The sequence below is a fragment of the Aquimarina sp. AU58 genome, from assembly GCF_900312745.1.
GTDB lineage: Bacteria > Bacteroidota > Bacteroidia > Flavobacteriales > Flavobacteriaceae > Aquimarina > Aquimarina spinulae.
Genome location: NZ_OMPD01000009.1, coordinates 692,058 through 749,728 on the forward strand (window position 1 = coordinate 692,058; position 57,671 = coordinate 749,728).

Annotated in this window: 56 protein-coding genes (1 of these 56 only partly in view); 12 read left to right on the plus strand and 44 right to left on the minus strand. The window is 32.6% G+C overall.

What is annotated here, in order from left to right; genetic code table 11:
• Positions 1-12 precede the first annotated feature (12 nt).
• The 30 genes from DK441_RS09580 to DK441_RS09730 all read right to left on the minus strand — a co-directional run bounded on the left by DK441_RS09580 (position 13) and on the right by DK441_RS09730 (position 29,135).
• Positions 13-1,659 carry a serine hydrolase gene (locus DK441_RS09580; RefSeq protein WP_109098515.1) on the minus strand — a complete coding sequence of 549 codons (1,647 nt, stop codon included), beginning with the start codon at positions 1,657-1,659 and terminating at the stop codon, positions 13-15.
• A gap of 76 nt (positions 1,660-1,735) precedes the next feature.
• Entirely contained in the window at positions 1,736-2,539 is an 804-nt protein-coding gene (locus DK441_RS09585; RefSeq protein WP_108807354.1) for an AraC family transcriptional regulator, read from the minus strand.
• Between the two features lie 185 nt (positions 2,540-2,724).
• The gene (locus DK441_RS09590; protein WP_109098516.1) at positions 2,725-3,141 is read right to left on the minus strand and encodes a hypothetical protein; all 417 of its coding nucleotides are present in this window, start codon (positions 3,139-3,141) and stop codon (positions 2,725-2,727) included.
• A 72-nt stretch (positions 3,142-3,213) separates the two neighbouring features.
• Complete coding sequence (locus DK441_RS09595; RefSeq protein ID WP_109098517.1) at positions 3,214-3,723, minus strand: hypothetical protein; 510 nt, start codon at positions 3,721-3,723, stop codon at positions 3,214-3,216.
• 47 nt (positions 3,724-3,770) lie between these two features.
• Positions 3,771-4,334: a nucleoside monophosphate kinase gene (locus DK441_RS09600; protein WP_109098518.1), complete on the minus strand. Its 564-nt coding sequence runs from the start codon at positions 4,332-4,334 to the stop codon at positions 3,771-3,773.
• A 41-nt stretch (positions 4,335-4,375) separates the two neighbouring features.
• Positions 4,376-5,329 (minus strand): ankyrin repeat domain-containing protein, encoded by a 954-nt coding sequence (locus tag DK441_RS09605; RefSeq protein WP_109098519.1) that lies wholly within the window; start codon positions 5,327-5,329, stop codon positions 4,376-4,378.
• A gap of 196 nt (positions 5,330-5,525) precedes the next feature.
• Positions 5,526-6,314, minus strand: coding sequence for a hypothetical protein (locus tag DK441_RS09610; RefSeq protein WP_160112023.1), 789 nt, complete (start codon positions 6,312-6,314; stop codon positions 5,526-5,528).
• A 42-nt stretch (positions 6,315-6,356) separates the two neighbouring features.
• Positions 6,357-6,785 carry a hypothetical protein gene (locus DK441_RS09615; protein ID WP_160112024.1) on the minus strand — a complete coding sequence of 143 codons (429 nt, stop codon included), beginning with the start codon at positions 6,783-6,785 and terminating at the stop codon, positions 6,357-6,359.
• 185 nt (positions 6,786-6,970) lie between these two features.
• Positions 6,971-7,612, minus strand: a complete 642-nt coding sequence (locus tag DK441_RS09620; RefSeq protein WP_109098522.1) for a hypothetical protein — start codon at positions 7,610-7,612, stop codon at positions 6,971-6,973.
• A 172-nt stretch (positions 7,613-7,784) separates the two neighbouring features.
• Entirely contained in the window at positions 7,785-8,345 is a 561-nt protein-coding gene (locus DK441_RS09625; RefSeq protein ID WP_160112025.1) for a hypothetical protein, read from the minus strand.
• Between the two features lie 385 nt (positions 8,346-8,730).
• Complete coding sequence (locus DK441_RS09630; protein WP_109098524.1) at positions 8,731-9,210, minus strand: hypothetical protein; 480 nt, start codon at positions 9,208-9,210, stop codon at positions 8,731-8,733.
• A 114-nt stretch (positions 9,211-9,324) separates the two neighbouring features.
• Complete coding sequence (locus DK441_RS09635) at positions 9,325-9,846, minus strand: hypothetical protein (RefSeq protein WP_109098525.1); 522 nt, start codon at positions 9,844-9,846, stop codon at positions 9,325-9,327.
• Positions 9,836-10,246, minus strand: a complete 411-nt coding sequence (locus tag DK441_RS09640) for a hypothetical protein (RefSeq protein ID WP_025668096.1) — start codon at positions 10,244-10,246, stop codon at positions 9,836-9,838. The genes DK441_RS09635 and DK441_RS09640 overlap by 11 nt, the downstream gene beginning before the upstream one ends.
• 255 nt (positions 10,247-10,501) lie before the next feature.
• Positions 10,502-11,320, minus strand: a complete 819-nt coding sequence (locus DK441_RS09645; protein WP_109098526.1) for a hypothetical protein — start codon at positions 11,318-11,320, stop codon at positions 10,502-10,504.
• Between the two features lie 230 nt (positions 11,321-11,550).
• Complete coding sequence (locus DK441_RS09650; protein ID WP_160112027.1) at positions 11,551-12,249, minus strand: VOC family protein; 699 nt, start codon at positions 12,247-12,249, stop codon at positions 11,551-11,553.
• A gap of 242 nt (positions 12,250-12,491) precedes the next feature.
• Positions 12,492-13,322: a hypothetical protein gene (locus DK441_RS09655; RefSeq protein WP_109098528.1), complete on the minus strand. Its 831-nt coding sequence runs from the start codon at positions 13,320-13,322 to the stop codon at positions 12,492-12,494.
• A gap of 86 nt (positions 13,323-13,408) precedes the next feature.
• Complete coding sequence (locus DK441_RS09660) at positions 13,409-14,044, minus strand: hypothetical protein (protein WP_109098529.1); 636 nt, start codon at positions 14,042-14,044, stop codon at positions 13,409-13,411.
• 249 nt (positions 14,045-14,293) lie between these two features.
• Positions 14,294-15,553 (minus strand): hypothetical protein, encoded by a 1,260-nt coding sequence (locus DK441_RS09665; protein WP_109098530.1) that lies wholly within the window; start codon positions 15,551-15,553, stop codon positions 14,294-14,296.
• A 363-nt stretch (positions 15,554-15,916) separates the two neighbouring features.
• On the minus strand, positions 15,917-16,222 hold the full coding sequence (locus DK441_RS09670; protein ID WP_109098531.1) for a hypothetical protein: 306 nt from the start codon (positions 16,220-16,222) through the stop codon (positions 15,917-15,919).
• 240 nt (positions 16,223-16,462) lie between these two features.
• On the minus strand, positions 16,463-18,307 hold the full coding sequence (locus DK441_RS09680; RefSeq protein ID WP_109098532.1) for a hypothetical protein: 1,845 nt from the start codon (positions 18,305-18,307) through the stop codon (positions 16,463-16,465).
• A gap of 243 nt (positions 18,308-18,550) precedes the next feature.
• A complete protein-coding gene (locus DK441_RS09685) occupies positions 18,551-19,198 on the minus strand; it encodes an HNH endonuclease (protein WP_109098533.1) in 648 nt (215 codons plus the stop codon).
• Entirely contained in the window at positions 19,195-20,445 is a 1,251-nt protein-coding gene (locus DK441_RS09690; RefSeq protein ID WP_109098534.1) for an AAA family ATPase, read from the minus strand. The genes DK441_RS09685 and DK441_RS09690 overlap by 4 nt, the downstream gene beginning before the upstream one ends.
• A 75-nt stretch (positions 20,446-20,520) precedes the next feature.
• Complete coding sequence (locus tag DK441_RS09695) at positions 20,521-21,705, minus strand: hypothetical protein (RefSeq protein ID WP_109098535.1); 1,185 nt, start codon at positions 21,703-21,705, stop codon at positions 20,521-20,523.
• A 290-nt stretch (positions 21,706-21,995) separates the two neighbouring features.
• On the minus strand, positions 21,996-22,859 hold the full coding sequence (locus DK441_RS09700) for a hypothetical protein (protein ID WP_109098536.1): 864 nt from the start codon (positions 22,857-22,859) through the stop codon (positions 21,996-21,998).
• Between the two features lies 1 nt (position 22,860).
• The gene (locus DK441_RS09705; RefSeq protein ID WP_109098537.1) at positions 22,861-23,511 is read right to left on the minus strand and encodes a gamma-glutamylcyclotransferase family protein; all 651 of its coding nucleotides are present in this window, start codon (positions 23,509-23,511) and stop codon (positions 22,861-22,863) included.
• A gap of 369 nt (positions 23,512-23,880) precedes the next feature.
• The gene (locus tag DK441_RS09710; RefSeq protein WP_139062627.1) at positions 23,881-24,183 is read right to left on the minus strand and encodes a hypothetical protein; all 303 of its coding nucleotides are present in this window, start codon (positions 24,181-24,183) and stop codon (positions 23,881-23,883) included.
• 135 nt (positions 24,184-24,318) lie between these two features.
• Positions 24,319-24,891 (minus strand): hypothetical protein, encoded by a 573-nt coding sequence (locus tag DK441_RS09715; protein ID WP_160112028.1) that lies wholly within the window; start codon positions 24,889-24,891, stop codon positions 24,319-24,321.
• Positions 24,892-25,291: 400 nt separating this feature from the next.
• Positions 25,292-26,746 (minus strand): S41 family peptidase, encoded by a 1,455-nt coding sequence (locus tag DK441_RS09720; RefSeq protein WP_109098540.1) that lies wholly within the window; start codon positions 26,744-26,746, stop codon positions 25,292-25,294.
• 64 nt (positions 26,747-26,810) lie between these two features.
• Positions 26,811-27,572, minus strand: coding sequence for an AraC family transcriptional regulator (locus DK441_RS09725; RefSeq protein ID WP_109098541.1), 762 nt, complete (start codon positions 27,570-27,572; stop codon positions 26,811-26,813).
• A gap of 78 nt (positions 27,573-27,650) precedes the next feature.
• Entirely contained in the window at positions 27,651-29,135 is a 1,485-nt protein-coding gene (locus DK441_RS09730; RefSeq protein ID WP_109098542.1) for a hypothetical protein, read from the minus strand.
• Positions 29,136-29,302: 167 nt separating this feature from the next.
• Between DK441_RS09730 and yiaA the strand changes: the two genes are divergently transcribed.
• The 5 genes from yiaA to DK441_RS09755 all read left to right on the plus strand — a co-directional run bounded on the left by yiaA (position 29,303) and on the right by DK441_RS09755 (position 33,573).
• A complete protein-coding gene (gene yiaA, locus DK441_RS09735) occupies positions 29,303-29,779 on the plus strand; it encodes an inner membrane protein YiaA (protein WP_034242593.1) in 477 nt (158 codons plus the stop codon).
• 328 nt (positions 29,780-30,107) lie between these two features.
• Entirely contained in the window at positions 30,108-30,464 is a 357-nt protein-coding gene (locus DK441_RS09740; RefSeq protein WP_109098543.1) for a hypothetical protein, read from the plus strand.
• Positions 30,465-30,595: 131 nt separating this feature from the next.
• Positions 30,596-31,876, plus strand: a complete 1,281-nt coding sequence (locus DK441_RS09745; protein WP_109098544.1) for a DUF2157 domain-containing protein — start codon at positions 30,596-30,598, stop codon at positions 31,874-31,876.
• 489 nt (positions 31,877-32,365) lie between these two features.
• Positions 32,366-32,911, plus strand: coding sequence for a GDYXXLXY domain-containing protein (locus DK441_RS09750; protein WP_109098545.1), 546 nt, complete (start codon positions 32,366-32,368; stop codon positions 32,909-32,911).
• A gap of 317 nt (positions 32,912-33,228) precedes the next feature.
• Positions 33,229-33,573, plus strand: a complete 345-nt coding sequence (locus DK441_RS09755) for a DUF6515 family protein (RefSeq protein WP_109098546.1) — start codon at positions 33,229-33,231, stop codon at positions 33,571-33,573.
• An 85-nt stretch (positions 33,574-33,658) separates the two neighbouring features.
• Here DK441_RS09755 and DK441_RS09760 read toward each other — a convergent pair whose 3' ends face one another.
• From DK441_RS09760 to DK441_RS09805, 11 genes are all read right to left on the minus strand, one after another.
• Entirely contained in the window at positions 33,659-34,273 is a 615-nt protein-coding gene (locus DK441_RS09760) for an SPOR domain-containing protein (protein ID WP_074410348.1), read from the minus strand.
• Positions 34,274-34,771: 498 nt separating this feature from the next.
• Positions 34,772-34,909 carry a hypothetical protein gene (locus DK441_RS26515; RefSeq protein WP_160112029.1) on the minus strand — a complete coding sequence of 46 codons (138 nt, stop codon included), beginning with the start codon at positions 34,907-34,909 and terminating at the stop codon, positions 34,772-34,774.
• A gap of 470 nt (positions 34,910-35,379) precedes the next feature.
• Positions 35,380-36,981, minus strand: coding sequence for a hypothetical protein (locus DK441_RS09765; protein ID WP_109098547.1), 1,602 nt, complete (start codon positions 36,979-36,981; stop codon positions 35,380-35,382).
• 88 nt (positions 36,982-37,069) lie between these two features.
• Positions 37,070-38,761: a lysine--tRNA ligase gene (gene lysS, locus DK441_RS09770; protein ID WP_109098548.1), complete on the minus strand. Its 1,692-nt coding sequence runs from the start codon at positions 38,759-38,761 to the stop codon at positions 37,070-37,072.
• A gap of 159 nt (positions 38,762-38,920) precedes the next feature.
• Positions 38,921-39,583, minus strand: coding sequence for a suppressor of fused domain protein (locus DK441_RS09775; RefSeq protein WP_109098549.1), 663 nt, complete (start codon positions 39,581-39,583; stop codon positions 38,921-38,923).
• Positions 39,584-39,609: 26 nt separating this feature from the next.
• Positions 39,610-40,125: a hypothetical protein gene (locus tag DK441_RS09780; protein WP_109098550.1), complete on the minus strand. Its 516-nt coding sequence runs from the start codon at positions 40,123-40,125 to the stop codon at positions 39,610-39,612.
• A gap of 45 nt (positions 40,126-40,170) precedes the next feature.
• Positions 40,171-40,572, minus strand: coding sequence for an SRPBCC domain-containing protein (locus DK441_RS09785; RefSeq protein WP_109098551.1), 402 nt, complete (start codon positions 40,570-40,572; stop codon positions 40,171-40,173).
• Positions 40,573-40,875: 303 nt separating this feature from the next.
• Positions 40,876-41,646 (minus strand): hypothetical protein, encoded by a 771-nt coding sequence (locus DK441_RS09790; protein WP_109098552.1) that lies wholly within the window; start codon positions 41,644-41,646, stop codon positions 40,876-40,878.
• A 307-nt stretch (positions 41,647-41,953) separates the two neighbouring features.
• Positions 41,954-42,853 carry a thioredoxin domain-containing protein gene (locus tag DK441_RS09795; RefSeq protein ID WP_235015746.1) on the minus strand — a complete coding sequence of 300 codons (900 nt, stop codon included), beginning with the start codon at positions 42,851-42,853 and terminating at the stop codon, positions 41,954-41,956.
• A 250-nt stretch (positions 42,854-43,103) separates the two neighbouring features.
• A complete protein-coding gene (locus DK441_RS09800) occupies positions 43,104-43,583 on the minus strand; it encodes a DUF1573 domain-containing protein (RefSeq protein WP_109098553.1) in 480 nt (159 codons plus the stop codon).
• Between the two features lie 103 nt (positions 43,584-43,686).
• Positions 43,687-44,742, minus strand: coding sequence for a LuxR C-terminal-related transcriptional regulator (locus DK441_RS09805; protein ID WP_109098554.1), 1,056 nt, complete (start codon positions 44,740-44,742; stop codon positions 43,687-43,689).
• A gap of 160 nt (positions 44,743-44,902) precedes the next feature.
• Here DK441_RS09805 and DK441_RS09810 point away from each other — a divergent pair, with 160 nt between their 5' ends.
• The 6 genes from DK441_RS09810 (at position 44,903) to DK441_RS09835 (ending at position 49,900) form a co-directional block, all read left to right on the plus strand.
• Positions 44,903-45,058 (plus strand): YqaE/Pmp3 family membrane protein, encoded by a 156-nt coding sequence (locus tag DK441_RS09810; protein WP_074410361.1) that lies wholly within the window; start codon positions 44,903-44,905, stop codon positions 45,056-45,058.
• A 135-nt stretch (positions 45,059-45,193) separates the two neighbouring features.
• A complete protein-coding gene (locus DK441_RS09815) occupies positions 45,194-46,759 on the plus strand; it encodes a S41 family peptidase (protein ID WP_109098555.1) in 1,566 nt (521 codons plus the stop codon).
• Between the two features lie 15 nt (positions 46,760-46,774).
• Positions 46,775-47,365 (plus strand): hypothetical protein, encoded by a 591-nt coding sequence (locus tag DK441_RS09820; RefSeq protein ID WP_109098556.1) that lies wholly within the window; start codon positions 46,775-46,777, stop codon positions 47,363-47,365.
• 199 nt (positions 47,366-47,564) lie between these two features.
• The gene (locus DK441_RS09825; protein ID WP_160112030.1) at positions 47,565-48,329 is read left to right on the plus strand and encodes a hypothetical protein; all 765 of its coding nucleotides are present in this window, start codon (positions 47,565-47,567) and stop codon (positions 48,327-48,329) included.
• A 44-nt stretch (positions 48,330-48,373) separates the two neighbouring features.
• Positions 48,374-49,090: a lipoyl(octanoyl) transferase LipB gene (gene lipB / locus DK441_RS09830; RefSeq protein WP_109098558.1), complete on the plus strand. Its 717-nt coding sequence runs from the start codon at positions 48,374-48,376 to the stop codon at positions 49,088-49,090.
• A 261-nt stretch (positions 49,091-49,351) separates the two neighbouring features.
• A complete protein-coding gene (locus DK441_RS09835) occupies positions 49,352-49,900 on the plus strand; it encodes a hypothetical protein (RefSeq protein WP_109098559.1) in 549 nt (182 codons plus the stop codon).
• Positions 49,901-49,975: 75 nt separating this feature from the next.
• Here the strand turns inward: DK441_RS09835 and DK441_RS09840 are convergent, their stop codons facing one another.
• From DK441_RS09840 to DK441_RS09850, 3 genes are all read right to left on the minus strand, one after another.
• Complete coding sequence (locus DK441_RS09840) at positions 49,976-53,632, minus strand: reprolysin-like metallopeptidase (protein ID WP_109098560.1); 3,657 nt, start codon at positions 53,630-53,632, stop codon at positions 49,976-49,978.
• A 283-nt stretch (positions 53,633-53,915) separates the two neighbouring features.
• Complete coding sequence (locus tag DK441_RS09845; RefSeq protein ID WP_109098561.1) at positions 53,916-56,384, minus strand: hypothetical protein; 2,469 nt, start codon at positions 56,382-56,384, stop codon at positions 53,916-53,918.
• Positions 56,385-56,572: 188 nt separating this feature from the next.
• Complete coding sequence (locus DK441_RS09850) at positions 56,573-57,175, minus strand: ribonuclease HII (RefSeq protein WP_109098562.1); 603 nt, start codon at positions 57,173-57,175, stop codon at positions 56,573-56,575.
• A gap of 134 nt (positions 57,176-57,309) precedes the next feature.
• Here DK441_RS09850 and DK441_RS09855 point away from each other — a divergent pair, with 134 nt between their 5' ends.
• Positions 57,310-57,671: the 5' portion of a putative porin gene (locus DK441_RS09855; RefSeq protein ID WP_109098563.1), read on the plus strand. Its footprint extends 1,621 nt past the window's final position; the window shows 362 of its 1,983 coding nt (coding positions 1-362); it begins with the start codon at positions 57,310-57,312; the stop codon falls past the right edge of the window.

Here is a 57,671-nt window from a genome sequence, read left to right on the forward strand (position 1 = left end):
TGTGCTGGTTTTTTAATTCAACAGCACAGGAAGAATATACTCTTCAAATATTTCCCGTGATTGGTTACCTTTCCTATTCCTATAATTTCCTGCTGTTATTACAACTACCGATTCTAGCGCAGGAACTATAAAAATAAATTGCCCCCCGGCACCTCGTGCTTCAATAGATGTAATTGCTTCTTCATTGATGATATAGGTATCATGCCACCATAGATAACCATATTCATTTTTATCTCTTCTATCCTGCAATCTTGTATGTTTCTTGAAAGACTCTCTTATCCAATTTTCTGAAATAATTCGTTTGCTATTCCATACACCTTCATTTAGATAAAGTTGCCCAAACTTAAGCATATCCCTTGGGGTTAAATGAAACCCACCTCCAAAATAAGGTATGGCTTTTGTATCGTCGGTATTCAATATGTAATTTGTAATTCCCAGAGGTGAGAAAAGCTTATCAGCCATATAAAATTCTAAGGGTACATCTAATCGATTACTTAAATAAACGCCAAGTAAAAATGGGTTTGCAGACCCATAATCGGCATAAGTTCCAGGATCTTTTACCATAGGTGCTTCAAGTACCGTTTTTAACCAATTATTTGATTCTTGGTAGTACTCTTCATATGCTTTGTTATTTACATCTAATCCAGAACTCATCGTCAATAAGTCTTTGATGGTTATTTTAGATTTTAGGGCATCTTTTGTATACTGATATTCTTGAGGGATAAAATCATATAGTTTTTTGTCGACATTCTCTATAATTTTATCATCAATGGCTATACCGATGATGGCAGATGAGATACTCTTTGAGGCAGAACGCATACCGTGCGGAATATTAACATTGAAACCTGCAAAATATTTTTCATAAGTGATTTTACCATTTTTTGCAATGAGTACTCCCTCTATTCCGACTAGACTATCATTACGAATATCTTCTTCCATTTTTTGTAGTACTAATCCATTTTTTGATAACTCCCAGCCGTCGTTTATTTGAGAATTCTTATCTATTGAAGCAGTCTTTTTATACTTTGTGATTTTTTTAAATGATGTTTTTGTAATAAAATTCCCTTCTAGACTAATATTTAATACAACTTCAGAGGGTTTTAATAACCCTTCAAATTCAAGGCCTGTATTAGAATCTGTAAATGAAATAGAATTATTCTTTTTCTTAAAATTATTGCACCAGAGATTTCCAAGAATTGGGTAAGCTCGATATTCATCATCAGATCCACCACCTTCTTTTATCGTTAAACGCAAAGATTGAGGCTGTAGATAATGAATTACCGATAGATTCCACTTCCCTTCAAAATGATCTCCTCTTTTATAGAGCTTAGCAGGGTACAAATACCGCTTTGATTTCATAAAACCGTTTATTTCTGATTGCCCGTCATTAACTATTCCACTAAAAATAAGGTTATCACCTAATGCAAGATTGATTCTATTATCAAATTTGAATTTTTTCGTTATAATTTCTTTGTTATTTGAAAGTGTAAAAACGGCATCTTCTTCACTCAGTTTTTTAACGATTATGTCTAGGTTAAGGGCGTCTTTGTTCGTTGTTTTTCCTTCCCATTCTCCTATAAAATCTACTATATTTTGTTGAGCACAGCTTGTAAAAAATGAGAAACATAACAAGAGTGATAACGCTAAATTTTTAAACATAATTTAAGTTTTAATTGGGTTCAAAAGTAGCGTATTGATATTTACAAAAATTGTATCAGATTAACATTGCTATTTTTTATGTAATTCTTTTTCGGTAGAAACTGGGATTCATATTAAAATGGGATTTAAAGACACGGTTAAAATGGCTTTGATCAGAAAAACCTGTTTGATATGCAATTTTAGTCAACGAGTTACTTGGGTCGAGCAGTAGAGGTATAGCTTTTTTTAATTTATGTTGCCTTACATACTCTCCAAGACTTGTAGAGAGATATTTTGGTGCTGCCCTTGAGATATGAACGGGATGTACTCCTAGTTGATCCGAAAGGTATTGTAAGCTAAGGTTTGAATTATCGAAATGAAGTAATTCTTTTAGATCATTTATCCAGTTTGGGATATTTTTGAGATTGGTTTCTATTAATCCACTTAATGCTTCACAAATTTGTAATAATAGAACCTCTACAGAAACCTCGCTGTATTGATCAGAGTTTATAAATTCATAATATAATTTTGCAAAAAGAAAATGTACTTGTGGGTTTTGAATTAATAGACTCCCTTCAAGTAAATCCAAATCTATCCCATTAGTATCCAACCATTTTTTTTGAAATTCTAAATGAAAACCATTAGCATTTTTAGAATGTTTAGAGCCATAATGAACTTCTTGCCAATTATTAAACATTAAGCTTCCTGATGGGCACAAGGTCTTCACGTTCTTATTACAATCCATCATATCACCATTTAGAATATACCAGAAATATGGGTTTTCGTGGTAGTGCCAGTCTGTTCTGTCTTTTTTATAATCGTATTGTGATAGCAGAATCCCACCAAATGATTTTTCAGAATCCTTTATTCCATAATATTTTCCCTTAGTTAATATCTTCATTCTAAGTCGGGCTTGTACATTACGTTTATTATTTATGTCGTAACAGAGTAAAGTTACAAAACCATCGACAAATCTGTGTTTTTATATAATATAACACTCACATTTATTATTTTATGTAGGCGATGAGTATTGTATTACACGGATTTAAGGTGCAAATCAGCGCTTTCGGTTTTTTGGGTTTGTTGTTAGTAATGTGAATAGAGGATTGATAAGCGATCCCAATCCAAATTGGCAATTGCATTGAGATTTTCTTCACTAATAGGTAAAGCATAATTATTCTGAAACCAAACAATTACTAGTGTTGAACTATTTTCTAGATCATTAATTTCTTCATATCTAAACCAACCAATACATACAACTTTGGGTAATTCTTGATGTCTTTCTCCTTTTTTATTGATCCATTCTGATTTGATTTCTTGCTTAGGTTCTATAACATGAACGGGTATTTTTTTCCACCTTTTTCTCAAATCTGTTTTTATCCTTTCTATTTCTCGGTCATTATAACTTTGAGTAGGAACACCTTCTATTAACCTATCATAAGTCTCCCATTGCGTTAATCGGAAAAGTCCAGCCTTTCTATTATTTGAGATTTTGAATTTCATAGAGTGTATTGCACGGATTGCAAATGTGCGTTGTCTGGTAATTAATTTTATATGGTATTGTGAAACGTATTTTTATAAATTCTGTTTTAATTTTTTAAAGCAAAAGTCAGACTCGAATATCTTACATATTGATTTAATCAGTTTCTTCGCTTGTGTTTTGTTATTTATCGGAATATAAACTTTATTAGCACTATTCCAGTTATGAGTGAAATTCAGTTCAACAATCAGATTTGCTTTATTCCACTCAAATTTGTCAGGCGAATTTATACTTTCATATTTGTTATTTTCCATATTCAAATACAACTTATCCAACAGCTTTCTTGAAGTCAAAATTTCAATAATTTTCGAGCTCTTTATTGAATCCGTTTTTATATCTCCACACTGTTCCATTGTCAAATCTTCAACTTCCCATTCCTTTGTATAGATTCCTATTGAAAAATCATTATTTGGGATTATCAAATTTGCACATAAAACCTTAGAAGATTTCTTGATGTCAGAAAGAGTTTTTTCATACGTAATTTGATTTTGTGAAAACGAAAACGTAAAGATGAAAAGGAGTAATATATTAATCGTAAACTTCATTCTCAAATGTTTACTAATAAGGGTATATGTACGATTGTTATATCGTATTATAAACTTGCTTTTATTCGTTCGGTTATTTCGTTAATTGATCCAAGTCCGTCAAAAGTTTTGACCTCGAGTTTTGATTTCATATATTCAATAGCTGATCGTGTTGAATCTTCAAAAACCTCTATTCGTTTTATATGAATTTTAGGATCTTTATCATCTTTTCTGTCAGATGTTTCTGCTCTTTTCTTGGCTCTGTTTAAAAGTTCGGATTTAGGAACATCGATATTTAAAACTTTTCCAATTTCCATATTTTTTTGATCAACCAATTCAATTAGATCATCAACCTGAACCTCTGTTCTGGGATAACCATCTAGAATTATCCCACCGTTAGCCTTATTTTCATCAAGGATTTGACCAAATAATTCTTTCATTATAGAATCAGGAACTAAATTACCTTTTTCTTCATACTCAGACATTATCTTTCCGATTCCGGTTCCGTTTTCTTTTTCAAATCGACATCGATCTCCAGTTGAAATATGCTTAAAATCTAGTTGCTTATTTAAAATTTCGCATTGTGTTCCTTTTCCAGAATAAGGTGGTCCGGTAATTATTAGTATTTCCATCTATTTTTCTTCTTACTTATATAATGTTAACAATTGTTTTTTCAATAAGAATGACCAGGAGTCATCATCCTAAAGTCATTGGTTATCTTTATATTTTGAGTATATACTTGTTTATTTTTTAATACACCTTCTATTAGTAAATCTTTTTCGGTTCTAGTATCATTTTCTTGTGGCTGCATAAATGAAAAATCTATAGCGCCTTTATACTCTTCTATAGCGCCTTCTATTTCTGTTTCAATTTGATGAAAAGAAAAATCCCCGGGGCTATACTTTAAAGCTTGTATTTTTTCTGGTTGGTTGTAGCTGGGAAATTGATCTTGATATGTTTTAAGAGTAGCTCGAAAAGCTTCTTCAGAATTGGCGATTAATTTACCACCATTAATTGCTAAAACATAAAACGTTTGATCTTTATGGTTTTTTCCAAAATTTTCTAAGCAAATAGCCCAGGTAATCAATCGCTTTTTTACTTTATCTTTATCAACGAAGTCGAATGGAGATTTTGGCTGACCTTTTAAAAAGCCTTCCATCATACCGATATATGCGGGTTCGTAATACATTTCCTCTGCAAGTTCTAAAGCAGTTCCATATTCTCCTTTTTTATTAGGATCGGCACCATGATGTAATAGAAGATGTACCATCTTTACATTACTATTGCCTGTTGCTCTTTGCAGAGCTGATTGACCATTATGTAATACATCGACAGATACTCCACTCTCCAGAAGTATGTTTACCTCTTTCAAACCTTTATCTTCAGAAGCGAGAGCAACTAATACCTCTGCTTGATCTTCAATATCAGAGTTTTCTATAATTAATTTGGTGATTTCAGACGATCCATCGTGTTTGATTTGTGATAAAACGGCCAATTCAAGTGGCTTTTTCCCATATCCGTCTGGGGATTTAAGAGTCATTGTATTAAAATGCCCACCTTCATTTATATAAGACCTCAAAAATTCTATATTACCAGAAAGGATAGCTTTACTTAACTTTTCTTCCATCTTAATTATTGTTAACGTTCTGTGTATGAAACGTAGCAATTTTAAAAGTACTATATTTCGGATAAGCACAGAGCCGAATTTTATGTTCTGATTTTACTTTTTCTATTTTAAAAGCCAAATTTAAAAATTTGGCGGTTTTTGCAAATAAGCACTAACCTTTTGATTTACAATTATTAGCAATGTTTTATACACCGTGTTAAGCAACGTAATTTTCTTTCCAATCATTGATTTCAGCAATTAATTTTGGATATAAGCAAGATGTTTTTCCGTCTTGTGAAACCAAAATTTTAATTGTATCTCCAATTGATTTATTGTTGGTTAAGGCAAAATTATTAGACCTCGATTTGGAGACATTATTTTTATATTCATAATGTACATCCATCGACATTCCAAATTTTGAAAATGTAAATCCTTTATTGTGGCTTATTGAAATTATTTTACCCTCTTTAATTCTTCCAGTTTTGTAAAGATAAATTTCCTTCTTAATCCGAGAGTATAGAAGATAGCAAAAAACTAACCCGACCAATAAAAATACCAAAGCGACATAATAGATAAAATCGAAACCGAAGGAATATTGTTCGAATTCGGTTGGAATAGATTTTCCATCCAAATGTTTAATTGGAATTATATCACCTTTCTTTAGTTTATTAGTTTTCTGAGGATCGAAAACATTAAATTTAGATTGTTCTTTTTCTCCGTTTGATTCAAATTCATAAGTCAAAATTTGAGGATTATCACCATTAATAGTGATATTGTTAACTGACTCTATATTGATTAAAATAGCATTTTCTTTAATTCCATTAGATTCTATTTCCTCTACATTATCAACATAAGGTAAATCACTTTTAAATGAGTTTATCATCAGAGCTAAGGGGATGAAAAGGAACAATGTAAATGCAATTCCTTGAAACGAAATAAGTAATAAAATTGGTCTAATCTTGGCGCGTTGCCATATGGTTTTAAGGTTAGTTTTTCGGTACTCCAATGTTCTTTTTTTTATGTTCGTTAAGATACATAGTTTTATTTATTAGCTAATTATAGTTTTTGGTTTATCCGTTTTTTCCAAATTAGTCAAATCAAAATTTATTTTTCTTATGCCGTTGATTTTAAACGTATTCCATTCATTCATTCTCGTACCTTTAAATTTCCAATATTGCTTATGATTTAAGTTAGGACATTCTATATACCATTCTTCTCCAACTTTATCCAATGTAGTTAAAGCCCATACAATTGAATCATTGGTTTTTTCAAATTCAGATATTAGATAACAAAAGACGGTGAATTCTTTTACATTACTTTTATAAATTTCCTCAATATATAATGGAATTCCAATTGCTTCTTGAATCTGCCTTAATATTCGATTGACCTTTATTTCGTCCTTTACATTCAATTCAATATGAAGATTGAGAGTAGGAACTTTATTGATGTTTTTAGTTTGGGGCATTATTTCGTTCATCCAAATTATTGCTAACAATAATATATATGTACCAGTATACATATATCGGTTTACAAGTGTTTTGTTTTTTTAATTACCCAAAACTACCATTATCTTTTTGATATAGCAATGGTAATATATATAGTGGGGAAAGAACTTTTTTGTGTAGCTATCGTTAACGGATTGTGAATCCACGCTTTGAGGTTTTAATTTAACCAATATTCTAATTCAACATCAAGATAAAATGGTCCATAAGATATCTCAACTTCTCTAGCTCCACTTTTTGGAATTAGAAATGAAATATAAATTTTATCAGCTACCGAGTCAATTAACGTTTCTATTTTTAAATAATTTTCAATTACAACACCTTGGTTTTTAGCCATCTTCTCAATTCTTTTTGATTTTCTAATCGTGCGTTTATTTGCTGAGCAACCTAATACAGCAGTGTATTTTTGTGGAAAAATTGTATCAATTTTGTGCTTTCTAATACTTGCTTCAACAAAATTGTCATAATCATTGAAGCCCACTCCCCATTCTTTTAAATTATTCAAATAAGTGAATATTTTTCCAGTTGAAAAACGATATTCTTCAATAATTCCAAACTTATTCTCTTTAAAATCATAACCTTCTACTATTTTGATAACTCCCTTTGTTGAATCTATTCTTTTTTGCGTCTGATACTTTTGTCTGTTTAGAATTATAGATTTAAAATAGTTAAACTGTTCCTTTGTTAAATCGGATTTAATTGTACTTAGAGCATCATAAGTTTTCTCATTCCAATTTTTGATTGATTGTGAAAATGATATAATAGGGATAAAAATGATTAATAATGTCAAATTTCTATTCATATCTTAAGTAGTGACAAATTATATTGGCAATTATTATCAAAAATTGATCCGTTTATGTATATCATAAAACTTACACCTGTCAAAGTTTTTATGTAGGCGATGAGTATTGTATGGATTGCAAATCCGACTTTACTTTGATATTAGATAAGAATAGATAGTTATCTATATTTAATTATTGAAATGTATAATTCGATATTTTGTTTAGAGCAACAATATATTCATTAACATTTTGATAATTATGATGGCCTTTATAGGTGGCATAGGTTGTACCTTTTGGAAAGGTTAATACAGATTTGTTATCCAATCCCGTATTCAATAATGTTCCGTATCCAAGTTTATCATTAGCCATTGCAGCCAAAAATTTAGTGGGCATCTTTGTCGATCCCACGTATGCAAATATTGCCTCTTCTTTTTTCGATATTCTAAGAGTATTTTTTAATGTGCCCGAGGAAACAATGGGATTTGAACCTAGACTGGTAAATTTGATTATAGACCCTTTAGATATAATCTCTTCTCCTGTTTCCCAGACTAGATCATTTTCGTCTGCACCAAAACGATTTCCATTCCATTCAGAATCTGTAAAATGAATTGTTGTTTTTGGAGGTATATTAATAAAAGTTATAATTTCGAAACTATCATTACTAGCATTAAATCCAATAAATGCAATATCTCCAGAGTTTAATTTAGTAGAATTTTCTGATAGAAAAATTAAAATTATTAATGTTAAAATCATTCCATAAATAAGTCTATTGCCTTTCACCTCTTATAATCTTAGTTTAAGATAAAAGTATTTTATAATTAACTTAATTACATTAATTTCTGGTTACCTAATTGAAAATGAAATGTTAATTTTTCTTTTAATGAAATTTTAAATACCTAAGGTAGATTATCTTATGTCGAATTCACGTTTAAACGGTATTGATCGAACTTTTATATGGTGTGCTAACGTTTTGTGTATGGACAGTAGGGCAGGTTCGAAGCACCTCACTTTCGGTTTGCTACTAAGCCAAAACAAACGTTTTTACTTTTAATTTTCTTTTTATTAAACGTCAAAACTTTGTTTTGGCATTGCCTGCTCAAAGAACAGGACTTTCAATTTATCTCTAAATGCCCATTGGCTATACACGTTGTTGTAACACGTTTTTATTTTCTAATTCGGTTAGGTATTCTTTAAGCAATCTTAATTTTTCAGTCATATTCAATCTGATTTTTTGCGTGACTTTGTGTTTAATTATGCTGTAAGGAAATTTCAAATTGAAAGAGTAAGTGATTTTTAAGTCCGTCTTATTGTTGTCACTTGAAGAATAATTCCACGTTCCAATAAAATCCTTGAAAATTTGAGATTTATTAAGCATCTTGATTGAGATTTCATTGGGCGATTTAAAAGTCAAATACTCTGTTTCCATAAAAACACCTTCTATTGATTTTGTAAAAACTTTAGCTCCTTTTTTTAGCTCCTCACATTCATCAATGAAATCAATTTCTAAAGTCTGTTTATCCCATTTCTTTCGATTGTTGAAGTCTTGAGTAAAATCAAATAACCATTTAATATCTCTATTATATGTTTCTATTTCTGATATGGAATTTTTGAGATTCACTCTCTTTGCTTTAATGTGTTACAACAACAAAATATATGTATTAGTGCACTCACGCCTATTAAGGCGCTGAGTATTATACTATACGGATTGCAAATGCGCGTTGTTGGGTATATACTATTTATTCTTTCTAATATATTTTTCTACAACGTACCTTTTTATGTTAGCTTCTTTTACTTCCTCTAGCCCATATTGTATAAGAGTATCTCCTTTTATTTCTACCGTAAATGGAAATTTGTGACCTCTTACAGCTTCTACTGCACAATATTGTAATGTTTCTGTATACGTATTTCCTTCTAGAGTATAGGTGCCTCCCCCTCCATAAAAACCATCTGGGTTGGTATGATCTTGATTAAAAAATGCAAAATGATCCTTACCGATGATTTTTATAAAATCTGATGCGGTCATGTCTTTAATTTTTACAGAATCTCCTTCTTTGATCTCTCCATACACCATTTTCCATGCTCCTTCTATTTTTTTGATCTCTTTAGGTTTTGATAGGGTTGGGGTGGTTTCATTTTTGTTGCAGGTCATAAAAATAAAAGAACAAGCTACTAGTATAATTTGGTTTCTCATAAAATGTTGATTGATGTCGATAAAGTTAATTTTATTTTCTTTTTTTAATGGTTTATATTCCATCGAAGATGTTTTGAACCTGGTTCTCTAATAAAACATCTTCGCTTATTATTTTTAAGAGCGTTGTTTTGGATTTCAAAATTAACTCACCTTCATTTTCACCTTTTTGTATCTTATAACTATTAAGAAAAACCTTTTTCGAAAAATTGAATATCTCATCATTGTAGTTACTATCACTTAATTTGAATTCAATTTCTTGGTTATTTTTGATGTAATCAACATGCATTCTGTCGCTTTTAAATCCCGGAAGGATAACCTCAGAACGATTATTTCGGAATTTGATTTTCTCAGCATTTTCAAATCCTGTTACATTAAATGTTATTTCTATTCCATTAGAGATTGATTCTGGATATACCTTTTTCCCATTAAATTCCATTTCAGTAATAATCCAATTTCCGTCCATTATTTTTGGAATTCCGTTAGAACATGAAATTATTGAACATATAAAAATTATAAATAATAGTTTTTTCATAATTATTATGCATAACGTTTAATATATGTGTCGTAGTAGAGTAAATTGTTACTTTGCGTTGAGCTTTTCTGCGCATTGGTTGCGAATTTTCATTTCTGCAAGCATTGCACCTTACCAAAAATACAACAACCATTCGATTGATCACTCATCTGCTATGGTCACATATATGGTGTTGGCAACAGTTTTTTATTTTTCGTAAAACTCTTTTAAAATAATATTTTTTCCTTTGGTCAACCTTTTTAATTCTTTTATAAGATAATAACGGTGCATGAACCCATTAGTGACGATAATTCTTTTTCCTTTGTTTAGTTCAGCCATTCTCATAATGTTTTTAGCCATAGTTTGATTTCTTAAATCCCAAAACTCATCAGCTAATTGATATCCATCACGATAACTGATTTTTTGTCCATTTGGTTTAGTATGAAAACGGTTTGCAAACTCATCTCTTGTATTTGTTATTTTTGTCAACATCTTATACTGATAATATTGCCTTTCTGCACAAATACTATCTGTTGTAGGGTTATTAAAATTTTCAGGAGATTTAGAGGCTAGTACTTTTAGCGGTTCTATAAGAGCTTGCCATTTATTAAAAATATTAGCTTCTGAAGCAGATAATAAATTGGCTTTATTTAAACTGTCTAGAAGTTTTGTAGTTAACCCATCAGTGGGACGAGAACCAATATTTATTCTGTGTTGAATTCTACCTTCAAAACCATAGGGCCTTAATTTGGTCATAGGGTATTTTTCAGCATATTTTGTAGATGCCATAGTTTCATTACTATTTAAGGCTTTTTTTAGCCTAAAATCAGTGGTGAAAAAAGAGGAATCCCCTTCTAGTAATATTAAATCTGGCTTTATGTCTTCTAGTATATCAAAGAGGATTTCTGAATTAAAGTTGGGTTCTGGATTATGTAGAGTTCCAATGAGAATTATTTCAGTCGTTTTTTCTTTTTCACAAGATAGAATCGTTATTAAAGTCAGTAATATTAGTATTGTTTTATTCATTTTTTTTAATTGTTGCCAACAATAGTATATGCAAACCAATTCACATATACCCACTTATAAGTGTTTGTAATTGCTTATAAGCGTTTTATTTATTTAATCACCCAAAGCTACCATTATCTTTTTGATATGGCAATGGTAATGTATATAGAAGGAGGAGAATTTTTTTGCATGACTATCGTTAACGGATTGTGAATCTGTGTTGTTGGATTTTGTTGTTGTTTACAAGCAATTTATTTAAATGTTACCTCTCCTTTTGGGGTTTTAATGGTTACTTTAAGTTGTGTTGTATCGCTATCTTCCATCTTCATGAATTGAATCGTTGATTTGTTCTTCAATAAAATGTCTGCTATATCCTTCTTATTCGGAGTTTTAATTTGAAATTCTTTCAAAAAACAAAACGTGTTCTCTTGAATCGAAGGATGAGTTGTTTGATCAGACCAACTTATAAAGAAAGGATTAATGTTTAGCCCTGGATTAGTTATCCGTAATAACTTCCATTTCAATTCCTCTCCGTTGGGTTTATTTCTTGACCAATTTTCAATTCCTTTGGTTTCAAATTGAGAGTCTACGATTGTTTTTTCCAGAAATTCTATGGTATCAGTAGCTATTGCAAAACCAATAGGCTTTAAAACATTTATATTTTTAAAAAATTCAGGAATTGTGTCCAATTCATTCTTTGGTGCCAGGATTTCTATATAAATCATATCTCCCATGGGTACAATAGCATTATGAGTATAACTGTTCGGATGCCCGCCTCCATATACTGCTTTTACCCCGGTTAATTCCTCAAATTGCTTAATGCCCAAATCAAGGTCATTTATAGCCAGTATGATATGGTCTATTTGCATATTGTTTACTTCTTTTTTTGCACATCCTATGGATATCAATACTACAATGCAAAAAGCAAAATATGGATATTTTCTTTTCATTTTGATCATAATTATTCAGAATAATAATATATGTATACGGGTATACATATATCCATTTGTAGGTGTTTATAAGCATTAATCACCCAAAGCTACCATTATCTTTTTAATATAGCAATGGTAGTGTATAGGGTAGGAGATTTTTTCCTATATCATCGAAGTGCTAAGGTTTTTATCTAGACGTAGAGTGTTGTATTGCACGGATTTAAGGTGTAAATCTACGCTGTCTAGTTTGTTGTTGTTTATTATTTCTGTGTTCCTTCTAAGGTTTTTTGTAAATCTGAACTTGTTTTTTCGTCAATTATGCCCGTTAATTGGCCACTTTCAAAATCGTATTTTTTGATTAAAGTTGGCTCATTATATTCCTCATATAGGCCATCATTATTTTTATCAACTCCAAATCTGATAATCAAATCTTTACTATTATTAATGAATTTATAATTGTAAACATCCATTCCATCAATTCCGATTTTTTGCATTTTCTTTTGACTAAATGAATAAATATAAAGTGATTTAAAATCCATTAAATTTATCACTCCATCTTTATAAGTGTCTTTTTCAGATGCTTTTATTAATAATAGTATTTCTTTGTCAAAATATTCTGTTTTTATATCATTGAAGTTTACTCTTTCGTCAAATAATTTGTTGTTTTTTCCATTATTTGGATTGTAAACAATGACATTGTTAAATGCCCCATAAAACTCACCTGAATATCTACTATCTGGTTTTTCATAAAGTTCATCAGAGTAAGAAAATGCATTTAGAAGTCCGTTGATGTTTTCTTTTTCATTCAAGGTTTTGTGGGAAACAGGAATAATATAAATAGAATTTAAAGTATCTATTAATTTAGGGCTTTCGTATGAGATTACTTGTTCTCTTTTATTCTCCTTTTGTAGTTTTTCAATTTTTTCGTTAGATAAGATGCCTGTTTCAGGATCATGATAGTTAGATCTGCTATATTCTTGAATTGCAATTGAAATAAAAGCAATTAAAGCGACCACTAAAAATATCGCTCCAATTGTCCCCAAAACAGCAAGTAATTTTTGATTATAATTTTTTACTTTATCTATTTTCATTATTTAGTTTCTCAAATTAGTTACATCGGTTTGACTAAACTACATTTTAATGCAGTTTAGGTTTTATTAACAAAAGATTTTTCTAGTTACTCGCCTAATGTATGCAATAGAGGACCTTCCCATGCTGCTGCTTCTCTATATTCCTCATTAAAATAAAATGAAAGTGGGTAATTAATATCTAACTTGGATAAGCTTTCTTTAGTGAAATATTGTGGTATTACTTTTTTAAGGAAATCGTAAACCAATTCATTTATAAAATCGAAGGTTTCCTCAATAAATTTTTGGGTTCCCACATCTTCCATAGCTTCATCATTGCATTCTGCAGAATTAATAAAATTGTATAGCTCTATATAATCTTCTAATTCTAATAGCTCTTCGTGGTATTTATGATCTTCATTCGACAAAGCATGTAATTCGATAGTACCATGAGGCTCACTTAGTCTGAAATCAAACAAGTTAATATTGATGTCTTTGTATTTTGAAATAAGAGTATTAAGAATATTAGCAAAGATTTTATCTGTATTTTCTTTATCACAAAGTACTTGTGCAAGATCATCTATGATATCAAAAATTTGATATGAATCAATTTTGTCTTTAATTTCTTTAATGTTAACGCCTTTGTACAACTTAAGAATTAATGATTTTTTTGTTAAATAGTATTTCTTTTTATCTTCTGAAAACAATGTAGAAGTATTAAAGATTTCGCTTAGAGAGGTTGTCATTTTTTATGTTCTAATTTTTGTTAACCATAGTATATGCATACTTGTACACATATATCTGTTTATGGTGTTTATAAGCATTAATCACCCAAAGCTACCATTATCTTTTTAATATAGCAATGGTACTGTATAGGGTAGGAGATTTTTTCCTATATCATCGAAGTGCTGAGGTTTTTATCTAGACGTAGAGTGTTGTATTGCACGGATTTAAGGTGCAAATCCGCGCTGTCGGGTTTGAATTGTACAATCAATTTAGTTTTTATAATCTCTAATATCCTCTGTAGTAGCTGTAAGAGTTTTCATGAGAACAGAATCATATCTATAAAGTAGCTTTTTGAATTTCTTATCGTCTACCTTAATTTTTCCATTGTAAATAGCCTTTTTAAGAGGCCTTAAATCCAAGAGAGTCCAAAGATTTTCTTCCTGATGCTTAAATAATTTCTTATATTCTGGAACATATTTTAAACGATCAATTTTTTCTCCACTACTTCTAATATAATATCTGCCAGCAAGGGCAAGATTAAAACTTTTGGAATTATTTAATATTGATAATTCATATAAAGTATTTCCAATATCATAAATAGCTAAAGGGTTTTTTCCATAAACAGTATGCATACTACCCATTTTTAAGATCATTTTTGGATTAGGCTCCTTTAATAAAGCTTTTTTATAATAGTCAAAAAAGTAATGTTTCATCATAATCGCCCTGGAGTTATTACTTTCGAAGTATTGTTTTGTTGGACCATTTCCGTAAGCATATATTTTCCAACTTTTTTCTAACTCTGTCAATAGCGTAGTAAGCTCATTATCTACTCCTTTTGATTCAGCAATAAACTCAAGAATATGTTTATCTTTCAATAAAAGATTAAATTTAGATTTTGATTTCGTAGTAAGATGCTTTAATAAAGATGCGCGAGCTTCTTTATAGATCTTTTCATAGCTTTTTGAATTGTTTTTTAATTTTTTTGTCTTATTAAAAATATCATCAAATAAGAAGGGAGCTGCATATACAAACTCTTGATCGATTCCCCAGATATTATACGCATTAGTTATAGCAGTTTCTAGCATTCTAACTTCATCAACCCCATCAAAAAAGGGAATTGGATTTGTTAAATCATCTGGATTATACTTTTTATAAAAATTGGATAAAGAATCAATACCATTTTTTTGCTTAATAATAGATAGCAATTTTTTTTTACTAAAAGGACCAATCTCAATAGCAAAGTTGTTGTACCCTTTAGGCTTTAGTAAGTTAAGAATAGCAGAAGTAAATTCGGGAGTCTCTTTATTTCCGTGTAACTCACCAATCATAAAAAATTGAGAATTTTCAGCTTCTCTTTTAAGAAAATCTTTCCCATTTCCAATAATTTCATTGTTTACAATTTTGAAAGTATATGTATTTAACTGAATAATCGAGTCAATAGAATACTCATTTTGTGCAGACGACTTTCTTGAAGCAAAACAAACAAGCAACACAATAACAAAAAATAAAAATTTTCTAATATTTTTCATAGTATAGTAGTTTTTATCAAGATGGGATAATATGACAAATGTTACAGTTTGCTTAAAAATTAAGATTTAATTCATTGTCTTTTTCTACGCTAAAAAAGAGATGATTAATTTTTAATTATTGCCTACAATGATATATGCATACCAGTACCCTGAGGTGTCATACTGTGAGCCCTTCGACAAGGCCTGTCCTGAGTTTATCGAAGGACACAGGGCACGGGATATAATAAAAAACACGTACTCACGTACCCTGAGGTGCCATACTGAGCTTGAAGTGCTCTCGAAGGGTGTGGTATGGTTTATGCAATCAAAAACACATTTCTCTCACACGTACCCTGAGCGTAGCCGAAGGGTACTTCGAACCTCTCACACCAATTCTATAAGATATTTTAACCGATGATAACACTGTTTTGCCAGAGGGCGTAGGGATTCTCCCAGGGGGGTGATGTCATAATCGGTAGCCATACTCATAAAAGCGGCATAGGTCTCGGCCAGGTAGTCGTTTTTTTTATCACTGGGGATATGCATAAGCTGGTATATGATATCCAATATCTCTAGATGGTGTGTGTTTGATCCCTCTAATCCCAATTGCGCTAAGCCGTATACCAATTGGCAATGTTTAAGATCCTGTTGTATCAAATCGATGATAAGCTGCTCATTGTTTTGGTGCATGGTATCTGTTTTAGTGACAAAACAAATATCAGCCAATCATACCACATTCTTGTCATACAAAAAGTTGACAAAGTGTTTTTATTTAGAAAACGGAAAAGTAAATCCTACCATTTACTCTCTTTTGGAAATCTCTAAAGCTTTAGAAGTTTCGTTACCGGAGTTGGTGACGTTTTAAGGTTTTTTGTTTAGGTTGCTTATCGTATTGCTGGTATTGTAAATATGCGATGTCAGTTTTTCCACCTATTTGCTTAATACTTTCAATATTCTCTCCTCATTAATTACAATATCTCTAAACAAAACATGCGGAAATTCTTGATATTTCGATGTTTTAAAAGCCTCAAATATATTCGAGAGGGTCGAGGCTGTGATTAAAGACAAATTCATTTCCATGTCCATTCCACAATCGGAAACAAAATCATCACTAAACTCTGGTGCAACAAGCAAAATTTTAACAATCCGTAAGTCATTTTTAAGTGCTAAATTTTGATATGATTTTAATTGCCGTGAAACTGCACTAAACTTATTGTACCCTCTTTCCTTACTGGTTTTACATTCTACAATGATAATTTCGTTATTATTCAAATTTAAAAGAATATCCATCATATCCTTTTGGGTGTTCAGTTGATTTTTTAACTTATCGTCTACGTCAAAACCTAGGCCTTTGAAAATTACTTTGGTTAAATCCTCGAATTTTATACCAAGCTCACTTTCTTTAACTAGGATTCCATTTTCTTTGAGTAAGTTAAGATTGCGATAAGCAACATTTTCATAGTTTTCTAAGTATAAATTATCAACATCTTTGTAATGTTCGAGAATGTTTAAAATATCATCTCCACGTTGCTTAATCCCGTTGTCTTTTATGAATTCGGTTAAATCTTTTTTTACGATTAAATCTAAAATATCTCTAGGTTTAATATTATAATCAATCAAAAAGTCTGCTTTAAGTACAAATTCATCTTGTAACTCAAATTGATCTTTAATCTGTTTATTTATTTTCGGTAACGATTGATTTAACTCAGCGAGTAACTTGTCAAATCCGTCTAATGAGATACCTACTTTTTCATCACGCTCAACATTCTCGAAATGCCCAATTAAACTATTAATCTTGTCGTCTAAAGTGCTGCCTTTTAAATTCTTGATATTTAAACCTTTCTCACAAAGTTCATTTAAGATTTTTTTTCTTTCTGTTAGTGTACTTCCTGGTTTGTAAATATCATTCAAAAGTAGATTTATGAAAGAAACACCTTCTTTGATTATTTCCTCGATTTTTTGAGAGTATGATAACTTTCTATCAATATTATGTTCTCTTCCGATTTGGTTGATAATTGGTTCTCTTAAAAGTTTAAGCGTTCTACGATAGAATTTCTCGGCAACTTCTTTTTCTCTCACTTTACGTAACATTCTAACCATTTCGTCTGCCACATAAATGGTATTTTCTTTATTTGAATAAAAAATAACACCAATGTTTTTTAGTCCTTTTATTACATCTTGAATATCAAGTTTTTTGATTGGTAAAATCGAGTAATTAATCAATTTCATTTCCTCTTGAGAAAGTCCAAGTTGTCTGGCAAGTGTTAGAATTATTGATAATTCATCTGAAGTTATTTTTGCATCTCGGTTATTTTCAACATCATTGTGGTAAGCGGTGTGCAAACAAGATTTGTAAATTTTGTAATCTCTTTTTCGTGCTGTGCTTAATTCCGATTTATCATTTTCAAAATCTTCGTTGAGTCCTTTAATTCTACTTTTTAGATGTTTGATTTCGTTTTCGTATAATCTCGAAAACCAATCTTGTTTCATAATGCAGTTTCCGTCACGAATGATAATGTCAATTAAAATGTCTAATTGCGATGTGATTTCTTGAAATTCACACTTAATGTGTTCTTGAAATTCGTTTGCGGTTAATGCGAAAATCTTCGATATGTTTTGATTGTCAACTGATTTCAGACCTTTGTCTGATGAACTTAAAATCTTGTTGATTTCTTTACCGTTCTTTGGGTTTTTAGATATGATATTGTCGATTATTTTGATAAATGAGTTCTTTTCTATCGAACCGAGTTTATCCAGAATCTTTTCTAATTTCATAAAGTTTGATATTTATTACTGTTGTTTCTTAAGCTTGTGTACAATGTCTCGGCTCGTATGTTAGTGCGGGAATTAAAAGTAGTAATCTTTAAATTAAGCACTTAGCCAAAACTTCTTATTTTGTTTTTAATTTTTCTATTTTAAAAGTCAAATTCAAAAAATTGACGGTCTTTGCAAAGAAGCACAAAACTTTCGGTTTAGCACTTATTAGCTATGTTTTATACATCTTGTTATATGTCGTTTTCACAATATTTTTTTATCTTGAAGATAGCATATACACATATAACTAAATTCTTTTTCATTATTACTAAACTCAATAACTTCATTTAAAAGAATTGCTTTCAATGCGGGCACATCTTCTCTTTCATATTTGTCAATAAGATTTTGAAGATCAATAATTTTTTCAGTTCTTCTATCAATTAGTTCTTGTCTATTGAGTTTTATTTTTTTCCAAGTTATTTCTCCTCTTTTACTCTCATTAACGTGCATTAATAGTGGTCCGAAAAAAGATAAATGTTCTGAAATTTTGTCTTTATAGGGATTGATTAATTTGGCTTCCTTTTTTTCAACATAGTTTCTTTTTCCATTGTTGCACCAGTAACAAGCAAATGTAAGATTTGACCAATTAAATGTTAGTCTTGGATATATAGCTTTAGGAATAATATGCTCAATGTCTCCTGGATATTGATGTGTAACTTGGCTTTCACAATATGCACATTTTTCCTTTGTTTCAAGTTTAATCTGATTTTTGACTTGTATGTGATTGTATTTGTTTTTATCAGAATCTGGTATTTTCTGACCTTTGTTAACATAATCCATCACAGTTTTAGTCCAATTCAAAGCATTATCAACTAAAACTTGAGGTTTAGCAAGTTCTTTTAGTTGAATCATTTCTTTTTACTTTTTTGAATTAAATCTGCAACTGAAGTATGAACAAATTTGTCAAGACCAATTCTTTTTAATTCAGTTTTAAATTGTTCAATATTTTCGGGTGTAATGCCTTTTTCAGAGTATTTATTTAGAATATTATCTATTTGATTATTGACCCATTCTGGCTTTGTTGAATCTATACCCAAAACATCTCTCAAAATATCATTAGCACTTCCTGTTTTGTCAATATTATCAAGAAGAATAGAGTGAACTTTATTGTCTTCGTTATAGTTCAAAACATAAACTGTAGAGTCAGGAACTGAGCTTATTATAAAAGGATTATGAGAGGCTACTACAAACTGTGCTTTAGGAAATGCCTTCAAAAAGTTTGGTAAGAGTGTTTTTTGTATTTCTGGATGTAAATGATTTTCAGGCTCATCAAAGGTTACGCAAAATGGCTGATTATTATTTTCAAACATAAATATTTGCCAAGCAAGGTCAATTATTGATGCAATACCACCTGAAACTCCATCCATAGCGAATTCTCCGGATTTTGTCTCTAGAATTACTTCTGGTATTCTAATTGATATTTTTTCAAAACCCAATTTTGGCGGTAATACATTTCTCAAAACATCTTCAAAGCCCTCAAAGATTCTTACAGCTTCATCATTCCTGCTAACAATTTGATTTCCATAACCAAAAGTTGCTAAAGAAATTAGAGTTTCTTTAATAAAATAAGTTTCAGATTTCTGTATACTGGTTGCACCTTGATATCTTTGATGCTTAACACTTCTATAATTCTGATAAGCTATTTGTTTAGATATTGCTTGGGTTGAAATGTTTGGTACGTTTTGATATTTATAAATTGGTCTATGGGATGGAATATGAAAACCTGCTATAGGTTGTTGAGAAGAAAATTGTATTCCATATGTTGAACCAACTTGAGTAGGCACAATAATATTAGTATCCACACCATTTACATAGCTAATATTACCAACAACATTTTTATTATTACTATTATTATTTGGTGATTCAGAGTTAAAAAGATCTTTCCAAAAATCACTAAAGAATTTCAATCCGCCAGTCTTTTTGTCTTTCTTTGGTGTACCAACAAGTTGACTAGGCCAACCAAAATGTCTATTTAAAAGGCCAAGTATAGTTGTCTTTCCAGCTCCATTTGCTCCAGTAATTATTGTCAATCTTGGATGAAAATCAATATCAATATTTTCATATTGCCTCCAAGTATTAATTTTTATTTTTTTAAACATTCAGTTTGTTTTTAATGCCATATAACATCCCGTATAAACGGTCGTTTTAATGCCGTTTATACATTGTTACCAGCTTTAATTTTGAGATGATTTTTCAATCAAACTAATTAATACATCAAAAGGTATATTAGCATTTCCTCTATATTCTTTCCCTGTATTATTGTCAATTCCACTTGAATGATTACTGTCGTCACCTTTTCCATTTGCAAACCAAATATTATCTGGATAAAAGTTGTGAAGCCAGAAACCATCAATGATATTGTCTTTCTTGTCTAGAAATAGTGTGTATACATAATTATTCTCTTCTACACAGCAGCTGTTTTTAGATTCAATTCTAGGTTTGGTAGCACCATTCATAATGTGAGTACTAATTTCCCCCATATGATAAAAGGTTGTTGTAAATGTTATGATATGTGTTGAATTAGATGGTGGGTTATCACTCCCCTTTACTTTTCTCTTTTTTTCTAACACTTTTCTTTCAAACCCTAAAGCTGAATGATTCCATATTTCATTAGATGAGTTATCGTCAAAAAAGAAAACCTTTTTATTCTCAGCTAAAATCAGTCTAAGTATTAAATCAAAAGCACCAGGATTTGGCTTGATACTATTATTGCTTCCGACTCTGCCATAGCCATTTGGTGTCAAATAGAAATATGATGCTCCAGCTAATATTTTTAAATCTGCAGCGGTAAATTCAATTTCTAGATTATCTGCGTTTTTTACAGTGATATTTTTTATAGGTTCTTTAGTTAAAGCACCCGCAGCCCTAACTCCATTACAAAAACCTTCCCAAGATTGAATATCTGGAGTAAGTGGTCCTCTAGCTGTTAATTCTCTTTTAGTAATTTTAAAATCCTTATTATTTAGATAAATATCCATTTTCTCAGCGGGAGATAATCGAGCTATTTCTTCTTTAGTCATTTCTTTAATTTTATCCCAATTCAGACTTTCAATTGAAGGAAAAGACTCCTCAGATGAATACGAGTTAAGCCTTGTACATAATCCTCCATAAGTCCAAGAAAAATAATCTCCGCCCCAAGGAACATTATTACCGCTGACATAATAATTATCTGTACCAAAGAAAACATCTTTAAATTTATCAGTAGTGTTATCGTTAATGGAATATTGATTTCTGATATAATTTTTAATCCAGCATAATTGATTTTCAAAATGTTCAGTCTCTGGATTACATATTTGAGAAAAAACACTTGTGTAGATTAAATTGACAAGTAGTAGAGTAATAATTGCTTTTGATTTCATGGTGATAGTTTTTATTGCTGGTAACAAACGGGTATAAAGGATATATATCCTTTATACCCGTTTGTATCTTTTAACCCCCTAAAACTACAGCTACCTTTTTTATTACGGTTACGGGAAACCACATGGTAGGGGAGAAAGTTTTTTGTATGCGATTTAGGTATCAGGTGTCAGGTATCAGGTGTTAGGTAGTAGGTATGGGGTTTTAGGTGTTGGGTATTGTATTGTACGGATTGCAAATCCACGCTTTCGGGTGAGAACAAGCAATTACTGATAGCCATTGTTGGTAATAGTTATTTTTCCAAATAATTCCAATCAACGTGAAAATCAACTAACAAGGATTCGTCTTTTTTCAAGTTGTATTTAACTAAATGATAAACGCCTTCTGAAATTTTTTCAAGTCCTAAAAGTTTCGTTTTAGTTCCATCCAATTCGAATTTATAGGCATCAGGCTCCTTGGTAAAAAGCTTTTTTAATCCAATAATTGAAGAAAAATCAACAATTATTCTGGCTTCTAGTGTATCCATTTCCATTTTCATTCCTATGTCCTCGTTACCTTCATTAAACCCGTTGTAATAAGTAGTCGCAGAGAAATAGCAATCACTATTATCTACATTTTGTGAAATAGATCCTTTAAGATTTTTACTTGGTAAGTCGGTAAAGGTCAATTTTTTCCAGGGGAACAAAATGTTTTGGTCAACTATTCCGCTAGACGTATCGGTTAGCTTAATTGAATTATTTTTAATGTTATATTTATTAAAACGGAAGTAATGATACTCACTGAATACATCAATCTTTTCTTCTAGTCTATCATTATATTTTGTATAAACAGGTCCATCTTTTGGATTTTTAATATGTAGATATTTTACATATACAGTTTTAGATTCTTGAAGTAATGGGACATTTTTCTTTTCATCTAATTCAAGCTCTAGGCTTTCTTTTTCCTTTTCCATCGCACTCTCCCAGTCCTTTTTGTTTTTTTCTTGTTCTTTTTGGATTCTAAAAAGTTCATCCCTGTGCTCATTCTCTAGCTTTAAGAGCTTTTGTTCATTATTGCTTTTATAGTGGCGAGCAATAACAAACCAGCCGAATCCGAGTAATGTTCCGATTCCTGTTAACATGGTTAATAAAGTCTCAATGTTATAATATTCTTCCATATCACTCGATGTATATTTTATTGAACAGTGACTCGTCTTTTAAGTTATCTTTTAAGTAGGTGTCAATAGTATTTGCATTGGGCCTATAAATGAATGCTCGCCTAGGGTAAATTCTATCATTTGCCCAAAACTCATTCCAGTGTTCAGTAGATTCTATAAACATTTTGGTAAAGTTTAATTCTTTAGCCTTATCAAATTTTGCCTCTATTTCTAGACAACCATTAATACACATATCGACATAGGATTGAACAATTGGAAATTTTTTGTTTGGAAAGTTATTTTTGAGTTCTTTAAAATTGTCAAATTCGTTCAGATATGTCCAAATCTTAATATTAGGATCTTTAATATCAAAGAGAAACTTAATTTTATCTTTATCTAATAATTCTCTTGAATATCCTTTCTCTCTGCTATCAATATTCTTAATTTCTTCTTCACTAACTTTGTAAATGACTCCGTTGACGATCGATTTAGAATCCTTTATACAACCTAAAAAAGTTGTGGATAAACTGTTTCCACCCGTCCTGGCAAACCAACCTCTTTTCAATCCAGACACTATAACTGGATAAACATCTTTTGCATTAGGTGTAGTTCGCAATCTAGATTCACTTTCGATCAGTGAACCATATCCAAATATGTAGTTTTGTTCTGTCATAATTATTGCTATCGGTCTCGTGTATAGCGAATTTCTACTCACAAACCTTTTTTTATGTTTATACTAATAACTTCTACTAGCAAGAAACTTGTAGCGGTAGGAAATCTGGTGTTGCCCAAGTAATTAATATCGTTATTTCCAAGAGCCTACTTCTTTAACTGTAAAAAGACCTGGGTAAATACATTTTTTAATTTCACGTTAATCACTTAGCCAAATTTTTTTATTTTGTTCTAAGGCCAAATCAAAAAGATTTGACGGTCTTTATAAAAAGACACTAAACTTTGGGTTAAGCATCAAACTCCTATCAAAATACTTGTCAGAGTTAAAATAGAGGATACAATTGGAACATATTCGGTCATAAAACGTAATTTATCCTCTTACTCCTCCTGTTGCTCTTGGTGGTCTAGGTTTAGGCGGTTTGTCACCACCACCTCCGTGAGGTCCGTCTTGGGTATGAGCACCATATTCACTCCCAAAATTTACCAGAGCAGATTCTATTTTGTCATATATATTAAAAACCTCCGTTTTTTCTATTTTGTCACCAAAAATTTCAGTTCCAATCAAATTAGCAATTGATAGATTTTCTTTAACATAAATTAGAGCTTTTTGCTCTGGAGTCATTTCGTCATTAATTGTTCTCAGTACTTCGATATGTTTGTTAATTTCACTCATAATTTTATTTTTAATATTTGCTAACAATGATATATATGTATCAGTACACATATACCCGTTTGTACTTATTTATAATCGTTTACAACCATTTATTTCATCATAAAAACTACTATGGGTATAAATAGTTTTTTCATTTTAATAAATTCTGGTTTCTTCAATAATTAATTCTTCGTTTTTCAAAAAAGACTGGTTGCCATCAATTAAACAATGAACCATAGTTCTACTTTCAAAATGTTTTAAAGAAGAATCAATATCATCAATTTCGTTTCCGTCGATGATTATCTCTGCAATGTTGCCGATAACGTAAGGAGCAGTGTTTTTTAAAGTCCCGCAATTATGCCCAAAATCAATGATCGTATTGTCAAAATTATTATCCACTGCATGTACATACTCGTGTACAATAGTATTACTTATCGAACTTGTATCTCGGTATAATTTTCTGGAATTAAGAAAAAGATTATTGGGTTTACTCTTTACAAAGTATCCAAGTACTTTGCTAAATCTCCATCTTGGTTTGTATAGTTTAACTTCGACTTCCAAGCTGGTGTTTTGAATGATATCAGCAATTTCTTGCGGAGTTTTTTTCGAACAATTAAAATTAGTATGTTGCCTTATTAATTCGTAAAATTCATTAGAATATAATACTTCATTAGCATCTTCGACTGCTAACTTAACTTGTTCATAGTTCCCTTTGTAATTGATTTTCATATTTGTGTGTTGTAATTGAACACTCAAAAGTTGTAATTCTTCTAAAGGCATTCAATACCCTGTATTGGGTATTTTTATGAAAAAGGGAGGTGCGATTGTGGGGATTAGGTGTGTGAGGTGGTAGGTAGTAGGTCTGGGATGTTAGGTCTGAGGTGTTAGGCGTACCCTTCGGCTACGCCTGTCCTGAGCCCTTCGATACACTCAGGACAAGTTTGTCGAAGGGCTCAGGGTACGGATATGAATCATCAAAACATGCACTCTTCACGTACCCTGAGCGTAGTCGAAGGGTACAGTATGGGTATGTCACATCGAGTGCGTGAGGAACGAGCGTGTATCGAGATGGATTTGAAAACGATAATATGATGGATTCTCGATAGCTCAGGACAGGCACGTCGAAGGGTTACTTCGAACTTATTTTTTTAATCGCAAACTCTAGTTGTGTGTCTCTATGGGTAAGGAAATCGGGGTAGGTTTGTACCACTTTATCATCGGGTTGTATGCCATCACCATACTGCTCATCGGGTAGTTGTCGAACATCCTGCTCCAGGTCAACTATCGAGAATTTAAGTTCTAATTTAGAATGGGGCAATTCATAATGTACAGGGATATGTCCCGTATGGCCATAGTACCCGCCCAGTGTTTCTTCGCCGATTACAATAGTATCATCGTCGCTTTTTACCAAACTGGCAAATAGAGAGCCTGCCGACGCTACAGGAGGATCAATCAAAAGTACCAGATCGCCTGTAAATGCATTTGGTTTGGGTTGCCAGGCAGGATTAAAGGTAGCGTTTTGATAATAGTTACCATCCTTAAAAATCGAATGTTCTTCTTTTAATTCTTTGGCCAGTTCATCGATATCATCATCGAGATAATAATTAGGAAAAGGAACTTCCTGAAAAAGAGTATGTGCCGTAGTGTTTTCTCTAAAACTTCGATCGGTGAGATAGGAGTACAGTAATAAGTCGTTGGGATCATTACCGCCGCCATTGCCTCTTACATCTACGATTAGCTTTTGGGTATGGTTATCTTTTAGCGCTACAAAAACCGAATCCAAAAAGGTGGCGTACTGCTTATGGCCTTCAGATTCGGGTCCTCCCATAGCAAAGGTGTTGATGTTTAGATACCCGATGCTGTCTTTGTAGGTAAAGAAGTAATCTTTGGTAATACGGTTATCATATGCCGCAGAATGCCGCTTTTGATAATTGTTAAAAAAGGTAATGTAATCTACACTTTGCACCGTAGCAGATGTAGATTCTGCTTTATTTTGGTACTGCAATGTAAATTGCTGTTGCTCCCCAAAGACCAAATACATATAAAAAGCAAACCAGTCAGAATCCAGATCGGTATACTTACCGGTTTGGTTATACCCATCGGTGCTTATAAAATGCCCGCAGCGTTTTGCGACTTCGTCTATAGGCATTTTGTTGATAGCCAGGACTTCGCTACCCATAGCAATACCATTGTAGGTGTAATTTGTATAGAGTTTTCCATCGATATATTTTAATGGGATAGGAAAGAAAATGTCTTTTTTATTTAATGCCTCATCCAAAGCCTCGGGATAGGTCAGGCCGTTATGGCAACTCCCTGTGTAATCAATAACATTCCAAAGTAGGGTATAGAACTCGCGATAAGTGGTAGTCTCAGAAATCTGAGCTTTATTGGCAGCAAAAGCACTATCTACCTGTTCTTTTTTTCGATATTTATAAAGCCCTGCATTCGCTTCTTCATATATAGATTGAAAGAGGAGAAAATCTTCTTCCATTTGATCGGGGGTCATAGCGAATAGCGGATCTTTTTTTTCAGCTTTGCATGAAAAAAGAAGGATGATACTAAGGATTGCAATAAGATGCTTCATATATAACTGATTTCTACAAAGAACGAGGCATCTTGTGTAACAGGCTTGTATAATATTGACAATTTTATAATAACCGATCCTGAAATACTTTGGGGGATATACCAATATACCTTTTAAAAGTCCTCGAAAAATGAGCCATATCGGTAAAGTTATACTGGTAAGCAATCTGGGTAAGTTCTGAGTTTTTATGGATAGCTGTTTTGGCAGCCATGATCTTTTTCATTAACAGGTAGTTTATCGGTGTTAAACCCGTCTCTGTTCTAAATTTTCTGGTAAAACTAAACTTGTTGATATTGGCGATTTTGGCCAGATCTTCTAAAGAGATTTTTTGAGTGAGGTTGTTTTCGATATAACAAGTAATGGTATTAAAATCCCGAATGCAATCATCATAATGATAAGCCAAAACAGTAGAGTATAGGCTTAGTTGCCGGATAAAGCTTTTTAAATACTGCTCGGTTATGGGTAGATCGTGTTTTTCCTGGGCTTCTTTTAATTGAAAAAACAATCGAATTAAGGTGTTATCATGAATAACGCGTTCTGAAAAGTGTAAGGTCTTACCATTAAGAAAGAATTTTACCACATCATTAGAGAGATAAAGTGTATCAAAACTCACCCCAATATCTTTGTCTAAAACAGGCGTGGTATGTACCTCGTAAGGATGTGTAACAGAAATGGCGCCGGCACTACATAATAAGGTTTGGTGCTGTAATTGCGTTTGCTCGATTCCCGAACGAACATAAGAGATACAAAACGTATCGTGATAATGCATCGGGAAATCCTGCGCTTGATCTGTAATGGATAAAAATTCAAGATTATCTAATGGCATGGTATGATCTGATCTCAGGTTAAATTTTTCAGGAAATTAGCAAATTTATGCGATAGACCACACAACTCACCTCTTTTTTTATTGATGTACCAGCTGCAAAGTGTTTTCATATAGCGTACTACCTTCGACCTTAGTCTTTATCCAGGCATAAAAACTCATATCAAAAATATCTTCGTTTTCGGGAGTAGGAGTGGTGAGTGTAGTATACATCTTATCCTTAAATGCTGCTGTGGTGACCACCTCTGGTTTGCGGTAATATATAGTGGCTAGTTTTAGGAATTCTGATGCTCGCGTTTCTCTATTGCTTTTAAGATAAGCACCATGTTTCTTTTTAAAACTGTTAACTCTGGATTCTACGATATCGATATGATCCAATTCTATACGCAACAGGATCTCGATCAGATTTTTCTTAATTACCCAGGCCAGGCCAGCTTTTTCGGTATACCAGTGATCACTGTGGTAAAAATCATTAAGAATACCCAGGGCTTCTTTACACTGTTGTTGCTGAAAATAATATACAATGTGACTTAGCTTAAGATCCAGAATATAGGCAATCTGGTCTTTGTATTTCTCGTAATCAAAGGTGTCTAAGATCATGATTGCATCTTTTGCCCGGCCAGTATAATTAAGATTAAGTGAGTGTAGTAAGGTATATTGCGGAAAAAATCGCTTGTAATACTTGTCCTGGTGTTTTTTCATCTCCTCATGCATAAGGGCCAGGTACTGCTGCGAGGTCGTAAAATCTTTACTCCTAAAATAAGAATTGGCTACATAATACAGAATCTGGATATGGTAGAAGAGGTGTTTGTCGATTACATCTTCTTTGGTGTCTATTTGTGTATAGACTTCTTCTACAAAAGGAAGTATGGCACGATAATCCCTGGTGATATGAGCCGTTTGATTTGTAATCTCCAGGATCTTAAATAAGGATCGAAACGTAAGATCTTGTGTGATCGATAATCCAAACCTGGATAAGGTGTTTTTTATAATCGGTACGGCATCTCTTCGTTGTTTCATGAGTTCGTGCTGCACAGTGGCATAAAACAGGTTTAGGTTTTCTTCTTGTTGTAGCGATTTTTTATTACTCCTGAAATTAGCAAATAAAGCCTCTATTGCTATCCCGCGATTAAGATGAGCGTATTGAATCTGGGTGTAGTAAATCTCATTTAGGATACTGAAAAGTGCATAGGTTTTGGCCTTTTGCTCGGCTTTGGCAATGGTTTTAAAAGCAATTTTATATTGTTTCTGTTCAAAGAAACTCCTGCTGGCTCTAAGGAGCTTAAGAGTTTCCATCTCTTCTGAAGTTTCTTCCTCAAAACTTTTTGCGGCAATAAAATCAATGAGCGTATCATGCAATCTTTTGCATAGTGCGTGATAAGCGCCCTTGGCTCTTTTACCATAAATCTGAATATCGAGATCTTTAGCAGTTGATGTGGTATCCAAAAGCTTAAACAGTTGTATGTTTTTGGTATCGTTTCTTTTATTCTTTTGCCGCAATATCGCGATGAAATTTCGCTTCGATTCGTCGGATAAGGTGTGGATTATAGAAGAAATAACATGCATTGTATCGTAAGTATAATTTTGATAAAGATACTATGAATATTGATACAATTAGATTATTAACATAAATATATCGTAAGTTTTTATTGAAAATAGAATTTTATATCAACGCATATCATCGCACATTTGTCCTGTTCGAATGAACAATTGAATCATCAAAATCAATTATTATGAATTACAAATTTAGTAACGATGTATCCGAGGATACCGTAATCGAAAATGTAGAAAAGAAAGAAAACAAAGTATATGACCAAAAGCCAACACCGGCTTTTATATCAGCATCATGGTCTGCACTGTTTATAGGAATGATATCCTATTGCACCGGATTATGGAATGCGGGTATGGTACTTAACGAGAAAGGATACTACTTTACCATCCTGCTATTTGGATTGTTCTCTGCCGTATCTGTGCAAAAAAGTGTTAGAGATAGGCTAGAGGGGATCCCTGTTACCGATATCTATTACGGAATTAGCTGGTTTACTACGCTTACCTCTATTTTATTGCTGATTATCGGCCTGTGGAATGCCGATCTGGAGCTTAGTGAAAAAGGGTTTTATGGGATGTCTTTTACCCTTAGTTTATTTGCTGCCATTGCAGTGCAGAAGAATACCAGGGATAAAAAGTTTATCGAAAACAGTGAGGAGTAATTAAATCCGAATTATCAATGACGTTAAGTTAAGCTTTTAGCTGTCAGTCTGAGCCCTTCGATAAACTCAGGACAAACCTGTCGAAGACATTTGAAAACACAAATTTGAAAAGCACTTCGACAGGCTCAGTGTGACAAGAAATTTTAAATATTATCCTTAACTAAACGACGTTGCCGAATTGTGCATTAGTACTTCGATATAAAGGGTAACAAAGTGAAATCAAAAGAAGGGACCTTAGGGAGGCTTGAGGTCTCTTGTTTTGATGATTAAAAAAGACGGCCGTGTGGCTGCGGCTGTCTTTTTATAATCACTAATAAGTCTAATAAAGATGAAAGAAATCAAAAATGTAGTACTTATAATCAATGTATTGTCTTTTGTAATCACTTTAGGGTGTTACGGAATTATGGGAGAGAAAGATGGGCTATTTGCTCAAATTTTTCTTGGCGGTATTCAGCTTAGTATTGGGCTGGGTTTTTTTATTCAATGGAAAAAGCGAAGTGCCATGGTAAAAAAGAATGTACTGGTATACTGGGGTATAGTTTTGTTATATGGTGTTTTATTTCAAATGGAAATAAATGATCTACATATGAATAGTAATAGAGAGTTGATTTTCTTAGAGATTATACCCATGTGTATCGCCGCGTATTCTGTGTTTATTACATATCTGAATATAAAAGATAAGTAGAGATGAGTGCAAAACTGGTGCATATTGTAATTTGTAAGTATTCCTGTATACAGTTGTATTGATTGACATTTTAATACTTTTTAATTCTAAAATGCACAACGGATTAAAAGTCCACTAAACAACATAATATTATGAGTTCAAAATTTAATAAAGAGCTGCAAACACTGGTAGGAGATAAGATTATTTCTCCCGAGCTTGCAGATAAAATAGAGCAATACTATGCTACCAAAGATGTGGGAAAGCCTAATAAGCTATTTATGATCTTTGGGATTTTTGGAGCATTATTAGTCGGGTCCGGTATTATTTTAATGCTGGCACACAATTGGGATGATTTTTCGCGATTAACAAAAACAATTTTAGCATTTGGCCCCTTGCTATTGGGGCAGATCTTTACAGGATTTTCGATTCTAAAAAATAAAAGCGCCACCTGGAAAGAAGCCTCGGGGACTTTTCTGTTTTTTGCAGTGGGTGCCTGCATGGCATTGGTAAGTCAGATCTATAATATCCCGGGAGAATTAGGCTCTTTTTTACTTACCTGGATTATCCTCTGCTTGCCATTGGTATACCTGTTACGATCACATGCAGTGGCCTTGCTTACCATATTACTAAGTACATACTATGCTGTAGAGGTTGGATTATGGAACTATAGAAATACAGAAACTCCCTGGTTGTATATTGCTTTTATTGGGGCTGTGTTACCATATTACTACAGGCTTATCACAACAAATACGGCCAGCAATACGGTTACCATTTTTACCTGGATTTTACCAGCAAGTATCACAATTGCATTAAGTGCATTTATCGGTCGTAGTGAAGATCTTGGTTTTGTGATGTATATCACCATGTTTGGACTCTTATATACGATAGGAAGACTTCCTGTATTTAAAGAGTTACGAACACTTAGAAATGGTTTTTTGATCATTGGTTCACTAGGGACTGTAGTATTGTTGATGATCTTTACGTTTCGTTGGATATGGGACGAACTCCCAGAGACATTTACTTATGATACTCAGGAGCTCTATACAGCAGTAGTAGTATTCTTGTTGAGTATCTCTGTGTTGGGGTATACGGTTATAAAAAAGGGAATACGGGCTGTTAATCTGTTTCAGGTAGCTTTTGTAGTCTTCCTGTTAGTGTATTTCTTACTTCAGGATACAGGTGTTTTACCGGTTGTATTAATGAATGCATTAGTGTTTGCCCTGGGGATGTCTGCCATAAAAATCGGAGCAGATAAATTTAACTTCGGGATCCTTAACTATGGATTATTGATCATTTCGATATTGATTATCTGTAGGTTTTTTGATACCGGAATGAGCTTTGTTGTTAGAGGAATTTTGTTTGTGATGGTAGGAGCAGGGTTCTTTTTAACCAATTATATCATGCTAAAAAAACAACAACGTATTAAGAAGTAATTTGATGATATACTCTAACATAAATAATGTATTGTCGTTTAGTTAAACTTAGCTGTCAGTCTGAGACATCCAATAAAAATTTTATCCAGTGTTAAAACTGACGTTCCAAAGCAGAGCTTTGAAATCTTTTTTCACCAGTATAAGGTTTGTTTTGCGTTTGCAACATCTATGAAGCCCTGGAAAGATTTTAGCACAATAAATCTGGTTTTCAGTGAAATTGAAAAATACCTTGAAAAAGTGCCTTTTCTTTTGGTTCTGTTTGCTGCCGAGCAAGCAAAGAAAATGAACAGAAAGCCAAAACAAAGGAAATTAGATGAAGTTTATGAGTATATAAGTTTATGAAAAACAAATCATTATTAAATACGTCAATGGTAGCCTGTCGAAGACATTTGAAAACGCAAATTTGAAAGCACTTCGACAAGGCCCGTCCTGAGTTTATCGAAGGACTCAGTGTGACAAGAGATATTAAAAACAATAAAAAAAGAACAGATGAAACCGATTTATTTTATAGTATTTATAGTCTTGGCAGTAGTACAAATTGGTACTCCGCTAAAGATGATTTTTGATAACGAGGATATCCTGATATCGGGTACTGCATATAAATTTAAAACCAGACCTATTGATCCTACAGATCCGTTTAGAGGGAAATATATTACACTTCAGTTTGAAATGGACTCTTTTACAACATCAGATACTACTTATGTATACGGAGATAAGGTACGAGTGTATATAGAAAATGATGATGAAGGCTTTGCAAAAGTTGTTCAGATAAGTAGAGAACCTCTTGATATTGGTGGTGATTATGTTATGGCCAAAGTAACGAATACGTATAATGATGAAATACAGTTTGAGCTACCATTTGATAGATTTTATATGGAAGAAACCAAAGCATATGATGCAGAAAAAGCCTATAGAGATGTAAATAGAAATAATAAAAAAGATGATGTCTATGCGGTGGTATATGTTAAAGATGGTGCATCGGTTTTAGAAGATGTAATTATCGAAGGGATACCGATACAGGAGTATGTAGAATGAGTTGTTATGTATTAATCCTAATTTGTTTCGGGATCAAGTGTTTTTTCATTCCAATAAGTTGTCATCCCAGACTTGATCTGGGATCCACTTTTAGAGATGGATTATGGATTCCGGCTGAAGTCTATGCTGAGCGTAGACGAAGTGCCGGAATGACAAAGAGTGATTGTATTACAACAAATCGAATTGACGCTTTTTTATAAGATGAATCAAAATACATAACAAGTGTAAAATGATAAAAATCACATTTTTAATATTCCCAAATTAAACCTTTTTGTAATTCTAAGGTCTTATGATTAGAAATCAAAATAGTAAGGAATATGAAAAATGTAATGAAAATAGTGGTGCCGGTTGTATTGTTTGGGTTTTTAATGACGTCTTGTGCTACTGCGGTACAAGTGCGTCCGGCACGAGGAGTTGTGGTTACCAAAGTACATCACCCTAAAATTATAGTGCATAAAAATGTAAACTATTATAGAAGCGCAGGTGTATGGTATGTAAAAAAAAATAGAGCTTATAAACGAGTTAGCGTTCCTGCTGGAGTACGGGTGGCTACCCTACCCAGAGGATATAAGACAGTAAAAGTAAGAGGTGTAAAATATTACAGATGTAAAGGAGTATACTACAAGAGATCAGGTAGAAAATATGTTGTAGTACATGTATAGTTGTTGCATTGAGTTGGTTAGTTAGTTTTGATGGGGATACCCCGGCGTGAATACGTCGGGGTATCCGTTATATCAGAACCTGTAATTACCAGGCCTCTTCAATCTGTAGTCGTTCTCCGTTTTGATATGAAGCGATAAAAGCATTTCTAAACCCGAGTCGTACTAATTCTCTACGAAATTTTTTGGCTTCATTAAGTGTTTCAAAATTTCCTAAGGCATATTTATTAAATCCACCACTTTTAATTTGTCTGAAATTCACAAAATTCTCAGAATACATAGACAAATCTATACTTTCAAAAGCTCCAATTTGTACAGCATACACCAATTCATCTTGCAAGGAACGACCATTTCCTACTCCGCTACCACCAGAATCTGATTCTAATTCCTGATTCATAGATAGGTTTTTAACCGTTTCTGTTAACTCAGCGATTTTAGTATCCCGTGTCGTTACCTCAGATTTATGCTTTTTCTTGGTAACCATGTTTTCTGGAGTATTAAAATTCATAAAATACACAGTCCCTGCAACACCTAGTAATGCAATGATACCTAGTATGATGGTTGCGATCTTAAATTTTCGAGAGTTTTCTTTTTCGTCTTTTACAGCTTTGTTACGTGCATAATCCACAGCACGCTTAGATTCTTCGACTTTTTCTATTTGGTCTTTAAAACCCTGTAATTCTTCGTCTGTTATAAAAGGCATCTGATTTGTGTTTAGATATTCAAATATAATTGTTTATTATAAAATTTCAAGGTTTTGAGAGCTTTAGGAATATTTATATATTGCAAACTAAAAATACTACGGTAAAAACGTAATAATAGTAAGGTTATTTAATATATAGATAACATTTATATATAAAAGTATAAATATCTTTGCTACATATTAAAATGATTGAAAGGGAATTATTTGATTTTGGATATTGATGATCTGTGATATCCAAATCTTTAAAGTTGAGAATACGTAAGGACAACATTTTCGGCAAGGAACACCCGGATGTACTAGGATGTCATTATTGCATTGTTAGAAAAGTATGTTCGAAGACAACTGGGAAAGTCTTATATATCCGGAATTGTTTGAGGGGAAAACGCAACCAGTAAGGTTGCGTTTTTTTTATCTGTATAAATATAATCCAGAATCAGGTTGTATTATCTTGGTTTTTATTTGTTACATACGACCAGTTGGATTCTATTTTACTTCATCTTAACCACGTCTACATCTTCCTCCTACATGTCTCCATCCTTTAGGGCAATAATCTGGTGCAGTTCCTCCATTAATTTTAATTTGTGTGTTCTTTGTTAACTTTTTTACTCCTGTTAAACTTTTAATGTTTTTTAACATGTTATTTGTTTTTAATTATATAAATATCTCCCAGGCTTTTTTTTAAGGCATCTGGGATCTATGCCTTATTCTATAGTCATGATTATGATACATATTGGTGACTACCTTTTTATTTAGAATAATTACCCTTGTATGTATCATTATTATTTACCTCAAACATAGATTAGATGTAAGAAATGATGCTATAGAAATAAGAGGTTTGTGACGAATTAGGTTTAAATAGTGATAAAAATAAAAATCTAGGGATGAATTTTTTTTTGATGGTATGAGTTATGGTTAAACATTATGTTAACGGTGGGTTTTACATATATCTGTATTGTCTTTTTTAAACTAAAAAAGTCATTAATCTTGATTAAAATTTAGATGTTCTGTCTTGTATTATCAAAGTTGTCTAAAAAGAAAGAGGTTGAATTCTATGTTAAAAACATAGAATTCAACCTCTTTTATGTAGTGATTTTTAGCTTTTGCTATTAGTTTCCGTCTTGAGTAGTTGCTGAACTACTACATTTGGTAAGTTCATTACAAAACTTTAGTAAACTTTCCTGATTGTTTTTGTACTCTTTATTAGCAACTTTTTCGATTACTGTTGGGCAACCTTCAGCATATTTGGTAAGGTTCTTTTTAAAACCAAAAACAAAACCAGCGGCCATAGTTGATTTTCCTTTTTCACTTCCGGCAGGAAGAATAACCATCTCAGATTCATTAAATAGATATAAATTAATCTTATCAGACTCAAAAAGCACTTTACAAAGCTTATCTGTGGCTCCGCCTAATACCATTTGCCCGGCATCTACAGCTCCAGATTTAATAGAAGATTCTTTAAACTTAATATTTCTGTAATGAAGCCCATCAACAAAGACAAGTTCTTTACATTTTTTTGCACTCTTTACTCTGCTTCCGATTGGAGTACCGTTTTGATCATACTCTACTGTTTTTAGCTTATATCCGATTGAAGCAATATCACTGGATTTGATATCAACCAGCGTAGTATCATTTTCTTTGGTAATTAAATATGCTTTATTTAATTCTATATCTGTAGTTTCTTCTTTTTCCTCTTCCTCTTCAGGTACATTGCTTAGATCCTCGGTAAGCACTTTCATGTGTCGAGTGTTTGTTTTATTCGTCTCTAAAGATTTGATGAGTTGCTCTGCCTTTTTGATAAAATATTTACCATCTTTTTTATCATAATTATTATCGATGATTTTCTGAGCGTACTCTTTTACTTTCTCCGGCATTTCTAGATAGTAGTACAAATTTGCGATGTTGTAATAACTGGCATATCGTACCTTTCTTATTTTACGTTTATCACCAGGGTAGTTTGGGATTACACTATTAAAATATTCGATAATAGGTTCCATCTCTTTTTTGATCTCATCGATAGGCTCATCGTATTTGATTTTATCAAACGAAGCTTTTACCTTATCAAACGCTTCGTGGTGCTTTTGAAATTCTGGGTGCTTTTTCGAGCCTAAAATCCATAAGTATTCATATTCGGTTGTATAAGGAATGTATCCATATGCACGATTTGCATAGCTATTGATATTGCTTATAATCGTGTTCTTATGAGCAGTTCTATACTTGTTTCTTAAGTTATGTCGATTATTGTTGTAATAATCTTTTGCCTTGTTATAGCTACCAAAAGTACTACTCTTATAAGTAGTGCTTTCTGAATATGTTTTTTGGAAGTTTTCTGCTGTTTCTGCATTGTTAAACGATAAGGAGGCAGAAGATGAATAGGTAACAACTACCATATATTCGTAGCTTACAGAAATGACTTTTCCTTCTTTGTCCTTTTTCTCAATTTTGTTCTTATTGATATTGACTTCTCCTATTTCTGTACCATTAAACGTGTAATTATAATCTAATGTTCCTTCAGATTTTACTTTTGAGAATCCAGAAATTGAAATCCCCCTATGATTGGTAGAATACGTTCTTTTGGTATCGTCCAGAATGGGTTTGGTAGGTAGTTTTACATAAGAAACTTTAAAGTTTTCTTTATCCAAATCTGCACTTTGCGCAAACGAAATTAGACAAAACAATAGGGTAATAGATGTTAGCAATCCTTGTTTCATAATAGTTGAGGTTATTTATAAAATAGCCGCCAATATAGTTAAAAAAATGTTAACGTGCTATTTTGAAACAAGGCTCCCTGTTCTTTATCTATTCGGTGACTTCTATAATTAGAGCATCATCGGTCTTGGTCACTTTTGTTAATCCTAATTTAGAAAGCCCTTTGATACCTTTATCCCAGCCTTTATTACTTAAGCCTGTAGCGCTCTTAAGTTCTGATAGATCCATACTTTTTTCTTTTTTAAGAATCTCAAAGATGGCTTTTTCATTGTCATTAAGCTCTACTTGCTTTTTCTCTGGACGCATCTGCGGGAAAAATAGTACTTCCTGTATAGATTGATTATTAGTCATAAACATGGCCAATCGGTCGATACCTATTCCGATCCCCGAGGTTGGTGGCATCCCATACTCCAGGGCACGTAAAAAGTCCTGATCGATAAACATTGCTTCGTCATCACCTTTTTCAGACAATTTAAGCTGATCTTCAAAACGTTCGCGTTGATCGATAGGATCATTAAGCTCTGTATAGGCATTTGCCAGTTCTTTACCATTTACCATAAGCTCAAAACGTTCTGTAAGCCCTTCTTTAGAACGGTGTTTTTTGGTAAGTGGACTCATCTCTACAGGGTAATCGATAATAAATGTAGGTTGGATATAATTGGCTTCACATTTTTCTCCAAAAATTTCATCTATCATTTTTCCGATCCCCATAGTTTCATCAACTTCAAGACCTAATGCCTTAGCTGCTTCACGAACTTCGGCTTCGCTCTTTTTATAAAGGTCATATCCGGTATGCTCTTTTATCGCATCAAGAATACCAATACGCTTATAAGGCGCTTTATAATTAATGATGTTATCCCCAAATTGTGCTTCGGGAGTTCCGTGAAGTGCGATGGCTACTTTTTCTAACAACTTTTCGGTCGTATCCATCATCCAATGGTAATCTTTATAAGCAGCATACATTTCCATTACAGTAAATTCTGGATTGTGAGTACGATCCATACCTTCATTTCTAAAATCTTTTGCAAACTCATACACTCCATCAAATCCTCCTACAATTAGACGTTTTAGATATAGCTCGTTGGCAACACGAAGATAAAGAGGAATATCCAGTGCATTGTGATGTGTAATAAACGGGCGTGCTGCTGCACCTCCTGGTATAGGCTGAAGAATAGGAGTCTCGACCTCTAAAAAGCCCATTTCGTTATAAAAATTGCGAATGGTATTTACAATCTGTGTGCGTTTAATAAAAGTATCTCTAACTTTTGGATTCACTACCAGATCAGCATAACGCTGACGATATCTTAACTCCGGATCATTAAATTCATCAAAAGTATTTCCTTCTTTATCTGTTTTAGGAAGAGGAAGAGGTTTTAACGATTTACTTAATAGTGTAAAGTTTTTAACCAATACGGTCTTTTCACCAACCTGGGTAGTAAAAAGCTCTCCTTCGATACCTATAAAATCACCTATGTCTAATAGTTTTTTATAGACTTCGTTATACAAGAGTTTGTCCTCACCAGGACAAATCTCATCTCTGTTAAAATAGACTTGTATGCGACCATCGGTATCTTGTAATTCTGCAAAAGAAGCTTTACCCTGTATTCTTCTCGACATTAATCTACCTGCAATAATTACCTTTTTACCTTCTTCAAACTTGCTCTTTATCTGTTTCGAGGTATAGTCAACCGGATACAATGCAGCCGGATAAGGATCGATACCTAGATTGCGTAATGCGTTTAATTTTTCTCTTCTTACAAGTTCTTGTTCTGATAATTGCATAAATTCGTCATTTTAAAGGCACAAAAATAGCCTATTTGAAGAATTTAATGAAAGGTCTGATTAAAAACTTTTGACCTCAATTTTAAGACTTTGAAAAAAGCAATCTAATCTTAGTGCTTATCAGGTATGTTTTATACGTGTACCTTGCGTGTTCCTCTTTTATATTACAGCTTCTCTATCTAAATCACTATAAGGATAATGTCCTTTTTCTTTTAGTAATTTGAACAATTTATCGCTTCCATTTTGTCTTGCATAGTCCATTTCACTTCTAAACAATTGTAGGCAAAGTAATAAGTGATGTTCTCTATCTCCGATTTTAAATTTTTTGCCATTCGGCTCGTATAAATCAAATACTAAACACGTGTTTTCTTCGTCTTCTCCATTCGGGATTTCTATAGTTTCTTTTGGATTAAGAACTGCTTGAGAAGAGTACATCCCAATTGAAGTTAAAAATCCACAAGCATTTCTTTCAGCCAAATTAAAAGGCGTTTGGGGATCCTTACTAGCATGATAGTCATATTTTGTGAATGCGACTAATTCATATGTTCCCAAGCGATTTTTTAAAGGGCCATTACCATTTGGGTCTAATAACTCCATGGTTGCAAATCCAGTTCCTTTTATATGATTTGGAAAATAATACATATCTACAGCTCCACCAATTGCAAAAGGTATGATTGCGTGGCCAACTAGATCATGCATTTCTCCAAGAACATTTTCAAGTCCTTTAGATTTTAATTCATAATCCTTTTCGTGTTCTGCATCTGTAAAATCTTTTTCAATAGGCTTTTCCTTGTTACCAAATAATCTTTTTAAAAAACTCATATTTACTTTCAGTTTGTTTTTCTTGGTTACTCATTTCTATCCCAGATACTGCACGTTCTCCATTCTAATCCAGAAACCAGGTGCTTAAGTATCTTTTTATTTTTAACTTTAAATCGAATGGTCGAAGAAGGAGCCTCAATACTAGTTTTTGAATATTCGATTCCTTCAAAAATTTCTTTTTCCCATGTATCGACCAAATCCCAATTTTTATCCAGTATCAGTTCTAAGTTTTGAATTTCCCTATTAGAAATCGCGGTATACTCTGGAGATTGATCAATATTCCTAAGCATATCATTATAGGCGTTTAATTCCCGAATAGCACAAAGGTATAGTAATTCGGAAATTTTTTCACTACTAATTTTAATAGTATTGAGATAAACCCGAGACTCAAATTCTTTGAGGTGATAATATGCATCTGTAATAAATTGAAATGCAATATTCTTTTTTAAGGGTAAATCCGGAACCTGAGTGCTATATAAAAAGTAAGTAGCTTTCACATATGCATCATCAATATCTATTATTTTTATTCGATAAGAATCCATTTTTATTCTTTCTAACGAGGTGAATAAACCTCATTTTGGTAGGATTTATTTATTATTGACTGTTGCTATTTCTTTTATTCTTTTTAATATAATTCCCCAGTTGTTTTCAGTGTGTTTTTTTATTTTCTCATTTTCAAAACCTTGTTGAGTAACTTTTAAAATTGTATGCTTTTTTTTGAAATCTAATTGATAAGTGATAATTGAAACCATATCATTTAACCCTAATAAATTATTAAACTTCAAGATTTTATTTGCCTCTATTTCAAGAAAAACACCATTATGCATTTTTTCATACTGAAAAGGTATTTGACTGTCTGTTTTCCAGTCAGTGTCTGCATTATTTTTAAACAAATATTTAATATTTTCAGGATTGGTTACGACATCCCAAACACAAGGTAAACTTGCATTAATTTCAATTTCCTTAGTTAGTTTAGTTTTATTTTCCATTAAAGATTTAGCTTACTTATCGTTGTTTTGTTAGTTACAACCAACAATATTATACCCTCAATTAGATTTATTAGCGTTTGTGCGTATTTATTTGTTTTATGTTCTATTTTATAAAGATCAACGTTATTTTAAACTAGAGCCTTGTTTTATAATGATTTACTTTATCAAGCATGCTACAAAATAAAGCATGGCTAAATATTAATAATAAAAAACGTGTATATCGTCATATCAATAGACTTTGTGACGAATGTGTGTAAAAAAGTGATGGTTGTAATCGGTTTTGGTAAACGATTGAAACTATGCCTAATATAGATGTAGGTGGTCATCCTCTTTATTGCCAATGAAGATTGGGCCCAATTTACTTCCAATAAAATAGTGAAGAGGGTATTTACTAAATGCACTTTGTCCGTTAAGAGCCATCTGATAAAGTTTTAAGAAATGACCAGAACTATTTTGTTCAATAAATAATAAATTCTCTTGACAAAGTTTATGTTTATTTCTTTTCTTTTTTATGATACAAGAAGCCACGCTAAGTTTAATTTCTTTGGAGGCATTGGTATATACTTGAATAGGTGAATTGATTTCAACATCGCATGTTTTTAGATAGGTAAGTATCGAAGAAGTACCCTTCATTACTTCTAATCCGTTATGAACATATTTTTGATCGAACCCAATACGGATATCTTCAAAATTATTGAACAACTTCATTCTGAAATTCTCTATTTCAAATGATTCATCAATTAAAGAAATGTTTTCAGGTTCGTTTTTACATAAATACTTTCCACATAGGAGATTGATTAATCTCAAATATCTTTCGGGTTCCTTGATTCTTAATAATTCTTCTTCATCTATGTCATTAATCATCACGTTGAAAGGCAAAAGCCCCCATGGTTTAGTTTCATTTTTCGTCTTCCACCTTACTAACAAAAAAGTAAAATCATCTGAAATTTTCTTTTTATAAATGACTTCTATAGATTCCTCATTAAAATTAATAAAATCAGCATTATTTTGGGACGTATTCAATTTGATGAACTCATGTATTATTTTTTTGTCGGTTTTAGATAATAGGGGCATTTTTATTTTGTTTTTAATGTAGAAATTTGGTTTTGGTTACGATTGCAAATCTATGTGGTACAATAATGCTGCTATAAAAAATCTAGAAAATTATCAATAATATATACACATATACATCTGCTTGTAATTATTAGCCAAATATCAATAATAAAAATATGTGTGTCGCCATATCAATAAACTTTGTGACGAATGCATGCAAAAAAGTGATGATTGTGAGTTTTGGTAAACGATTGAAATTAAAATGCTTGACTAATAATAGTCCTCATAGGTTTTTAAAAACCTATGAGGACTATATACATCATAACGATTACTTTGAAACATGTGATGTAGCGTTTAGCTCTTTAATTTTATCTTGTACTTCTTTATTATCTTCAAATTCTAATGATTTTTGGTAGTATTTGATTGCGTTGGCAGTATCCTCCAGGTAAAGATATTTATTAGCTAGACTTACATAAGTATTTGCTTCTTTAGGAAACAACGCCGTATTAAAGTTTAATATTGCTATGGCTTCTTCTTTTTTATCGGCATAGAAAAGAACACTGGCATAGGTGTTTAATTCGTATAAACTCTGGGTCTTATCTTTAAATTGTTTGACTAATTTTTTGGCGTTCTTAGTGATATAGGACGTTCCTTTTTTGGTAAGGACATCATCCATTAACATTACCGAGCTATATTTTGGAGTGTAGTTTTTAGTGAGTATAGCAAGCATATCTTCTTCCAGTGTTTTTCTGGGAGATTCTACAATGCGATTAACTTCTTTACCGTCTTTATAAAAAATTAGAGTAGGCACCCGATGTATATTCAAACCTTCGTGCTCTCCTCCCGGGCTTTGTTTATAGGCCTCCCGACTTCGGTCTACTGCAACAACGGTAAGTCGATCCAGAGGAAAACTACTTTCTTCTAATATTTTGTACATACGAGGAACCTCTCGTTTACTATCTCCGCACCAGGTACCCATAAAAAGAGTAATCGCATAGGAGGGCAGTTGAGCTTTTAAAGAGTCTATACTGCTTTGTCTTGGGATATATTCTTTATGGTTTTTTGAAAACCACTCGTTATATGGTTCTTGTGTTAGCCCCTGGTTATTGATTTTACCAAGAAGCATAGGAGAACTTCCCTCTGTCTTGATCTCATGATTAAAAGATTGAGCAGAAAGTGTCATTATGGATAAAATCATAAATGTAATAAGGCATGTAATTGTTTTCATTGTGTTGGGTTTAAATTAAGTGGAAATAAGATGTAAATGATGAGGCTGTTTGAAATACATTGTCAGTCTGAGCCTGTCGAAGACGTATTGCCTATCAATAGTATAAAAACTTCGACAAGCTCAGTTTGACATTGAGATTCTATTTTTCAGAAAGCTTCATCGTTTTGGGTTTAACCCAAGTGTAACTATAACTCCCTCTATTAGGAGTTGATTAATCGCGAGTTACAAAACCTATTTTTGTATAGAGTGACTATTTGCTTATTGGAGCCCCGCTCACGGCTTTAGCTCTGGGAGTAACCATAGCTTTGATTTTAAGTATTTCTTTACCGTTTTCGGTATTTGCTGTAATCGTTACCTGTTTGTTTTGCAGATTGGGTTTACCATTAGAGTTAAAGGTAACCATCATATCTCCTGTAGCTCCCGGAGCTATTGGTTCTTTTGGCCATTTAGAAACCGTACAACCGCAACTACCTTTGGCACTTATAATAACTAATGGCGCTTTACCGGTATTGGTAAAAGTAAATTTGTGCTCTACAATATCACCCTCGTTAATGGTTCCGAAATTGTGATTGGTTTCGGCAAAGTCCATTACCGGAAAATCTGAGATTTTCGCATCTCGACTTTCAGAAACAGCAACATTTTCTACGTTTATCTTTTTGGTAGCATCATCCTTACAAGATACTACAGCCATTACAAGTAGGCTGGCTAAGATTAGGAATTGTTTTTTCATGATTTTCAAATTTTGATTAGAATGATCAAAAATGAAAACATAAGAGAACAAAATCAATAAAAACAGGTTTGAAAAGGGGACTAGACCCCGGGTGGATTTTTTGTTATTTCTTGATATATAGTGATTTAACTTCGTCTCTTGAACTTACCTCAAGTTTTTTATACAGATTGTTGATATGAGTTTTTATAGTGCTAATACTTACAAACATGGTAGAAGCAATCTCTTTATTGGTCTTGTCATCAAGAATAAGGTCTAATACTTTCTGCTCTTGTTGCGTAAGATTTTTTTCTGAACTATGAGACGCATTTATCTTTTTTCGATAGTTGAGAAATTGAAAAATGTTAAGCGCTATAGCACATGCTAATACTATCCATAACCACCAATTTTTGTATGAAACCTCTTTGGGGCTGATTATAAATTTGTCTGAAGCTAATTCTGTTTCATATTGCTTGGTGTATGTGCTATTCGGATATTTTTTTTGTAATCGTTCTAATAGATTATCGTAATATGTGTTTTGTTTTAAATCTTCAAGGTAATGTGCATACAGATTGTTGGCTTTATCAGATAAAAAAGCATAAACATAAAGTTCTGTGAGGGGTTCGTTTTGGTTTTTTACGAAACGTTGTAATGTGGTAAACCATTTTTTTTCATTGATCTTACGATTGGTTTCACTTCTATATGAAGCAAAGGCAAAACGCATTTCATCAATGATAGAGTCGACTTTAATAAAAGCATTGCTTTTTTCATTATTCGAAACAATTTTACAAAACATTTCATTATCAAAAGAAAAGGGTAAGGTAAGCGTATCTGTGTTATTGGCAATAAATAGTATTTCTCTACTATAAGGGCAAAATCCATTAAAATGAATTGGTTTTTTTTCATTTTCAGAACACCCTTCTATATGAATCCTATACATATGATTTTGTAATGGAAGATTATCTCCCGAAAAGCTAAAATAGCCCATCGAGTCACTTACCGTTTTCTGAATAATCTGTTCGGGATAGATCCCCGATAACTTTCTGTAATCCTCTATCAACGATAAATAAATATCTCCCGACCAGTTTTTTTTATCGACATAGCCAGAAAATTCATATTGTGCCAAAAGTATTTTGGGACAAATCAATACACTAAAGTATAGTATTAGAAATGGTAATTTCATGCATTTAAACCTTTTTAAAATTTGGTATTGCCCGTTTTATTATTTTTAATTTTCAAGCCAGGTTAAAAATATAGAAATTAATTTTATAGTAATATTGTAACATAATAAAATTGTCATCTACTTATAAGTATAACATTTAATTTATTTTACATTACAAACTATGAGTATCTGGAGAGTTATATTGGCTATTTTTTTTCCACCATTATCGATATTAGATAAAGGTTGTGGGTCTGTCGTAATAGTATTGTTGTTAACTATTTGCGGTTGGGTACCTGGAGTGATAGCAGCATTGGTAATACTTAATAATCCAAAATGATAGAAAAACACTTCTGATTTTTCTACAGAAAGGTAGTCGATACAGTAAAAAAACAGGATAATTATGATTAATACATAGCTACAATAATTGTGGCATACATTTAGTGGTACACTTTCGGATCCAAAATGAAGTCTTATGATTAGAACGTTATTTTTATATGTATTAGTTCTTTTATTAACAGCTTGTTCTTCAGTAAAAAAATATAATCAACAAATCAGCGAATTTCATAGCCCAGAAGAAATACACGATGATATAGATTTTGCATATCGTAAATTACAAAAACTACACCCGGATTTGTATTGGTATATTAGTAAAGATTCATTGGATAAAAAAATATATAGATTAAAGAAAAGCATAAAGCAACCTGTATCCAGTATTATATTTTATAAAAAATTAGCTCCGGTAGTTGCCAGTATACGACAGGGGCATACTGCAATTTATCCTCCGTATAAGAAGCAAACAAGAAGAGAGAAAAAAATAAAAGGGAAAAGGAGTTACCCTTTTAAATCATTAGCTTTTTATAGTGTAGATAATAAGGTATATGTCGAAAAGAATTATGAAAAAAGTGATACTCTAGTGGTGGGTTCGGAGATATTGAGTGTAGATCATCAAAAAACAAGTGATCTATTAGTGTCTTTTCAAAAATTACATACCGGGGATGGTTATAATAGAACATTTATCCCAAAGTATATTGGTCATGGTTTTGGAGTGTTTTATGCCAGAACACACCAACAAAAAGATAGTGTACTAGTGAAGCTAAAAACCAGAGACAGTATTTATTCTCGTTATGTACATGCAGGATATAGCAAAAAGATGAAAAAGATAAAAAAGGATACTATAACTGTACCTGTAGAAAAGAAAAGTAAATCAGATAAAAAAAAAGCCAGAAAAAAGAATAAAGAGATACGTAAACAGCATAATAAATATGGTTTTGATACGTACAAGAAAGAATACAATAGAAATTTTAAATTTATTACATCAGATAGTACTTCTGCTATTGCTTATATGAAAATAAGAAGTTTTACGAATGGGAATTATAAAGATTTTTATGAAGAAAGCTTCTCAAAGATAGATTCTGCAAGCAGTAAAAACCTTATTATAGATTTAAGAGGAAACCTGGGAGGCAGATTAGCAGAAATAGAAGAACTCTATTCGTATTTGACCGATAAAGAATATGTATTTATCGAAAAGGCAAAAATGACGAAACGGCTAAGCTTCTTATACCCACTTTTTCATACAAAATCCTGGATCGGGAAAACAGGAGCTATCCTGTTCTCTCCGGTGTTAACAACATACCAGTTTTTTAAAGTTAAAAAAGAAAAAGGAGATCCTTATTTTAAATTCAAGTATAGTAAACTCAGAACACCAAAATCAAATTCATATACCGGTAAACTTTATGTTTTAATAGATGGGGAAAGTTTTTCTGCAAGTAGTATTTTATCTACTCATCTAAAAGCGACCAAACGTGCTACTTTTGTAGGGGAAGAAACTGGTGGGGCATATAATGGTACCATTGCAGGCTTTTTTGCCTATGTAGAGCTTCCCAATTCTAAAATAAATATGAGAGTAGGGTTGATGAAAATAAACGCGCCTCATACTGTAGAACCCGATGGTTTTGGGATTAAACCAGATGTTTATATCGAAACAAAAAAAGGGGTAGACAAGGAGCTTGAATGGATATTGCAAGATGTAAATAAATAAAACGATAAAATCAATATGATCAAAGAAAGAATAATTAGAACAGGTAGAGTAATTATCCTTATCATGACAGTAGCGATAGTACAAAGTTGTAAGAATGAAGATACATCTTCACAATCTGACGTTTTATTAAAATTATTTAGTTTAAAAACGTCTAATGATTGGATTATTAAAATCCCTGAAACAAATGCTAAATGTAAAATTTCAGAAGTTGATATAGATTCTTTACATGTGGCAAAAGGAGTGTATGTCGATGGAGAGGGACGAGGAGAAGTTATTGTTGATTATTTAAAAATAACAACCTTTAATCAATCTTCTAAAAATGAACTATATTTTGTGGTTCCTTTCAAGGTTTCAAATCAGGGTTCTGGTATTTTTAATTATATAGGTATGTTTGTTTTAAATTATGAGGATAAAATAATTAAACAAATTGATTCTCATTTTTTGGGAGATAGAATTATAATTGATTCACTGGAGTACAATGGAAACGATACTCTTCAGATTCAATTTAAAGCCCATTCAGAACGACAAAGCTTTTCTGAAATTCCTGTAGAACGTAAAGAATTGAAAATTAATGTTAGTAAAAATGGTTTTAAGACTACTACATAATTAGTATTCGCAAAAAAAGCTTATGTATAAAGCAATACTTATAGCTATTATATATTCTACAGTATAATTTATAATATTTAATTTACTTTTACGTCACAGATCGAAAGTGTAAGTAAAAGTTAGCTGGGTACTATCCATAATCTTAATGAAAATAGATCTGTTAGAATAGGTACTCTAGTTCGAATAAATAATAAAGTATATGAAAAGATTTAGTCTTTGTGTGTTAACTATAGTATCATCTTTACTTTTGGTAGGATGTCAATTTTCCGAGCATTTGAATCTGAATGAAGATGGAACAGGAAAAATTACCATAAACTTTGATGGATCGGAGCTTATGAAGATGGGTGAAGGACAGGTTGCAGAAAAGAAAGAAAAAATAGACTCGCTACTGGTTTTTAACGATTTTTTAGAGGAGCATAAGGACAGTATTTCAAAATTGTCAAAAGAAATGCAGGAACGATTACAAAGGTTAAAAGACTTTGAAATGCATATCGTAGTCAACTCTGAAGCTAAAGAAATGAATATGGATATGTACAAAGGCTTTAAAGACGTTTCTGAGTTAGGTGATATATTTAGTGATTTTAAAACTGCTATGGTTATCGAAGGCAAGAATAATAAGACTCCGGGAAGTGGGAGCACGTTTGATCCTCTCGAAACATTAACATCGGAAGAAGGAGGGACCAAAGTAAGATATAGTTTTAAAAACAATAAGTTTAGTAGGATTACAGAGATTATTGACGAAGAAAAGGTTAAAAAAAGCATGGATAGTTTAGAGAAAGCTAAAATGTTTTTAGCAAGCTCTAAATATAAATTGAAGTATACTTTTCCGAGAAAAATAGTAAAAATGTCATCTGATAAAGCCACATTTAGCTTAGATATGAAGAGTTTTATACTCGAAGTCGGGTTTATTGACTTTATGGAAAACCCTAAGATATTAGATGTCGAAGTAGAGCTTGAAAATTAAAAAAAATATCATTTCACTTTTTTTAAGACGTATCTTTGTGAACTATGAATAAAAAAATTCAACTCCAGGATATTGGCCGTAAAGATTATAAAGAAACCTGGGAGTATCAGGAAACTCTTTTTAAAGAGATTTTAGATATAAAAATAAAAAATCGAAGAGAAGATGTAGGGCTTAGTACACCAAATCACTTTCTTTTTGTAGAACACCCACATGTATATACATTGGGTAAAAGTGGTGATATCAGCAATTTGTTATTATCAGAAGAGCAATTAAAAGAAAAAGAAGCCACATTTTATAAAATTAATAGAGGAGGAGATATTACCTATCATGGCCCCGGGCAGATTGTAGGATATCCAATTCTTGATCTTGATAATTTCTTTACCGATATCCATAAGTATCTTCGTTTTTTAGAAGAAATGGTGATTCTTACTTTGGCAGAATATGATATTAATGCCACAAGAAGTGAAGGCGAGACTGGAGTGTGGATTGATGTGGGCACTCCGTTTGCCCGTAAAATCTGTGCTATGGGAGTTCGGGCCAGTCGCTGGGTTACAATGCATGGCTTTGCCTTAAATATTAATGCTAACCTGGGGTATTTTGATCACATTATTCCTTGCGGAATTAAAGACAAAACCGTTACATCTTTGCATGTCGAATTAGGAGTAGATCGTGTAGACGTAGATGAGGTTAAAGCAAAGTTGCTAAAACATTTCACAACTCTTTTTGAAGCAGAATTTATACCACAAAAAGCCGAAATTTAATCTTCGGCGTTTCATCTGTTTATTTTATTTGTAGTATCGGTCGGATAGGAATTCGCCAATACTAATTTTGGTTGATATTAACTACATTATTATGGTTCATTTCATACTAAAAAAGTTAATCCCGGGTTTTATATGTAAAGGTGATTTATTTTTTTGAGTGAAGTGAAAATAGGAGTAAAAAATAGCATTTTATAGCCACTGAAAAAAGTGTAAATCCCTTCATAATAACAATCTAATCTTTTTAATAAAAAAAGATTAAAAATGATAAAACAGATGAAGGTATATACTTTTCTTAGTGCTCTTATGCTGGTATGGGCATGCAAAACTCAAAACACAGTCGATTCTTCAAAAGGAATAGCAGTAGTTTCTATACCTCATAATGATAAAGAGTATTGCCCGGAGGGGGGAGACTGTACTATCAAACTTCATAAAAATTCTTCGCTGGTGTTAAAAAAAGATACCACAGGTAGATATTATCCTGTTATCGAAAAAGGAGAGGGGATAGTTGTCGAATTTAAATTTTTAATCAAAGGGCCAGAAGGTACTGCAGATGGGGATTATTCTGAAACAATACATTTTGAAATCAATAAAGATGCAGAGACTTTACGTTTAAAAGGTGAGGCATTAAAACAAGTAGATTTACTTTTTGGAAAACATTGTTTTTGTAGAGGAGAGGCAGGATATTATAAGGTAAAAGATGGGAGTTTAACGCTTCAAAAATCAAAAGACGAAATCAATATTGATATATCCCTTAGCATACCTGAGGTTTCTCATAAAACCTTCAACATTAAAGAAAAAGTAAGACTTTAATTCGGGTTTAACTTAAAAAAGTAAGCGATGCATTTCTCAATGCATCGCTTACCATAATTAACTATAATCGAATATTTACTCTTGTACAAATTGAAAAGATTTGTATTTACCTTCGCCTCCCGGGTTAAGTTTCAGGATATATAATCCCGATGGTAATGCACTGGTATTGATTGTTTTTTGAACTAACTTACCTTTCATTACGATTTTTCCAAGAATACTTACAATCTCATATGAAGTATCTTTTTTAGAAACGATTACATGTAGTAAACGATCTTTTCCTACAGGATTAGGGAATGCAGATACTTCTACTTGTTTTGTAGTTGTTGTACCCTCTATGGTTACTAATGATCTTGCAGAGGGGCTACCGATTGTAAATGTCGTAGCTTCAGAAGATCCGAAAGATCCTCCAGAGGCTATTGTTGTTCCTTCTGAAGTAAGCGTATATGATCCATTACCATAAGCACAGCAGATACCATCACCATACGTGTCATTAAGTGTAAAAGTATAGGTTCCTGGTTCTAAGCATTCTGTAATTGTTAATGTTGATCCATCAGGTTGAGAGTCATAAGTTCCTCCCGATGCAACGACCTGGTTATTGCTATCGGTAATTTGCCAGCTTGTCTCTTGTGGGTAATTGTCAAAATTAAGAGTTAATACTACATCAGTACAGGTAGTTTGTGATCCTCCTTCGCTCAGACTCACATCATCTATAGCTATATCACCTTGCCAGGTGTTGCCTGTAACTCCATTGAAACGTAATTGTACTGTAGCACCTAAGTATGTATTTAAATCTACATTTACCGATTGCCATGAATTCCCTTGATTTCCTGATTTAGACCAAACCGAGGTCCATGTAGCACCATTATCATTACTGGCTTCTAATGCTAAACTACCCATAGTTGAAGCGCCATACATGTGATACTTAAATGAGAAATTAGCTTTTGTCTGAGCGGTTAAATCAAAACAAGGAGAGTTAAGAATTGCTCTTTTGGTAGGATAATTAGGCGTAGACGATTCCATATATACATAATAAGTTCCTTGTGAAGCACTAGAAGGTCCTGTGTTTCTAGATGGAGTTCCGTTAGCATCTACAGCCCAGTCAAAATCATCTCCGGTTGCCTGTTTCCATGCTCCAAGAGTATTTTCAAATCCTTCAGTATATGGAAATGATGAGATCTCTGCGGTACAAGAAGAACCTCCTGTATCAGGAAGTGTAGTAATATTTACAGTAGTACTGGCATTAGATTCGTTACCAGAAGCATCTTTTGCTTTTACGCTAAAGCTGTAAGCAGTATCTGGTGATAATCCAGTAACCTGATAAGAAGTAGTAGTAACTGTAGAGATCACTGTAGTACCTCGATAAACATCATATCCGCTAACCCCTACATTATCGGTAGAAGCATCCCAGGAAAGATTAACTGTGGTCTTTGTAATATTAGAAGCTGCTAAATTAGCAGGAGTTGTTGGCGCCTGAGTATCTGGTTGTGAAAGCGTAGTTGCATTAGCAGTGTTACTGAAATTAGATTCATTACCTGCTGCATCCTTTGCTTTTACTCTAAAACTATATGATGTATTAGCCGATAATCCGGTAACCTGATATGAAGTAGAGGTTACTGTAGTGACTACAGTATTTCCCTGATAGATATCATATCCTGTAACCCCCACATTATCTGTAGCGGCGTTCCAGTTAAGATCAACAGTAGTTTGTGTGATATTTGAAGCAGCTAAACCACCAGGAGTTGTAGGTGCTTGTGTATCTCCACCACTTCCTCCAGAGATTTCAAAATTAGCATTAGAAATATCATAGAAAATATGCCCAGATCCTCTGACCATTATTCTGTTCTGTGTTCCTACTGCATTTGGCACAGTGATGCTATGAGAACCATCATTAGGTACTGCAGAGGCGATTGTTGTTGTATACGTATTTCCTCCATCGGTAGATAGTAAAATATCTACATTGGCAGCATTAATACCATTACTAGTTGTTCCGGCAACATCCCAGGTAACGGTTTGTGTTGATCCCGAAGCCCAGTTAACATTGGTGTTGGGTGCATTAACAACAAAAGGCCCAGCTGCACCAGCAACGGTTATTTTTGTATCGTCACTGGCAGTACTTGCTCCACCAGATGCATTATCTCTTACGGTAAGTCTAAAATTCATTGTTCTGCTTACAGAAGGAACAACCTCCCAGGTAGAAGAGGTTTGCCCCGAAATAACTGTTGGTAATGCCGGCATATATCTATCCGACGAAGCAGTTGGAGTTAAAGATCTAAAAGCAGGTCCGTTGGTCGAAGTGGCAACAGGTGGCATAGTTGCAGGTTGCGCGTCCATTTGCTCCCAGCAATACGTAAGATTGTTTCCCGAATTAGCATCAGATCCATTACCTTTTAACACAAATGGTGTTGAGGCAGGAATCGTATAATCCTGTCCGGCATTAGCAGTAGGAGCAGCATTACCAGTATTAGTTTGATTACCACATGTACTGTTTCCTTGCGAAATATTCTGCCACATTTCCTGGATGCTAATTGCATGAAAATAAGCATCACTATTGTTTTGTACGTTTGGAGAACAAATACCAGCATATCCCATAATCGTAGAAGCACTTCCTGGCTCTACAGATGCATTAGATCTCTGGCAGCTATTATTTTGAGTATGATTTCCACCGTATTGGTGTCCCATTTCATGAGCAACATAATCTACATCATACGCATCTCCGATAGGACGACCACTTCCTGTGATTCCTCGTGCCTTAGAATTTGTACAAGGAGATCTAAGTTGTGCCAGTCCTCCTCCTCCGGTGCTAAATGCATGTCCGATGTCATAATTGTTAAAACCAATAGCATTGTCACAAACAGTCTGACTTTCATTAATTAATGCATTGGCATTACTATTACTTAAGTTATCGGTATTAGCGTCTAGAAAAATGATATCTGTATTATTATTTACCAGTACCATGGTAAGAGCAAGGTCTCTTTCAAAAATACCATTTACTCGAGTCATGGTGGTATTTACAGCAGAAAGTACAGCTTCTTTTTTTACCTGATCAGATGCGCCAGAGCTAATTCCCTGATTATTGATATGAAATTGAGAATATTCTCCGGTACATGCGATAGCTAATCTAAAAGTTCTTAGTTTACCATCATTGGCATTTTTTAAAGCATTGAATTGTTGATTAGAAAAGTTTGATTTAACGTTTTCTTCAACCAGACACTCAAAACTATTAGGATCAGCAGGTAGATCTGCTTTAGCATAACAGATATAACTCGTTTTGTCTTTTGTATAAGGATCAATGTAGATGGTCGAATGATTTCCAGAAGTTATCATGGCGTGTAAACCAACATTAGAGAAACTAAATCTGGCAATAGATGTAGGATCATCAATCCCGTATCCAACAAAAGATTGGATACTTGGAAATCGTTTTGCGAGTCCTTCTTCAAGAACAGAAGCTTCAAGAATTCTAAATTTTTGTAATACTCCTTTTGCAGTAGGGAGTTGGATTACAACACCAGAACTTTTTTGTTGTACTCTTGATGGTGTACGTTGCAAGATAGATCTTAACGCTGTAGTGTTTAAGTTAAATAGTTGATACTGCGTTGGAGTTGTTTTTCTAAATTCTTTGGATTTGACTTGTGCTTTTGCAGGAGATACGGGACTCCATAGTTGTGCATTAACACTAATACTCACGAGTAAAAACGTGAGCACCAGTATTTTGTTAAAAATACTTGTTTTCATAATTGAGTTTGGTTTGTGTTAGTAAATCTATGTCATTGGCTGTACAACTCTTAATCATGAAATTTAGTACTTGTAAAATAACATTTAACATAAAATAATAATAACTGGCTCAAAATCTTAAATTAATGTTAAATAAAATATATAAATGTATTTCCTTAAAGTAGTAAGGTGAAAAGCAGGAAAATGCTCTGTAGTATGGAGTTATGTATATATTGAGTTCTGATAAAAGAAAACCCGAAATTTAAATTTCGGGTTTTCTTTTATCGTTTTTTTTAACAATAGATTAATTTATTTGGTAGATAAGCACTCCATTTTCTTCTCCCTGAACTACAAATTCGAGATTAGGATCCTTATCCATATTCCCTAAACTTAATACAGAATTACCATATACCGGGAAATTAGGAAATAGCTCAGCATTGCTATCGTATAAGTATACTTTTTTGGCTTGTATATCTGTAATGGTAACATAAATCTTATTATTGATAAAATAAAGTTTAGGCTCTGTATACACTCCAAAATCAAGTTCAAGGGTTTTACCTTTTATAGTAAGTTTATTTTCAGAAAAAGTAACCAGGGTTTTATTGGTAGCTACCATTCTATTATCCTCATGCAAACTTAGATTTTGCTCTACAGCATTACCATCGTTTTGTACTTGAATTAATTTTCCACTTTTAGTAGTAGATGTAAATTTGTTCAGGTATTGGTACCATTCATTTTTAGAAAAATCAACTTTTTCTTTTACATTAATTCGCGGTTTACCTATTCGATCTAGGATAGTTAATGTTCCATTTTTTTCAGAAAGTAAAATATAATCTTTAGTTCCGATTCTAATATGTTTTGGCGGTAAAATAAGATCTGTTTCTGTGTTTTCAAACCTAAAACCGGTTACAGCTTTTGCCTCTGCATCAAACATTTTTATTTCATTGCCCTGGGTAATAACAATACGATAACGCTTGCTTTTGTCATAATCAAATAACGCAAGAGGTTGTGTAATTGGTTTTTCAAATGTCTTAGGATATGGTTTTACATCTTTTCCATCGCGATCAACCAGATATAAGGTATTGGCAGTATTAAATAATAGTTGGTATCTGCCATTTTTGTAGATATCGATTTGTTGAATATCGCCTAGTATTTCACCATCGACTTGTTTTTTCCAGAAAATAGCACCTTTATCAGAAATTAGATATACATTGTTTTCGATATCCTGTACTGTAACATCCATACCTTTGGTTCTGTGGTTTTTAACAAGAACGGGCCTGGTTAATACCTTATTTTCCAAAGTAGTTGATGCAATTTGTGTGACAGATGTAGCGGCACCTTTAGCTCTGCTTTTTTGTAAAATGCTATGCACGTGAGCAAAATCGTTTTCTTTTACAACCTGTACTATTCCTATTTGATATCCTTTATTTTTAAGTGCTTGCCATTGCGATGAATGTTCTTCTTCAACATTTTTAGAAATGTATTCTTTTATGTTTTTGATAGTACCTGCTATTAATATTGAAGATTCGTCGGATAAATCTTTTACAGTTGCTTTGTAATACTCTTGATCATAGAGTAATGTTTGATTCAGGATATTAGCAATAATATCTTTAAGAGCTCTTGTAGAAGATCCAAAAATGATAAAATCATCCCGAACAAAATAAAACTTGGCGTCAAAATCGTTAACCAAAGGAGTAAGGATTTGCGAAAAAGCAGAGGAGCCTTTATAATTGTATATTGGTGTATTTCTATAGGTGTCTACTTTATCTCCTGCCAAACTTTCCTGAGCCGTTTCGGGGTTAAGAGAATTTAGAACTAATATATTTTCTTTTTCGAGAAAAATCATACCGATTTCAGAAACACCTGATAATATATCGTCAAGGTCTCCAGGGATATCTTCTAATTCTCTATCCTGCGCTAAGGATAGATTTTTCTTCAATACATCAAAGTCATCGTAAGTATAAGAGATAAACCCTCTTGCAGTAACAGGTGTCACTTTTGAAATTTTATTCTCCTGGGCGATTGTATTATCAAAAATCCCAATGGTACTGGATAGTGAATCTTTTTCTATAGCAATACCATCCAGGTACATTGCATCCTGTCCTATAGTAGCATCGGCTGATATCCAACCGCTAAAATTTTGCAAGCTTTTGAGATCTGTATTAGGCAGTAATGTATTGTGAATGTTTTGTAATTTTTTCCCATTTACCAGTACAGATAATGTGTTTTCGGTACCAGACACTTCATATACTTTTTGTAAATCTTTATCAATAGGAATTGGAGCGGCTTGCATTCGTATTGCATTTTCGATCAATAATTGAGAAGAAGAGGCAATAAGCAGGCTATCCTGTCGGGTAGCAAAAAATGATTCTCCCTTTGATGTCACCTTATAAATGGTATTCTCAGAATAATTTATAGTTTCAATCTGCTTTGTATTTAGCGAATCGGTATTGATTACAGAAGGATCGAATTTTGAAATATAGGTATATTCATAATCGTTTTTTCCTAATGGAGAGAAACATAATATGCTTTCTGTCTGATGCGTTTGATCCAGAATAGACAAGTTTTTGAAGTATTCGAAAAAAGCAATCTGGTTATTGTTTTTGATAAAATTATTATCTCTTAATTTACTGGCAGCACCTTCAAGATCATTAATTTTTATAATAATTTGAGTATCTCTTGGGATGTGATCCAGTAAAGAATTTGATTTTTTCGATGTGTCCTCGCAAGAAATAGCAATAAAAATTAAAAGAACAGCGGTTATCTTTTTCATTATGCCAATGCGTTTTGTATTCCTGAATTTGGTTGTCAAAATAAAAATTTTCAGTTTCCCGGTTTGCAAAATATAAAATCTAAATTTAATAATTTATTTAACTTAAGGTATCTAAAATTTATTTCCATCTATTTGTTAAATTCTTTTTTAAACCAAGCTTTTCTCTTTCTTCAGCCTCAAAGATATAACTATTTAAGATCTAGTGTAAGTTGTTCTGGTAATAGCCTAAAGCTTTTCCTATGATATTTGGTAATTCCATATTTTCGAATGGCATCTCGGTGCTCTACTGTTGGGTATCCTTTATTCTTTTTCCAGTTGTACATAGGGAACTCTTCATGTATTTTTTCCATAAACTCATCACGATATGTTTTTGCCAATACAGAGGCTGCTGCAATATTTAAATATTTTCCGTCTCCCTTTATAACGCAAGTATAGGGTATATTATGATATGGCTTAAACCTGTTTCCGTCTACAATGATATGTTCTGGCTCAGGTTTTAATTGCGCTATCGATCTTTGCATAGCCAGAATAGAGGCGTTTAAAATATTGATCTCATCAATCTCTTCCATAAAAATATGTGTAACACCGTAGGTCAAAGAGGAGTCTTCTATTATAGGTTTTAGTAGATTTCTTTTGGCTTCGGTAAGTTGTTTAGAATCAGTAAGAATCGAATTATTGAAATCACCAGGTAAGATTACGGCTGCTGCTGTGACCGGACCTGCCAGGCATCCTCGCCCTGCCTCATCGGTGCCACATTCGAGAATGTCTGGATTTAATTGTAATGTAAGCATATTACGAAGATACGGTATGAATAGAATACCTAAAAACTATTTTTATAAATTGACTAAAAAGTTAATTTAAACAAACAATGAGTATCATTTACTTTCGTTAAAAAAGTATATTTTTGCCACAGTTTAGCATTCTAATGAGAAAAAACATAATATTTATAGTTGCACTGTTATCGGTTTCGATGATGTGGGCACAAAGAGATCAGGAGAGAGTAGGTGATTCTAATCTAGGAGATGGATCTCAAGAACCCAGAAAATCGTTAAGGCAGCCAAAGACTAAAAAAAAGAAGCCACCGGTTACAGACTATAAGATCATTACGATAAAAAATGATACAACGTATCAGGATACAACATTAACGATACTAAAGGATTATAAGTTTAATTATCTGCGTAGAGATGATTTTGAGTTACTTCCTATTCATAATGTTGGGCAAACCTATAATAGTTTGGCAAAGCGAGAAGAGCGAGACCATATATTACCACTTATGGGAGCCAGGGC

What these genes read in the sequence shown, in the direction of transcription:
- DK441_RS09760 (WP_074410348.1), bottom strand. Translation starts at nt 34,273, where the DNA reads ATGCCTTTTATAACAGACGAAGAATTACAGGGTTTTAAAGACCAAATA.
- DK441_RS09835 (WP_109098559.1), top strand. Translation starts at nt 49,352, where the DNA reads ATGATAAAACAGATGAAGGTATATACTTTTCTTAGTGCTCTTATGCTG.
- DK441_RS09645 (WP_109098526.1), bottom strand. Translation starts at nt 11,320, where the DNA reads ATGAATAAAACAATACTAATATTACTGACTTTAATAACGATTCTATCT.
- DK441_RS09815 (WP_109098555.1), top strand. Translation starts at nt 45,194, where the DNA reads ATGATTAGAACGTTATTTTTATATGTATTAGTTCTTTTATTAACAGCT.
- DK441_RS09585 (WP_108807354.1), bottom strand. Translation starts at nt 2,539, where the DNA reads ATGAAGATATTAACTAAGGGAAAATATTATGGAATAAAGGATTCTGAA.
- DK441_RS09665 (WP_109098530.1), bottom strand. Translation starts at nt 15,553, where the DNA reads ATGAAAAATATTAGAAAATTTTTATTTTTTGTTATTGTGTTGCTTGTT.
- DK441_RS09825 (WP_160112030.1), top strand. Translation starts at nt 47,565, where the DNA reads ATGAAAAGATTTAGTCTTTGTGTGTTAACTATAGTATCATCTTTACTT.
- DK441_RS09755 (WP_109098546.1), top strand. Translation starts at nt 33,229, where the DNA reads ATGAAAAATGTAATGAAAATAGTGGTGCCGGTTGTATTGTTTGGGTTT.
- DK441_RS09620 (WP_109098522.1), bottom strand. Translation starts at nt 7,612, where the DNA reads ATGAATAGAAATTTGACATTATTAATCATTTTTATCCCTATTATATCA.
- DK441_RS09840 (WP_109098560.1), bottom strand. Translation starts at nt 53,632, where the DNA reads ATGAAAACAAGTATTTTTAACAAAATACTGGTGCTCACGTTTTTACTC.
- DK441_RS09845 (WP_109098561.1), bottom strand. Translation starts at nt 56,384, where the DNA reads ATGAAAAAGATAACCGCTGTTCTTTTAATTTTTATTGCTATTTCTTGC.
- DK441_RS09750 (WP_109098545.1), top strand. Translation starts at nt 32,366, where the DNA reads ATGAAACCGATTTATTTTATAGTATTTATAGTCTTGGCAGTAGTACAA.
- DK441_RS09655 (WP_109098528.1), bottom strand. Translation starts at nt 13,322, where the DNA reads ATGAAAATAGATAAAGTAAAAAATTATAATCAAAAATTACTTGCTGTT.
- DK441_RS09705 (WP_109098537.1), bottom strand. Translation starts at nt 23,511, where the DNA reads ATGACAGAACAAAACTACATATTTGGATATGGTTCACTGATCGAAAGT.
- DK441_RS09635 (WP_109098525.1), bottom strand. Translation starts at nt 9,846, where the DNA reads ATGGAATATAAACCATTAAAAAAAGAAAATAAAATTAACTTTATCGAC.
- DK441_RS09745 (WP_109098544.1), top strand. Translation starts at nt 30,596, where the DNA reads ATGAGTTCAAAATTTAATAAAGAGCTGCAAACACTGGTAGGAGATAAG.
- DK441_RS09615 (WP_160112024.1), bottom strand. Translation starts at nt 6,785, where the DNA reads ATGAACGAAATAATGCCCCAAACTAAAAACATCAATAAAGTTCCTACT.
- lysS (WP_109098548.1), bottom strand. Translation starts at nt 38,761, where the DNA reads ATGCAATTATCAGAACAAGAACTTGTAAGAAGAGAAAAATTAAACGCA.
- DK441_RS09765 (WP_109098547.1), bottom strand. Translation starts at nt 36,981, where the DNA reads ATGAAACAAGGATTGCTAACATCTATTACCCTATTGTTTTGTCTAATT.
- DK441_RS09670 (WP_109098531.1), bottom strand. Translation starts at nt 16,222, where the DNA reads ATGCACCAAAACAATGAGCAGCTTATCATCGATTTGATACAACAGGAT.
- DK441_RS09795 (WP_235015746.1), bottom strand. Translation starts at nt 42,853, where the DNA reads ATGAAAACAATTACATGCCTTATTACATTTATGATTTTATCCATAATG.
- DK441_RS09730 (WP_109098542.1), bottom strand. Translation starts at nt 29,135, where the DNA reads ATGCATGTTATTTCTTCTATAATCCACACCTTATCCGACGAATCGAAG.
- DK441_RS09725 (WP_109098541.1), bottom strand. Translation starts at nt 27,572, where the DNA reads ATGCCATTAGATAATCTTGAATTTTTATCCATTACAGATCAAGCGCAG.
- DK441_RS09805 (WP_109098554.1), bottom strand. Translation starts at nt 44,742, where the DNA reads ATGAAATTACCATTTCTAATACTATACTTTAGTGTATTGATTTGTCCC.
- DK441_RS09640 (WP_025668096.1), bottom strand. Translation starts at nt 10,246, where the DNA reads ATGGACGGAAATTGGATTATTACTGAAATGGAATTTAATGGGAAAAAG.
- DK441_RS09650 (WP_160112027.1), bottom strand. Translation starts at nt 12,249, where the DNA reads ATGAAAAGAAAATATCCATATTTTGCTTTTTGCATTGTAGTATTGATA.
- DK441_RS09780 (WP_109098550.1), bottom strand. Translation starts at nt 40,125, where the DNA reads ATGGATTCTTATCGAATAAAAATAATAGATATTGATGATGCATATGTG.
- DK441_RS09785 (WP_109098551.1), bottom strand. Translation starts at nt 40,572, where the DNA reads ATGGAAAATAAAACTAAACTAACTAAGGAAATTGAAATTAATGCAAGT.
- DK441_RS09680 (WP_109098532.1), bottom strand. Translation starts at nt 18,307, where the DNA reads ATGAAATTAGAAAAGATTCTGGATAAACTCGGTTCGATAGAAAAGAAC.
- DK441_RS09790 (WP_109098552.1), bottom strand. Translation starts at nt 41,646, where the DNA reads ATGCCCCTATTATCTAAAACCGACAAAAAAATAATACATGAGTTCATC.
- DK441_RS09695 (WP_109098535.1), bottom strand. Translation starts at nt 21,705, where the DNA reads ATGAAATCAAAAGCAATTATTACTCTACTACTTGTCAATTTAATCTAC.
- DK441_RS09690 (WP_109098534.1), bottom strand. Translation starts at nt 20,445, where the DNA reads ATGTTTAAAAAAATAAAAATTAATACTTGGAGGCAATATGAAAATATT.
- DK441_RS09810 (WP_074410361.1), top strand. Translation starts at nt 44,903, where the DNA reads ATGAGTATCTGGAGAGTTATATTGGCTATTTTTTTTCCACCATTATCG.
- DK441_RS09800 (WP_109098553.1), bottom strand. Translation starts at nt 43,583, where the DNA reads ATGAAAAAACAATTCCTAATCTTAGCCAGCCTACTTGTAATGGCTGTA.
- DK441_RS09660 (WP_109098529.1), bottom strand. Translation starts at nt 14,044, where the DNA reads ATGACAACCTCTCTAAGCGAAATCTTTAATACTTCTACATTGTTTTCA.
- DK441_RS09685 (WP_109098533.1), bottom strand. Translation starts at nt 19,198, where the DNA reads ATGATTCAACTAAAAGAACTTGCTAAACCTCAAGTTTTAGTTGATAAT.
- DK441_RS09580 (WP_109098515.1), bottom strand. Translation starts at nt 1,659, where the DNA reads ATGTTTAAAAATTTAGCGTTATCACTCTTGTTATGTTTCTCATTTTTT.
- DK441_RS09625 (WP_160112025.1), bottom strand. Translation starts at nt 8,345, where the DNA reads ATGATTTTAACATTAATAATTTTAATTTTTCTATCAGAAAATTCTACT.
- DK441_RS09700 (WP_109098536.1), bottom strand. Translation starts at nt 22,859, where the DNA reads ATGGAAGAATATTATAACATTGAGACTTTATTAACCATGTTAACAGGA.
- DK441_RS09820 (WP_109098556.1), top strand. Translation starts at nt 46,775, where the DNA reads ATGATCAAAGAAAGAATAATTAGAACAGGTAGAGTAATTATCCTTATC.
- DK441_RS26515 (WP_160112029.1), bottom strand. Translation starts at nt 34,909, where the DNA reads ATGTTAAAAAACATTAAAAGTTTAACAGGAGTAAAAAAGTTAACAAAG.
- lipB (WP_109098558.1), top strand. Translation starts at nt 48,374, where the DNA reads ATGAATAAAAAAATTCAACTCCAGGATATTGGCCGTAAAGATTATAAA.
- DK441_RS09590 (WP_109098516.1), bottom strand. Translation starts at nt 3,141, where the DNA reads ATGAAATTCAAAATCTCAAATAATAGAAAGGCTGGACTTTTCCGATTA.
- DK441_RS09595 (WP_109098517.1), bottom strand. Translation starts at nt 3,723, where the DNA reads ATGAAGTTTACGATTAATATATTACTCCTTTTCATCTTTACGTTTTCG.
- yiaA (WP_034242593.1), top strand. Translation starts at nt 29,303, where the DNA reads ATGAATTACAAATTTAGTAACGATGTATCCGAGGATACCGTAATCGAA.
- DK441_RS09710 (WP_139062627.1), bottom strand. Translation starts at nt 24,183, where the DNA reads ATGAGTGAAATTAACAAACATATCGAAGTACTGAGAACAATTAATGAC.
- DK441_RS09720 (WP_109098540.1), bottom strand. Translation starts at nt 26,746, where the DNA reads ATGAAGCATCTTATTGCAATCCTTAGTATCATCCTTCTTTTTTCATGC.
- DK441_RS09740 (WP_109098543.1), top strand. Translation starts at nt 30,108, where the DNA reads ATGAAAGAAATCAAAAATGTAGTACTTATAATCAATGTATTGTCTTTT.
- DK441_RS09715 (WP_160112028.1), bottom strand. Translation starts at nt 24,891, where the DNA reads ATGAAAATCAATTACAAAGGGAACTATGAACAAGTTAAGTTAGCAGTC.
- DK441_RS09605 (WP_109098519.1), bottom strand. Translation starts at nt 5,329, where the DNA reads ATGGAAGAAAAGTTAAGTAAAGCTATCCTTTCTGGTAATATAGAATTT.
- DK441_RS09600 (WP_109098518.1), bottom strand. Translation starts at nt 4,334, where the DNA reads ATGGAAATACTAATAATTACCGGACCACCTTATTCTGGAAAAGGAACA.
- DK441_RS09850 (WP_109098562.1), bottom strand. Translation starts at nt 57,175, where the DNA reads ATGCTTACATTACAATTAAATCCAGACATTCTCGAATGTGGCACCGAT.
- DK441_RS09775 (WP_109098549.1), bottom strand. Translation starts at nt 39,583, where the DNA reads ATGAGTTTTTTAAAAAGATTATTTGGTAACAAGGAAAAGCCTATTGAA.